General features: G+C 42.5%; 72 protein-coding genes and 2 other annotated features (1 of these 74 only partly in view). Of the genes, 2 read left to right on the top strand and 70 right to left on the bottom strand.

Translation table 11 applies throughout. The annotated features are described in order from the left end of the window. From ACH0BF_RS21285 to ACH0BF_RS21270, 4 genes are all read right to left on the bottom strand, one after another. Positions 1-74 carry the beginning of an Mrp/NBP35 family ATP-binding protein gene (locus tag ACH0BF_RS21285; protein ID WP_120038044.1) on the bottom strand. 985 nt of this gene lie to the left of the window's left edge, so the window shows 74 of its 1,059 coding nt (coding positions 1-74); it begins with the start codon at positions 72-74; the stop codon falls past the left edge of the window. An 84-nt stretch (positions 75-158) separates the two neighbouring features. Beyond that, positions 159-863 (bottom strand): N-acetylmuramoyl-L-alanine amidase CwlD, encoded by a 705-nt coding sequence (cwlD, locus tag ACH0BF_RS21280; protein ID WP_340851560.1) that lies wholly within the window; start codon positions 861-863, stop codon positions 159-161. A gap of 129 nt (positions 864-992) precedes the next feature. Then, positions 993-1,160: a hypothetical protein gene (locus tag ACH0BF_RS21275; protein WP_182917059.1), complete on the bottom strand. Its 168-nt coding sequence runs from the start codon at positions 1,158-1,160 to the stop codon at positions 993-995. Between the two features lie 115 nt (positions 1,161-1,275). After that, a complete protein-coding gene (locus tag ACH0BF_RS21270) occupies positions 1,276-1,761 on the bottom strand; it encodes a staygreen family protein (protein WP_340851562.1) in 486 nt (161 codons plus the stop codon). A gap of 261 nt (positions 1,762-2,022) precedes the next feature. On the opposite strand from ACH0BF_RS21270, the gene ACH0BF_RS21265 reads away from it, so the two are divergent. Further along, positions 2,023-3,294, top strand: a complete 1,272-nt coding sequence (locus ACH0BF_RS21265; RefSeq protein ID WP_120035882.1) for a cation:dicarboxylate symporter family transporter — start codon at positions 2,023-2,025, stop codon at positions 3,292-3,294. Positions 3,295-3,432: 138 nt separating this feature from the next. Here ACH0BF_RS21265 and rpsI read toward each other — a convergent pair whose 3' ends face one another. The 6 genes from rpsI to ACH0BF_RS21235 form a co-directional block, all read right to left on the bottom strand. Continuing rightward, positions 3,433-3,825, bottom strand: a complete 393-nt coding sequence (rpsI, locus tag ACH0BF_RS21260; RefSeq protein ID WP_120035881.1) for a 30S ribosomal protein S9 — start codon at positions 3,823-3,825, stop codon at positions 3,433-3,435. Between the two features lie 22 nt (positions 3,826-3,847). Continuing rightward, positions 3,848-4,285, bottom strand: coding sequence for a 50S ribosomal protein L13 (rplM, locus tag ACH0BF_RS21255; RefSeq protein ID WP_120035880.1), 438 nt, complete (start codon positions 4,283-4,285; stop codon positions 3,848-3,850). Between the two features lie 195 nt (positions 4,286-4,480). Next, the gene (truA, locus tag ACH0BF_RS21250; protein WP_259455806.1) at positions 4,481-5,215 is read right to left on the bottom strand and encodes a tRNA pseudouridine(38-40) synthase TruA; all 735 of its coding nucleotides are present in this window, start codon (positions 5,213-5,215) and stop codon (positions 4,481-4,483) included. 15 nt (positions 5,216-5,230) lie between these two features. Beyond that, positions 5,231-6,028, bottom strand: coding sequence for an energy-coupling factor transporter transmembrane component T family protein (locus tag ACH0BF_RS21245; RefSeq protein ID WP_340851564.1), 798 nt, complete (start codon positions 6,026-6,028; stop codon positions 5,231-5,233). Next, a complete protein-coding gene (locus ACH0BF_RS21240; RefSeq protein ID WP_120035877.1) occupies positions 6,025-6,894 on the bottom strand; it encodes an energy-coupling factor ABC transporter ATP-binding protein in 870 nt (289 codons plus the stop codon). The genes ACH0BF_RS21245 and ACH0BF_RS21240 overlap by 4 nt, the downstream gene beginning before the upstream one ends. Continuing rightward, entirely contained in the window at positions 6,870-7,709 is an 840-nt protein-coding gene (locus tag ACH0BF_RS21235; protein WP_340851566.1) for an energy-coupling factor ABC transporter ATP-binding protein, read from the bottom strand. The genes ACH0BF_RS21240 and ACH0BF_RS21235 overlap by 25 nt, the downstream gene beginning before the upstream one ends. A 119-nt stretch (positions 7,710-7,828) precedes the next feature. Between ACH0BF_RS21235 and ACH0BF_RS21230 the strand changes: the two genes are divergently transcribed. Then, positions 7,829-7,999 (top strand): hypothetical protein, encoded by a 171-nt coding sequence (locus ACH0BF_RS21230; RefSeq protein ID WP_182917058.1) that lies wholly within the window; start codon positions 7,829-7,831, stop codon positions 7,997-7,999. On the opposite strand, the gene rplQ is transcribed toward ACH0BF_RS21230, so the two are convergent. From rplQ to ACH0BF_RS20930, 60 genes are all read right to left on the bottom strand, one after another. Next, on the bottom strand, positions 7,983-8,378 hold the full coding sequence (gene rplQ, locus ACH0BF_RS21225; protein ID WP_120035876.1) for a 50S ribosomal protein L17: 396 nt from the start codon (positions 8,376-8,378) through the stop codon (positions 7,983-7,985). The two genes, ACH0BF_RS21230 and rplQ, sit on opposite strands and share 17 nt — an antisense overlap. A gap of 41 nt (positions 8,379-8,419) precedes the next feature. Then, positions 8,420-9,364 carry a DNA-directed RNA polymerase subunit alpha gene (locus tag ACH0BF_RS21220; protein WP_340851568.1) on the bottom strand — a complete coding sequence of 315 codons (945 nt, stop codon included), beginning with the start codon at positions 9,362-9,364 and terminating at the stop codon, positions 8,420-8,422. 171 nt (positions 9,365-9,535) lie between these two features. Continuing rightward, positions 9,536-9,925, bottom strand: a complete 390-nt coding sequence (rpsK, locus tag ACH0BF_RS21215) for a 30S ribosomal protein S11 (RefSeq protein ID WP_041101845.1) — start codon at positions 9,923-9,925, stop codon at positions 9,536-9,538. 25 nt (positions 9,926-9,950) lie between these two features. Next, positions 9,951-10,316 (bottom strand): 30S ribosomal protein S13, encoded by a 366-nt coding sequence (rpsM, locus tag ACH0BF_RS21210; RefSeq protein WP_120035875.1) that lies wholly within the window; start codon positions 10,314-10,316, stop codon positions 9,951-9,953. A gap of 24 nt (positions 10,317-10,340) precedes the next feature. After that, the gene (gene rpmJ, locus ACH0BF_RS21205; RefSeq protein ID WP_000868344.1) at positions 10,341-10,454 is read right to left on the bottom strand and encodes a 50S ribosomal protein L36; all 114 of its coding nucleotides are present in this window, start codon (positions 10,452-10,454) and stop codon (positions 10,341-10,343) included. A gap of 35 nt (positions 10,455-10,489) precedes the next feature. Continuing rightward, positions 10,490-10,708, bottom strand: a complete 219-nt coding sequence (infA, locus tag ACH0BF_RS21200) for a translation initiation factor IF-1 (RefSeq protein ID WP_049659390.1) — start codon at positions 10,706-10,708, stop codon at positions 10,490-10,492. A 101-nt stretch (positions 10,709-10,809) separates the two neighbouring features. After that, positions 10,810-11,556 carry a type I methionyl aminopeptidase gene (gene map / locus ACH0BF_RS21195; protein ID WP_120035874.1) on the bottom strand — a complete coding sequence of 249 codons (747 nt, stop codon included), beginning with the start codon at positions 11,554-11,556 and terminating at the stop codon, positions 10,810-10,812. Then, entirely contained in the window at positions 11,556-12,206 is a 651-nt protein-coding gene (locus ACH0BF_RS21190) for an adenylate kinase (protein WP_120035873.1), read from the bottom strand. The genes map and ACH0BF_RS21190 overlap by 1 nt, the downstream gene beginning before the upstream one ends. A gap of 48 nt (positions 12,207-12,254) precedes the next feature. After that, positions 12,255-13,556: a preprotein translocase subunit SecY gene (gene secY / locus ACH0BF_RS21185; protein ID WP_120035872.1), complete on the bottom strand. Its 1,302-nt coding sequence runs from the start codon at positions 13,554-13,556 to the stop codon at positions 12,255-12,257. Beyond that, positions 13,556-13,996, bottom strand: coding sequence for a 50S ribosomal protein L15 (gene rplO / locus ACH0BF_RS21180; RefSeq protein WP_120035871.1), 441 nt, complete (start codon positions 13,994-13,996; stop codon positions 13,556-13,558). Before rplO ends, secY begins: the two co-directional genes overlap by 1 nt. A 32-nt stretch (positions 13,997-14,028) precedes the next feature. Beyond that, positions 14,029-14,211 carry a 50S ribosomal protein L30 gene (rpmD, locus tag ACH0BF_RS21175; RefSeq protein ID WP_041101747.1) on the bottom strand — a complete coding sequence of 61 codons (183 nt, stop codon included), beginning with the start codon at positions 14,209-14,211 and terminating at the stop codon, positions 14,029-14,031. A 13-nt stretch (positions 14,212-14,224) separates the two neighbouring features. After that, positions 14,225-14,725 carry a 30S ribosomal protein S5 gene (rpsE, locus tag ACH0BF_RS21170; protein WP_049659380.1) on the bottom strand — a complete coding sequence of 167 codons (501 nt, stop codon included), beginning with the start codon at positions 14,723-14,725 and terminating at the stop codon, positions 14,225-14,227. Between the two features lie 21 nt (positions 14,726-14,746). After that, positions 14,747-15,109, bottom strand: coding sequence for a 50S ribosomal protein L18 (gene rplR / locus ACH0BF_RS21165; RefSeq protein ID WP_120035869.1), 363 nt, complete (start codon positions 15,107-15,109; stop codon positions 14,747-14,749). A 32-nt stretch (positions 15,110-15,141) separates the two neighbouring features. Beyond that, complete coding sequence (gene rplF / locus ACH0BF_RS21160; protein WP_340851576.1) at positions 15,142-15,678, bottom strand: 50S ribosomal protein L6; 537 nt, start codon at positions 15,676-15,678, stop codon at positions 15,142-15,144. Between the two features lie 30 nt (positions 15,679-15,708). Then, entirely contained in the window at positions 15,709-16,107 is a 399-nt protein-coding gene (gene rpsH, locus ACH0BF_RS21155; protein ID WP_041101755.1) for a 30S ribosomal protein S8, read from the bottom strand. Between the two features lie 29 nt (positions 16,108-16,136). Then, positions 16,137-16,322, bottom strand: coding sequence for a 30S ribosomal protein S14 (gene rpsN / locus ACH0BF_RS21150; protein WP_001085700.1), 186 nt, complete (start codon positions 16,320-16,322; stop codon positions 16,137-16,139). Positions 16,323-16,347: 25 nt separating this feature from the next. Next, a complete protein-coding gene (rplE, locus tag ACH0BF_RS21145; RefSeq protein WP_120035867.1) occupies positions 16,348-16,887 on the bottom strand; it encodes a 50S ribosomal protein L5 in 540 nt (179 codons plus the stop codon). Between the two features lie 30 nt (positions 16,888-16,917). After that, positions 16,918-17,229 carry a 50S ribosomal protein L24 gene (gene rplX / locus ACH0BF_RS21140; RefSeq protein WP_041101761.1) on the bottom strand — a complete coding sequence of 104 codons (312 nt, stop codon included), beginning with the start codon at positions 17,227-17,229 and terminating at the stop codon, positions 16,918-16,920. A 46-nt stretch (positions 17,230-17,275) separates the two neighbouring features. Further along, entirely contained in the window at positions 17,276-17,644 is a 369-nt protein-coding gene (gene rplN, locus ACH0BF_RS21135) for a 50S ribosomal protein L14 (protein WP_041101762.1), read from the bottom strand. 47 nt (positions 17,645-17,691) lie between these two features. After that, positions 17,692-17,955: a 30S ribosomal protein S17 gene (rpsQ, locus tag ACH0BF_RS21130; protein ID WP_041101764.1), complete on the bottom strand. Its 264-nt coding sequence runs from the start codon at positions 17,953-17,955 to the stop codon at positions 17,692-17,694. A gap of 19 nt (positions 17,956-17,974) precedes the next feature. Then, complete coding sequence (gene rpmC / locus ACH0BF_RS21125; protein ID WP_120035866.1) at positions 17,975-18,178, bottom strand: 50S ribosomal protein L29; 204 nt, start codon at positions 18,176-18,178, stop codon at positions 17,975-17,977. Then, positions 18,168-18,602: a 50S ribosomal protein L16 gene (gene rplP / locus ACH0BF_RS21120; RefSeq protein ID WP_120035865.1), complete on the bottom strand. Its 435-nt coding sequence runs from the start codon at positions 18,600-18,602 to the stop codon at positions 18,168-18,170. Before rplP ends, rpmC begins: the two co-directional genes overlap by 11 nt. A 2-nt stretch (positions 18,603-18,604) precedes the next feature. Further along, on the bottom strand, positions 18,605-19,261 hold the full coding sequence (gene rpsC / locus ACH0BF_RS21115) for a 30S ribosomal protein S3 (RefSeq protein ID WP_049659366.1): 657 nt from the start codon (positions 19,259-19,261) through the stop codon (positions 18,605-18,607). A 3-nt stretch (positions 19,262-19,264) separates the two neighbouring features. Beyond that, positions 19,265-19,606, bottom strand: coding sequence for a 50S ribosomal protein L22 (rplV, locus tag ACH0BF_RS21110; protein ID WP_120035864.1), 342 nt, complete (start codon positions 19,604-19,606; stop codon positions 19,265-19,267). An 18-nt stretch (positions 19,607-19,624) separates the two neighbouring features. Next, positions 19,625-19,903 (bottom strand): 30S ribosomal protein S19, encoded by a 279-nt coding sequence (gene rpsS / locus ACH0BF_RS21105; protein WP_120035863.1) that lies wholly within the window; start codon positions 19,901-19,903, stop codon positions 19,625-19,627. A 60-nt stretch (positions 19,904-19,963) separates the two neighbouring features. Next, positions 19,964-20,794, bottom strand: a complete 831-nt coding sequence (rplB, locus tag ACH0BF_RS21100) for a 50S ribosomal protein L2 (RefSeq protein ID WP_120035862.1) — start codon at positions 20,792-20,794, stop codon at positions 19,964-19,966. Between the two features lie 31 nt (positions 20,795-20,825). Further along, a complete protein-coding gene (rplW, locus tag ACH0BF_RS21095) occupies positions 20,826-21,110 on the bottom strand; it encodes a 50S ribosomal protein L23 (protein WP_049659359.1) in 285 nt (94 codons plus the stop codon). Beyond that, complete coding sequence (gene rplD / locus ACH0BF_RS21090; protein WP_120035861.1) at positions 21,110-21,733, bottom strand: 50S ribosomal protein L4; 624 nt, start codon at positions 21,731-21,733, stop codon at positions 21,110-21,112. Before rplD ends, rplW begins: the two co-directional genes overlap by 1 nt. 30 nt (positions 21,734-21,763) lie before the next feature. After that, positions 21,764-22,390: a 50S ribosomal protein L3 gene (gene rplC, locus ACH0BF_RS21085; RefSeq protein WP_120035860.1), complete on the bottom strand. Its 627-nt coding sequence runs from the start codon at positions 22,388-22,390 to the stop codon at positions 21,764-21,766. Positions 22,391-22,427: 37 nt separating this feature from the next. Continuing rightward, the gene (rpsJ, locus tag ACH0BF_RS21080) at positions 22,428-22,736 is read right to left on the bottom strand and encodes a 30S ribosomal protein S10 (RefSeq protein ID WP_019394071.1); all 309 of its coding nucleotides are present in this window, start codon (positions 22,734-22,736) and stop codon (positions 22,428-22,430) included. 293 nt (positions 22,737-23,029) lie between these two features. Continuing rightward, positions 23,030-24,217: an elongation factor Tu gene (tuf, locus tag ACH0BF_RS21075; protein WP_120035859.1), complete on the bottom strand. Its 1,188-nt coding sequence runs from the start codon at positions 24,215-24,217 to the stop codon at positions 23,030-23,032. Positions 24,218-24,346: 129 nt separating this feature from the next. Further along, positions 24,347-26,425, bottom strand: coding sequence for an elongation factor G (gene fusA / locus ACH0BF_RS21070; RefSeq protein WP_120035858.1), 2,079 nt, complete (start codon positions 26,423-26,425; stop codon positions 24,347-24,349). Positions 26,426-26,471: 46 nt separating this feature from the next. After that, positions 26,472-26,942 carry a 30S ribosomal protein S7 gene (gene rpsG, locus ACH0BF_RS21065; RefSeq protein ID WP_120035857.1) on the bottom strand — a complete coding sequence of 157 codons (471 nt, stop codon included), beginning with the start codon at positions 26,940-26,942 and terminating at the stop codon, positions 26,472-26,474. 46 nt (positions 26,943-26,988) lie between these two features. After that, positions 26,989-27,411 carry a 30S ribosomal protein S12 gene (rpsL, locus tag ACH0BF_RS21060; protein ID WP_120035856.1) on the bottom strand — a complete coding sequence of 141 codons (423 nt, stop codon included), beginning with the start codon at positions 27,409-27,411 and terminating at the stop codon, positions 26,989-26,991. A gap of 94 nt (positions 27,412-27,505) precedes the next feature. Further along, a complete protein-coding gene (locus ACH0BF_RS21055; protein ID WP_340851594.1) occupies positions 27,506-27,757 on the bottom strand; it encodes a 50S ribosomal protein L7ae-like protein in 252 nt (83 codons plus the stop codon). A 174-nt stretch (positions 27,758-27,931) separates the two neighbouring features. Beyond that, positions 27,932-31,525 carry a DNA-directed RNA polymerase subunit beta' gene (rpoC, locus tag ACH0BF_RS21050; protein WP_120035855.1) on the bottom strand — a complete coding sequence of 1,198 codons (3,594 nt, stop codon included), beginning with the start codon at positions 31,523-31,525 and terminating at the stop codon, positions 27,932-27,934. 107 nt (positions 31,526-31,632) lie between these two features. After that, positions 31,633-35,187: a DNA-directed RNA polymerase subunit beta gene (rpoB, locus tag ACH0BF_RS21045; protein WP_120035854.1), complete on the bottom strand. Its 3,555-nt coding sequence runs from the start codon at positions 35,185-35,187 to the stop codon at positions 31,633-31,635. 248 nt (positions 35,188-35,435) lie between these two features. Beyond that, the gene (locus tag ACH0BF_RS21040; RefSeq protein ID WP_340851596.1) at positions 35,436-36,038 is read right to left on the bottom strand and encodes a class I SAM-dependent methyltransferase; all 603 of its coding nucleotides are present in this window, start codon (positions 36,036-36,038) and stop codon (positions 35,436-35,438) included. Between the two features lie 298 nt (positions 36,039-36,336). Then, complete coding sequence (gene rplL, locus ACH0BF_RS21035) at positions 36,337-36,702, bottom strand: 50S ribosomal protein L7/L12 (RefSeq protein WP_041101803.1); 366 nt, start codon at positions 36,700-36,702, stop codon at positions 36,337-36,339. A 65-nt stretch (positions 36,703-36,767) separates the two neighbouring features. Then, positions 36,768-37,268, bottom strand: coding sequence for a 50S ribosomal protein L10 (rplJ, locus tag ACH0BF_RS21030; protein WP_340851600.1), 501 nt, complete (start codon positions 37,266-37,268; stop codon positions 36,768-36,770). A 71-nt stretch (positions 37,269-37,339) separates the two neighbouring features. After that, positions 37,340-37,483, bottom strand: a sequence feature (ribosomal protein L10 leader region). A 44-nt stretch (positions 37,484-37,527) separates the two neighbouring features. Further along, entirely contained in the window at positions 37,528-38,229 is a 702-nt protein-coding gene (rplA, locus tag ACH0BF_RS21025; protein ID WP_120035851.1) for a 50S ribosomal protein L1, read from the bottom strand. A 116-nt stretch (positions 38,230-38,345) separates the two neighbouring features. After that, positions 38,346-38,771 (bottom strand): 50S ribosomal protein L11, encoded by a 426-nt coding sequence (gene rplK, locus ACH0BF_RS21020; protein ID WP_018395143.1) that lies wholly within the window; start codon positions 38,769-38,771, stop codon positions 38,346-38,348. 166 nt (positions 38,772-38,937) lie between these two features. Then, a complete protein-coding gene (nusG, locus tag ACH0BF_RS21015; protein WP_120035849.1) occupies positions 38,938-39,471 on the bottom strand; it encodes a transcription termination/antitermination protein NusG in 534 nt (177 codons plus the stop codon). A 146-nt stretch (positions 39,472-39,617) separates the two neighbouring features. Beyond that, a complete protein-coding gene (gene secE / locus ACH0BF_RS21010; protein WP_120035848.1) occupies positions 39,618-39,803 on the bottom strand; it encodes a preprotein translocase subunit SecE in 186 nt (61 codons plus the stop codon). A 186-nt stretch (positions 39,804-39,989) separates the two neighbouring features. Next, positions 39,990-40,136 (bottom strand): 50S ribosomal protein L33, encoded by a 147-nt coding sequence (rpmG, locus tag ACH0BF_RS21005; RefSeq protein ID WP_120035847.1) that lies wholly within the window; start codon positions 40,134-40,136, stop codon positions 39,990-39,992. 68 nt (positions 40,137-40,204) lie between these two features. Next, the gene (sigH, locus tag ACH0BF_RS21000; protein ID WP_406910229.1) at positions 40,205-40,855 is read right to left on the bottom strand and encodes an RNA polymerase sporulation sigma factor SigH; all 651 of its coding nucleotides are present in this window, start codon (positions 40,853-40,855) and stop codon (positions 40,205-40,207) included. Positions 40,856-40,920: 65 nt separating this feature from the next. Beyond that, positions 40,921-41,430 (bottom strand): NYN domain-containing protein, encoded by a 510-nt coding sequence (locus ACH0BF_RS20995; RefSeq protein ID WP_120035845.1) that lies wholly within the window; start codon positions 41,428-41,430, stop codon positions 40,921-40,923. Positions 41,431-41,432: 2 nt separating this feature from the next. Next, positions 41,433-42,176 carry a 23S rRNA (guanosine(2251)-2'-O)-methyltransferase RlmB gene (gene rlmB / locus ACH0BF_RS20990; protein ID WP_120038042.1) on the bottom strand — a complete coding sequence of 248 codons (744 nt, stop codon included), beginning with the start codon at positions 42,174-42,176 and terminating at the stop codon, positions 41,433-41,435. After that, complete coding sequence (locus tag ACH0BF_RS20985) at positions 42,176-42,598, bottom strand: Mini-ribonuclease 3 (protein ID WP_120035844.1); 423 nt, start codon at positions 42,596-42,598, stop codon at positions 42,176-42,178. The genes rlmB and ACH0BF_RS20985 overlap by 1 nt, the downstream gene beginning before the upstream one ends. Positions 42,599-42,600: 2 nt before the next feature. After that, positions 42,601-44,001, bottom strand: coding sequence for a cysteine--tRNA ligase (gene cysS, locus ACH0BF_RS20980; RefSeq protein WP_340851604.1), 1,401 nt, complete (start codon positions 43,999-44,001; stop codon positions 42,601-42,603). Continuing rightward, on the bottom strand, positions 43,982-44,647 hold the full coding sequence (epsC, locus tag ACH0BF_RS20975) for a serine O-acetyltransferase EpsC (RefSeq protein WP_120038040.1): 666 nt from the start codon (positions 44,645-44,647) through the stop codon (positions 43,982-43,984). The genes cysS and epsC overlap by 20 nt, the downstream gene beginning before the upstream one ends. A 51-nt stretch (positions 44,648-44,698) precedes the next feature. Then, positions 44,699-44,930: a binding site (T-box leader), on the bottom strand. 43 nt (positions 44,931-44,973) lie between these two features. Beyond that, positions 44,974-46,434 (bottom strand): glutamate--tRNA ligase, encoded by a 1,461-nt coding sequence (gene gltX / locus ACH0BF_RS20970; protein ID WP_120035842.1) that lies wholly within the window; start codon positions 46,432-46,434, stop codon positions 44,974-44,976. Positions 46,435-46,492: 58 nt separating this feature from the next. Continuing rightward, a complete protein-coding gene (ispF, locus tag ACH0BF_RS20965) occupies positions 46,493-46,990 on the bottom strand; it encodes a 2-C-methyl-D-erythritol 2,4-cyclodiphosphate synthase (RefSeq protein WP_340851605.1) in 498 nt (165 codons plus the stop codon). Positions 46,991-47,009: 19 nt separating this feature from the next. Then, on the bottom strand, positions 47,010-47,696 hold the full coding sequence (ispD, locus tag ACH0BF_RS20960; protein WP_340851606.1) for a 2-C-methyl-D-erythritol 4-phosphate cytidylyltransferase: 687 nt from the start codon (positions 47,694-47,696) through the stop codon (positions 47,010-47,012). Between the two features lie 14 nt (positions 47,697-47,710). Further along, a complete protein-coding gene (locus ACH0BF_RS20955) occupies positions 47,711-48,805 on the bottom strand; it encodes a PIN/TRAM domain-containing protein (protein WP_120035839.1) in 1,095 nt (364 codons plus the stop codon). 111 nt (positions 48,806-48,916) lie between these two features. Next, on the bottom strand, positions 48,917-50,290 hold the full coding sequence (gene radA, locus ACH0BF_RS20950; protein ID WP_120035838.1) for a DNA repair protein RadA: 1,374 nt from the start codon (positions 50,288-50,290) through the stop codon (positions 48,917-48,919). A 119-nt stretch (positions 50,291-50,409) separates the two neighbouring features. Continuing rightward, complete coding sequence (gene clpC / locus ACH0BF_RS20945) at positions 50,410-52,848, bottom strand: ATP-dependent protease ATP-binding subunit ClpC (RefSeq protein ID WP_120035837.1); 2,439 nt, start codon at positions 52,846-52,848, stop codon at positions 50,410-50,412. Between the two features lie 20 nt (positions 52,849-52,868). Next, on the bottom strand, positions 52,869-53,924 hold the full coding sequence (mcsB, locus tag ACH0BF_RS20940; protein ID WP_120035836.1) for a protein-arginine kinase McsB: 1,056 nt from the start codon (positions 53,922-53,924) through the stop codon (positions 52,869-52,871). Beyond that, a complete protein-coding gene (mcsA, locus tag ACH0BF_RS20935) occupies positions 53,924-54,466 on the bottom strand; it encodes a protein-arginine kinase activator protein McsA (RefSeq protein WP_483879966.1) in 543 nt (180 codons plus the stop codon). Before mcsA ends, mcsB begins: the two co-directional genes overlap by 1 nt. Before the next feature lie 22 nt (positions 54,467-54,488). Next, positions 54,489-54,950: a CtsR family transcriptional regulator gene (locus ACH0BF_RS20930; RefSeq protein ID WP_120035834.1), complete on the bottom strand. Its 462-nt coding sequence runs from the start codon at positions 54,948-54,950 to the stop codon at positions 54,489-54,491. Between the last annotated feature and the right edge of the window lie 346 nt (positions 54,951-55,296).

The following is a 55,296-nucleotide window of genomic DNA, read 5'->3' as shown; positions in this document are numbered from 1 at the left end:
TCTGCCAACGTTTTATGTAAAATGGGGTCGTTCATTTGACTTAGAATATCTCGTACTTGTTCTGGCGTTACCAAACTATCCACCATCCTTTATCTCTTTCATTTCTCTTACAGTATACCATAACCACCCATCAAAAAAAGGGCAGGACTCTCTTGTCCTTATCCCTCTTTGTCATCCATATGTTTCATAATCCCTTTATAAATAGATGCTGCCACTTTCTCCTGGTATTCTTCCGTTGACAAATTCCGCTTCTCTTCAGGGTTGGAAAGAAAACCAATCTCAACCAACGCTCCTGGCTTTTTTGCATACTTTAGCAAATAGACATGGTTAATGGCTTTTGCTTCTCTATTCGTATTTTCAAGATTTAAGACAAGTTCATATTGGAGAGCCTTCGCTAATTCTTTATTTTCCTCTATATGCGGGGCATAAAAAGTTTGTGCCCCTCTCCAGCGCGGGGAAGGAATGGCATTTAAATGAATGCTTACAAAAAGGTCCGCTTCAGAATCATTAATTAACTGAAGCCGTTTTTTTAAATCCTCCGTTTTTCGCGAGCGGTATGATTGTATATCTGAAGGAGCTAGGTCTACATCCTTCTCTCTTGTCATTAAAACGATCGCTCCCTGCTCCTGCAAATAATCGCGAACTTTCTTAGTGACTGCCAGAGCAATATCTTTTTCCAGCGTGTCCCTATCTCCCGCTCCGCCATCCGGTCCGCCATGCCCGGCATCTAAATAGATAATTTTTCCTGAAAGTGGCATACTCCATGGCTTCCAAGACATATAATTAGTGTTTAAAAATTGAATGACAAAAACAAGGATGGCACCGCTCAGCAAGAAAGCAATCCATCTTTTCCATCCTCTCATCCAACTCCCCCTTTTCCTCTCCTGTTGACATCATATGGGACAAGTGAGGGAATTATGAGTGAGTATATAAAAAAGCTGGACCGACCCTTTCTTTTCTGCTTCCTTGCTTTATGGGCTTATGATTGATTCTTACTCATTGCCTCGCCCTTTTCTCCCAAGGTTAGAGTTCCGATTTGCTCCTTTCATCGGATCTTCTCCATCCGCAAACTCTACAGAGTAATCAGCTTCCTCAATGTTCTTCTTTGGGGTTTTCGCATATTTCTCTACTGCATTTCTCTCTGCTTTCCGCTTAGCCATCTCCTCACCTCTTTTCCTTAGTGACAGCAAACTACTATTAGCGTCTCCTTTTCCTTACTTTCATATTCATGGCTGAACTTGTCACCTTCACCACGAAAAGCTATAATACCAAAGATCATAGCCTGGCTAATCGGAATCCCGAAGAAATTTGTTTTACATATTGACGGGGTGTGCCATAGTAAAAAACGTGACTGTACTCCGGATAAGTGGAATCATAGTAGACAAAGATAGGAGCATCTAGCAAAGCCGGATAGTTATAGTAAAACGGCCAGTCGCCATATACGATTCCTGTTATCGCTGTACCGATTTCTTTCTGGAATAGATTAAACCGGAGACCTGAAACCTCTTTCCTAAACTCTCCACTATCTACATACGCCTTCCCGGCCAAATACAACCGGCCTTCCCAATCTTTTTTCCACTCGGCCAGCACTTCATCCCGCATTTTCCAATTGATTGCCTTGCAGTTATATACATATCCAACGTCCAAAAATAATTTAGCTGTCACATCCGAATGGGTGAGCGTATATTTTCTTCCTTCTGCCGGCTGAACAAATGTGGCAGGCGGGGTAAGCTGTACAAATAACTTTTGCAGGTCAAACACCGATTGTGATCTCCTCTCCGTGAATAAAAATCCCTTTTACACTTTATACACCTAGCCTATCGCCCACTTCCCCTTTTCGGCCCGCATTGTTCCATGCACAAACGTACAATTGATCCGTTCCTTCATCGCGCGTGGAAAATTTAGGTATTTTTCTTATTGATAAAATATTTTATTACAAAGGTGTGAAAAATTTTAAAACAGGGAAGAAAGGAAAAGACATAGGTTTAGAGATCAAAGAGGATGAGAAAGTAGGGTAACAATATGAAAAAGAAGTTCAGGTTTTCACTGGCTTATCAAATTTTAGCTGGCTTAATTTTAGGGATTATCGTTGGAGCGGTATTTTACGGGCATCCGGGTGTAGAAAAGTATCTGCAGCCCCTAGGAACGATATTTCTAAATATGATCAAAATGATCGTCGTGCCGATTATCATCTCCACGCTTGTCTTAGGAGTGGCAGGCACCGGAGACCTGAAACAATTAGGCAAAATCGGCGGGAAAACGATTCTCTATTTTGAAGCAGTGACGACTGTGGCTATCTTAGTCGGCCTGCTGTCTGCGAATTTGTTCCATCCTGGCTCCGGGATTGATATGTCAAGCCTAGAAAAAGGCAATATCGACGAATATATGAAAACAACGAAAGAAGTAGAGAGCGAGGATCACGGTCCCCTACAGATTCTTGTGGACATCGTTCCAACAAACATTGTGAGCTCAATGGCGAATGCCGATATGTTGCAAATCATTTTCTTCACAGTCCTCTTTGGACTGGGAATTGCAGCGATTGGTGATAAAGGGAAACCGGTGCTGGTCTTCTTCGAGGGAGTGGCAGATGCCATGTTCTGGGTGACGAACTTAATCATGCGTTTTGCTCCGTTCGGCGTCTTTGGACTGATTGCCGTGACAGTTTCAAAATTCGGCCTAGCCTCGTTAGTGCCGCTCGGAAAGCTCATGATTCTCGTCTACGCCACCATGATTTTCTTTATCTTATTTGTGCTGGGTGGAATCGCAAAACTAATAGGCATTAATATCTTCCATCTCCTTCGTGTCCTGAAAGATGAATTGTTGCTCGCCTATTCAACGTCTAGCTCGGAGACCGTATTGCCAAAAATCATCGAAAAAATGGAAAGGTTCGGCAGTCCAAAAGATATCGTATCATTTGTCGTTCCGACGGGCTATTCATTTAACTTGGACGGTTCCACGCTTTATCAGGCTATCGCCGCCTTGTTTATCGCCCAGATGTACGATATCCATTTGAGCATCACTCATCAGATCACTCTTGTCCTGGTGCTCATGGTCACCTCGAAAGGAATCGCCGGTGTGCCGGGCGTGTCATTTGTCGTTCTGTTGGCTACACTCGGCTCGGTCGGCATCCCGCTCGAAGGATTGGCCTTCATCGCAGGGATCGATCGACTGCTCGATATGGCGCGTACCGTTGTCAATGTGGTTGGGAATTCCTTGGCAACTATCGTTATTTCCAAGTGGGAACACCGCTTCGATGACGCCAAGCGGACCGCCTACTATGAAACCTACAAATAAGCGAAACGACCGGCTCTCTAAGAACAGCCGGTCGTTTTTTTTTATTCGAGAATCTATGGGGGACGCCCTTCTTCTCTGCGTGCCAAACAAAAAAGACCCCCAACCAAAATGGTTGAGAGCCTTTGAAAACGCCAATAATTAACGTTTTGAGAACTGAGGTGCACGACGAGCTGCTTTAAGACCGTATTTTTTACGTTCTTTCATACGTGCATCACGAGTTAAGTAGCCAGCGCGTTTTAATACTGCACGGTACTCAGGGTCTACATGAAGAAGCGCACGTGCGATACCATGACGGATCGCTCCCGCTTGTCCAGTGTAGCCGCCTCCTTGTACGTTTACAAGTACATCATAGCTGCCAGTTGTTTCAGTTGCTACAAGCGGCTGCTTGATTACTGTACGTAATGCTTCGAATGGGATATAGTCTTCTACGTCACGTCCATTGATGACGATTCTTCCGTCTCCAGGTACTAAGCGCACACGAGCAACAGAGCTCTTGCGGCGACCTGTTCCGATATATTGAACTTGTGCCAAGATAATAACCTCCTCTTAATAATTAGCCGCGAAGTTCGTAAACTTCCGGTTGTTGAGCTTGGTGCTTATGTTCAGAACCAGCGTATACGTGTAATTTTTTAGCCATTTGACGACCTAAAGAACCTTTTGGAAGCATGCCTTTGATTGCAAGCTCAAGCATTCTTTCAGGGTAGTTTGTGCGCATTTCGTTAGCAGTACGAGTTTTCAAACCGCCTGGATACATGCTATGACGGTAGTAAATTTTGTCCGCTAATTTGTTGCCTGTTAATTCGATTTTTTCTGCATTGATGATAATAACATGATCACCAGTGTCAACATGTGGTGTGAATGTTGGTTTATGTTTACCGCGTAAAATAGACGCAACTTCGCTGGAAAGACGGCCTAGTGTTTGGCCTGCAGCGTCGATCACGTACCATTTACGTTCGATTTCGCCTGCTTTTGCCATATAAGTCGTACGCATTGGTATTTGCCCTCCTAAAAATAAATTAATTGTTTCAATGTTCATCGTATTTTATTTATATCACGAATAAGTTTCCGGGGCTTATCGTGGGGTTAAATAACGTACCATAGGATATAATATAACTTCCTAGAGTCAATGTCAAGAAAAAATGTGACACCCGGGCTAGTTGCCATGGCAACCGATGTATTAGAAAGCTTAATAAAGTACTTTCCATAAATACAATCCTTCTGCCGGTGCGGTTTTTCCTGCCAGTGAACGGTCGCAGCCGGCAAGAATAGACGGCATGTCTTCAGGGCTCAACTTTCCCTTGCCTGCTTCCATTAATGTCCCAGCAATGATACGGACCATATTATATAAAAATCCGTTTCCGGCCACCCGCAGTTCTATTTCTTCTCCGCTTTGGATAACCTCCAGCTTAGTAATGGTTCTTACTTTATCCTCTACTTCTGTTTTCGCTGAACAGAAGCTTGTAAAGTCATGAGTGCCAATTAACGAGTGAGCGGCCTCTTGCATAAGCGAAGCATCCAATTCTACCGGGGAATGACAAGCATAAAAGCGGTTAAAAGGATCGCGAACTGCATTCTGATAAATTTTATAACGGTACTCTTTACCGACCGCTGAAAAACGCGCATGAAAGGAATCAGCAACGATTTCAGCTTGTTTTACAGCTATATCATCAGGAAGACGGCTGTTAAGCGCCGACGGCCAGCGGTCATCCGGAACAGAGAGCGGTGTATCAAAATGGATTACTTGCCCTCTCGCATGAACACCCGCATCCGTCCGTCCGGATGCTGTCACTCTTACTTCCCTTCCCTTATGAATAACAGCCAGTGCTTTCTCCAACTCCTCCTGGACAGTGCGACTGTGCGGTTGTACCTGGTAGCCGGAAAATCGGGCTCCATCATAAGCAATCGTGCATTTCACTCGCAGCATATTATCACTCCATTAACTTCTTGCCCACCACAACAGGGCAGCCAGTACTATCAGCAGAACTAGGGCTGCTGTGTCTTTCCCCTGCCAGTGCAAGAGACGATACTTCGTCCGGCCCTCTCCCCCGCGGTAGCCGCGTGCTTCCATAGCTATAGCCAACTCTTCCGCTCGCTTAAAAGAGCTGACAAACAAAGGAATCAACAACGGAACAACTGCTTTTACTCTATCTTTAATCGGACCGCTTGAAAAGTCCGCTCCCCTGGCCATTTGTGCTTTCATAATTTTATCTGTTTCATCCATTAGGGTTGGAATAAAACGAAGAGAAATCGACATCATCAGAGCCAACTCGTGGACTGGCAGCTTCAGCTTTTTAAAAGGCTTTAGCAAACTTTCCAAACCATCTGTAATAGAGATAGGGGAAGTTGTCAAAGTAAGTAAAGACGTAACGAAGATCAATAGGAGAAAGCGCAGAGAAATGAAAGCCCCCTGTCTAACCCCGCCCTCATATACCTTTAAAAAACCTGCCTGAAACAGTAAATCTCCTTCTTTTGTCAAAAAGATATGGAGCAAAAATGTGAAAGCGACAATCCAAATAACCGGCTTTAGACCAGCCAGCAAAAAACGTATATTAATCTTTGATAAATACACCAGCATAAGGGTAAAAACGGTCAATACGCCATAAGAGAGCACGTTATTTGCCAAAAAGACGACAATTACGAATCCAAATATAAATAACAGCTTAGCACGCGGATCAAGCTGGTGAACGACCGATTGAAGCGGTAAATAACGCCCAAAAATCATTTTCTCCATCATTGGTCGTCACCCCGCTTTTTTGCACGCGCTAGCTCTTCGGCCAGTTCTTCAATCGTCAGGCAAGTTCTGTCCAGCTTGATGCCAGATACTTCCTCAAAGCGGTGCTGAAAGCGAACAACTTCCGGAACACTAAGACCACAAGCAGCTAGTTCATCTGGCTGAGAAAACAACTCCCGAGGCTTTCCATGCTTATGGACTCTTCCTTTATGCATAACAATCATCTCGTCCGCATATAAAGCCGCATCCTCCATGCTGTGGGTGACTAATATGGTAGATAGGCCGCGTTCTTTATGAAGAGCATAAAACATGTCCATAATTTCTTTCCGGCCTCGCGGATCTAACCCAGCCGTCGGCTCATCCAGCACAAGAACTTCCGGTTCCATTGCCAACACACCTGCAATTGCTACCCGTCTCATCTGGCCGCCTGATAAATCAAAAGGGGACTTTTGCAAGACCTCTTCAGGCAGACCTACCTGGCGGATTAATAATTGGGCTCGCTCTTTTGCTTCTTCCTCTGATACACCAAAATTGATCGGCCCATAGCAAATATCCTTTTCGACCGTTTCTTCAAATAACTGATGTTCAGGAAATTGAAAGACCGTCCCTACTTTTTTGCGAACGGACTTCAAGTTCTTTTCTTTCTTTCCTGCAGTGATTACCCGGTCTCCAATGATTACTTGCCCCTTTGTAGGCTGCAATAAGGCATTAAGGTGCTGGATAATCGTTGATTTGCCAGAGCCAGTGTGACCGATTACGGCTAAAAACACTCCCTCTGGAATAGCAAAGCTAACGTCCTTGATAGCCAGACGTTCAAAAGGCGTTCCTGCTGCATAGCGGTATTCTACTTCTTGAAGTTGGATGTCCATAGCTCTCTCACCAGCTCTTCTTCTGTTAAATAATTGCTCGCAATCTCGAAGTCTTGCAAACGAAGGACTCCGCTCAATTTGACTGGAAAGGGTACATCAAGGCCGAGTTCGACTAACTCTTCGTTCATCTGAAAAATCTCTTCTGGTGTGCCTTCCCGGTAGACCGATCCTTTATTTAAAACAATAATACGATCAGCACGAGCGGCTTCTTCCAAGTCGTGCGTAATGGAGATAACGGTTAAATCCTGCTCTTCCTTCAACTGCCGGACGGTTTGAAGCACTTCTTCTCTCCCCCGCGGATCAAGCATAGATGTTGCTTCATCCAATAAAATAATGTCTGGCTGAAGAGCAATCACTCCGGCGATCGCTACACGCTGCTTCTGTCCACCGGAAAGATGGTGCGGCTCTTGATTCAGAAAATCCAGCATGCCTACGCGCTGAAGTGATTTTTCTACTCGCTCTACCATCACTTCATGCAATACTCCATTATTTTCTAACCCAAAAGCCACATCATCTTGTACTGTCGTGCCGACAAATTGATTGTCAGGGTTTTGAAATACCATGCCAAGGCGTCTGCGTATGTCCCAGACAAACTCATCTTTCAAGGGGAAATTACAGATTGTTACCTCGCCTTCTTGCGGATAGTGGAGGCCGTTCAGCATTTTCGCAAGCGTCGATTTTCCTGAGCCATTGTGACCGACAATCGCCAGCCACTCACCTTTCGCCACACTTAATGTAATATCTTTTAAAGCGTATTCCTGCTGCTCTGGATAACGAAAGTCGACATGGTTAATCGAAATAATCGTCTCTTTCATGACTTCCCTCTTTTCTCAGTTGAATAGACGGACAAAAGATTCTGAATACAAAAAAAGCCCGCACCCCATTCCAAGGAAAAAATTCCTGCCCGTAAAGCAGCCTCTTAAACTGGTTAAGAGTGGAAGGGGTACATGAGCTAGACGAGTCATCTAAACGAATGCTCATCGTAACGCTCAAGCTTCAAATGATTCAGTCTTTAACGAAAGTTATAAGAAAAGGGCAAAACACAGCCACGCTGGAAGGTTCTGCCCTTGTTGTGGTTTTATCGAAAATTAAACAAGCTCAATAATAACCATTGGTGCACCGTCACCACGACGAGGACCGATTTTCATGATGCGCGTATAACCGCCTTGGCGCTCGTTATAACGAGGAGCTACATCAGAGAAAAGTTTTTGCAATGCATAAACTGGTTTTTCTTTCATTTTGCCGTCTTTTCCTTCAACTTCAACAGTTGATGCTACTTCATTGCGAAGGAATGCAGCTGCTTGGCGGCGTGCATGTAAATCACCGCGTTTACCAAGTGTAATCATTTTTTCGACAACTGAGCGAAGCTCTTTTGCGCGTGCTTCAGTTGTTTCAATACGCTCACTGATGATCAAGTCAGTTGTTAAATCACGAAGCATCGCTTTACGTTGAGCGCTTGTACGTCCTAGCTTTCTGTAAGCCATGAAGATACCCTCCTTTGTTGAGTTTTACTTTTATTAGATGATCAATCTTCTTTTTTCAGGCCTAATCCGAGCTCATCCAGCTTTGCCTTCACTTCTTCAAGTGACTTACGGCCAAGATTTCGGACCTTCATCATATCTTCTTCACTCTTATTAGCAAGCTCTTGCACCGTATTGATGCCAGCACGCTTTAAGCAGTTATAAGAACGGACGGAGAGATCAAGTTCTTCAATTGTCATTTCAAGAACTTTTTCTTTTTGGTCTTCTTCTTTTTCTACCATAATTTCAGCATTTTGAGCTTCGTCTGTTAAACCAACGAAGATGTTTAAGTGCTCAGTTAAGATTTTGGCACCTAAAGAAATAGCTTCTTTCGGGCCGATACTGCCATCAGTCCACACATCCAATGAGAGTTTATCATAATTCGTTAACTGCCCCACGCGAGTGCTTTCCACTTGATAGTTTACACGGGCAACCGGAGTGTAGATGGAGTCAACTGGAATGACACCAATTGGATGATCTTCCTTTTTATTTTGATCAGCAGGATTATAGCCTCTTCCACGCTGTGCAGTAAGACGCATACGGAAATGAGCGTTTTCTCCTAAAGTAGCAATATGCAAATCAGGATTTAAAATCTCTACATCACTGTCATGCGTAATATCAGCAGCCGTCACTACACCGCTTCCCTGTACATCTATCTCTAGCGTTTTCTCCTCATCCGAGTAGATTTTAAGCGCCAGTTTCTTAATGTTTAAGATAATAGATGTAACATCTTCCACGACACCTTCAACAGTTGAAAATTCATGCAGTACTCCATCAATTTGAATGGATGTAACAGCAGCACCTGGAAGTGAAGATAATAGTATGCGACGTAAGGAGTTACCCAAAGTTGTACCATACCCACGCTCAAGTGGTTCTACAACGAATTTCCCATGAGTGGCATCATCGCTGATCTCGACCGTTTCAATTTTTGGCTTTTCAATTTCGATCATTCAATTATACCTCCTTCAATACGTCGAAACTCCGGCTTAGATGGTTCAACCGAAATTTCCCCATGTTTACGTTCCCGACTGTGCACCACAACTGGTTTAGTAGTCCTGTAACGAGCGCAACATTCAATTATATCCCATTATTGCCAAAGATATAATTATTATACAGGAAAATTAAACACGGCGACGTTTTGGAGGGCGGCATCCGTTGTGAGGAACAGGAGTAACGTCCTTAATAGCAGTTACTTCAAGACCTGCAGCTTGTAAAGCACGAATAGCAGCTTCACGGCCAGAACCAGGACCTTTAACTGTTACTTCAAGAGATTTCATGCCATGTTCCATTGATGCTTTCGCAGCTGTTTCAGCAGCCATTTGAGCCGCGAATGGAGTAGATTTACGAGAGCCTCTAAATCCAAGGGCACCTGCACTAGACCAAGCGAGAGCATTACCATGAACGTCTGTAATTGTTACGATTGTATTGTTAAATGTTGAGCGAATGTGTGCAATACCTAATTCGATATTCTTTTTCACACGACGCTTACGAGATTGTTGTTTACGAGCCATGTCTTACATTGACCTCCTTTACCTATTATTTTTTCTTGTTAGCTACAGTTTTACGAGGACCTTTACGAGTACGAGCATTGTTCTTCGTATTTTGTCCACGAACTGGCAAGCCACGACGATGACGGATACCGCGGTAAGAACCGATCTCCATTAAACGTTTAATGTTAAGAGATACTTCACGGCGAAGATCACCCTCAACTTTTAATTTGTCAATGATATCACGAATTTTATTTAATTCGTCTTCTGTCAGATCACGTACACGAGTGTCTTCAGAAACACCGGCTTCAGCCAGGATTTTTTGGGCAGTCGGTCTGCCAATACCAAAGATGTAAGTTAATGAGATAACTACACGCTTGTCGCGTGGAATATCAACACCTGCTACACGTGCCATATGAATGTGCACCTCCTATTCAGATTAACCTTGTTTTTGTTTATGTTTAGGGTTTTCACAAATAACCATTACTTTGCCGCGTCTGCGAATGACTTTACATTTCTCACAGATTGGCTTTACTGATGGTCTAACTTTCATTTTTTCCAACCTCCTTATAGTCCGGAGTGCATAAGTTATTTATAGCGGTAAGTAATACGTCCGCGCGTTAAATCGTAAGGAGAAAGTTCAACAGTTACCTTATCTCCAGGCAGAATGCGGATAAAATGCATACGGATCTTTCCAGATACGTGGGCAAGAACAGTATGGCCATTTTCTAATTCTACCTTAAACATAGCGTTAGGCAAAGTTTCAACTACAGTACCTTCAATTTCAATTACATCGTCTTTCGCCATTCTTTACTCTCCCTTCTCTTTTCATACAGAACCCGCTGCAAATTAAGCGGCCCTGGTTATTAGACTCTATTTGAACCAACTTCTGGAGAAGCACATATGTGTTAGGCTTTAGTTAAAATCTCAAAACCTGTTTCGGTAATTGCAACTGTATGTTCGAAGTGAGCACACATTTTCCCGTCTTGGGTTACAACTGTCCAGTTATCTCCAAGTGTTTTTACATAGCGGCTTCCAGCATTCACCATCGGTTCGATTGCAAGCACCATTCCAGGTTTGAGCTTTGGACCTTTGCCAGGCGGACCGTAATGAGGAATTTGTGGATCCTCATGCAAGTTTTGACCAATCCCGTGTCCTACATACTCACGCACTATAGAAAAGCCGTAGGATTCTACATATGTTTGAATCGCATGGGAGATGTTTGAAAGACGTTCACCCGGCTTCGCTTCCTCTAAACCAATAAAAAGCGATTCCTCAGTTACTTTCAACAGCTGCTGGACGTCAGAAGAGACGTTGCCAACAGGGTAAGTCCAGGCAGAATCACCATGATACCCTCGATAGTTAGCCCCAATGTCCAGACTAATGACATCGCCCTCTTTTAAAACCCGGTCTCCAGGAATGCCGTGAACAAGCTCTTCGTTAACAGATGTACAAATGCTGCCACGAAAACCATTATACCCTTTAAAAGAAGGAATTGCATTATGCTGTCTAATAAATTTTTCTGCAATCTCGTCTAACTGTTTCGTGCTTATACCGGGAGAGATAAACCTCTGCAGCTCCTTGTGCGTCAAAGCCACAATCCGTCCTGCTTCTCTCATAATCTCTATCTCTCGAGGGGTTTTGCAAATGATCATTAATTTAAGCCTTTCAGAAGCTGGTCAATGTCTTCGAAGACCTTGCCGATTTCCTGCTGGCCATTAATATCTTTTAAATAACCTTTTTGCCGATAGAAATCTAGTAATGGTTCAGTTTGTTTTAAATTGACATCCAGACGATTTTGAACAGTTTCTTCATTATCATCTGCACGTTGATAAAGTTCCCCGCCGCAACGGTCACATTTGCCTTCAACAGCTGGCGGATTAAATACAAGATGGTAAGTAGCTCCGCAGCTTTTACAAATTCGGCGACCTGTTAAACGTGCCATAAGAATTTCTTTATCAACATCTACGTTGATAACGTAATCTATTTTCTTCCCAAGAGCTTCTAAGATGCCTTCAAGCGCTTCTGCTTGAGCAACTGTTCTTGGAAATCCATCGAGAAGAAAACCGTCTTGACAATCTAATTTGCTCAATCTTTCGCGAACAATTCCGATTGTCACTTCGTCAGGGACAAGTGCGCCTTGATCCATAAAGGATTTAGCTTTTAGTCCAAGCTCTGTTCCCTCTTTCATCGCCGCACGGAACATGTCGCCTGTAGAAATGTGCGGAATGCCATATTTTTCAACAATTCGTTCGGCCTGCGTGCCTTTTCCGGCTCCTGGCAGTCCCATTAATACTAGATTCATTTGTGTTTCCCCCCTCAGTCTGATTCGAGACGTGCAACAGCTTGCCTTTTATTTTATAAAGCCTTTGTAATGGCGTTTGACAAGCTGGGCTTCCAATTGCTTCATTGTTTCCAATGCAACTCCAACTACGATCAGCAAGCTTGTGCCGCCAATTTGTGCAGCTGGTGGAAGACCTGCAAATTTAATAAAGAATACAGGAAGAATGGAGATGACAGACAGGAATATTGCTCCAACAAATGTTAAGCGGTATAAAACGCTTGTTAGATAATCCTGCGTGTTTTTCCCAGGACGAATGCCTGGAATGTATCCACCTTGTTTCTTCAAATTATCGGCTAATTGCTCCGGATTGACTTGAATAAACGCATAGAAATACGTAAATGCGACGATCAATGTTACGTAAATAATCATACCGATCGGTTTATGGTAGTCAAAGATGTTTTGAATAGTCGTTGTTACATCATTCGAACCAAAGAAAGACGAGAGTGTTTGCGGCGTAACCAAAAAGGCTACCGCAAAAATGACAGGAATAACTCCAGCAGCATTTACTTTCAAAGGTAAATGTGTTGATTGAGCGCCTCTTGCTCCCATTCCGCCTTCTCCTGTTACACGCTTGGCATATTGAATTGGAATCTTACGCAATGCCTGCTGAAAGAAGATAACACCGACGATAATTGCTAACACCGCCAAAGCAATCAATAATAGCACGACAATTCGCAGGAAGAGCTGCTCGCCCGCTCCTTCAATTTGCTGCGCATAAATCTGATTTGCTATATTTGGGAGCGCTGCAACAATCCCAGCAAAGATAATAACTGAAATTCCGTTACCGACACCTTTAGAAGTGATCAATTCCCCAAGCCACATAAGAAAGGCTGTACCCGCAGTTAATACGAGTGCAATAAGGAGATAAGCGCCTACGCTGTTGCTCTCAACTAGCATACCGCCATATAAACGGTTGAAGCCATAAGACATTCCGAACGCCTGGATAAAACCAAGTACGATTGTGAAATATCTCGTAAATTGTGCGAGCTTGCGTCGGCCAACCTCCCCTTGCTTTGACCATTCCGTGAACTTAGGAACTACATCCATTTGCAAAAGCTGAACGATGATAGAAGCAGTGATATAAGGCATAATTCCCATAGCAAGAATGGAGAAGTTTTGCAGCGCTCCTCCTCCAAAAGTATTAAGGAAACCAATTAATCCTGCCTGCTCCTGCATCTTCAGTACATCTGCATTAACGTACGGAACAGGAATAAATGTGCCGATACGGAACACAATTAACATAAGAAGGGTGAATATAATTTTTCTTCTTATATCACCCACACGCATAAAATTGGAGATTGTGCGAAACATTAAATCACCTCAGTCTTACCGCCGGCAGCTTCAATTGCTTCTTGAGCAGCAGAAGAGAATTTATGAGCTTTTACAGTCAATTTCTTCTCAACGTTACCTTTAGCAAGAATTTTGATTCCTGCTTTTTCGCTGCTGACAACACCAGTTTCAATAAGAAGTTCTGGTGTGACTTCTGTGCCTTCATCAAAGCGATTTAATGCATCAAGGTTAACAATCGCATACTCTTTTCTGTTGATGTTAGTAAAACCACGTTTTGGCAAGCGACGGAATAAAGGAGTTTGTCCCCCTTCAAATCCTAGACGTACACCACCGCCAGAACGAGCTTTTTGTCCTTTATGTCCTTTACCAGCAGTTTTACCATTGCCAGAACCGGGACCACGTCCAACACGATTGCGAGTTTTACGAGAACCTTCAGCAGGTCGTAATTCATGAAGTTTCATGTTCGTGCACCTCCTTATTCTCTAGATTAAAATTATTGTTCGTTGACAGTCACTAAGTGAGATACTTTGTTAATCATACCTCTGATTGCTGCGTTATCTTGGTGTTCCACGGTTTGATGCATTTTGCGAAGACCAAGAGCTTTAACTGTTTCACGTTGATCTTTCGGACGACCGATCAAGCTGCGAGTGAGGGTGATAGATAATTTTTCAGCCATTGTAAATCCCTCCTTATCCTAACAGTTCTTCTACTGATTTTCCGCGTAATTTAGCAACGTCTTCTGCACGCTTCAATTGTTTGATTCCTTCAAGAGTAGCGCGTACCATGTTGATTGGTGTATTTGAACCGTGTGATTTAGAAAGAATGTTTTCTACTCCGCCAAGCTCAAGTACCGCACGAACTGGTCCACCAGCGATAACCCCAGTACCTTCAGAAGCAGGTTTCAAAAGGATTTCGCCACCGCCAAAACGGCCAATTACTTCGTGTGGAATTGTTGTTCCAACGATCGGAATAGCAATTAGATTTTTCTTTGCATCTTCAATCGCTTTGCGGATAGCATCAGGTACTTCTTGTGCTTTACCCGTTCCAAAGCCTACGTGTCCGTTTTTGTCACCGACAACCACAAGCGCAGTAAAACGGAAGCGACGGCCACCCTTTACTACCTTTGCTACACGATTGACCGTAACTACACGTTCTTCAAGTTCAAGTTTATTTGGATCAATGCGACGCATTAATTTGTCCCTCCTTCTTTATTAGAATTCCAGTCCATTTTCGCGTGCTGCTTCTGCTAAAGCTTTTACGCGACCATGATATAAGTAACCTCCGCGGTCAAATACTACGGATTTGATTCCTTTTTCGCTCGCTCTTTTAGCAACTAATTCGCCAACTTTGGCAGCTGCTTCAGCATTGCCTGTTTTTTCTAAACCGAAGTCTTTTTCAATTGTAGAAGCACTGGCAATTGTTACACCGTTCACATCATCAATCACTTGTGCATACAAATGCTGATTAGAACGGAAGATATTTAAGCGTGGACGAGACGCCGTACCGCTGATTTTTGAACGAACACGAACATGTCTCTTTTTACGCGTTTTATTCTTATCTTGCTTCGTAATCATTGTGGTCACTCCTTTCGTTTACTTAAGCGACATTACTTACCTGTCTTACCTTCTTTGCGGCGTACGTGTTCGCCTTCATAACGGATACCTTTGCCTTTGTAAGGCTCTGGCGGGCGTGTTGCACGAACATTCGCAGCAAAAGCGCCAACGCGTTCTTTGCTGATCCCTTTAACGATTACTTTTGTGTTAGAAGGAACTTCAACTTCTACACCTTTTTCAGGCTCCATTTCAACCGGATGAGAGTATCCAACGTTCAGAACAAGCTTGTTTCCTTGTTTTTGAGCACGGTATCCAACCCCGATTAATTCAAGAGACTTTTCGAAACCTTTAGATACACCTTCTACCATGTTCGATAAAAGCGCACGAGTCGTACCATGGTTAGTGCGGTGTTCTTTAGAATCAGAAGGACGAGAAATTGTAACGACATTGCCTTCGATCTCAATAATCATATCTTTGTTAAACGTTCTAACAAGCTCACCTTTTGGTCCTTTAACAGTAACTGTGTTGTTGTCGTTTGTTACTGTTACGCCTTCTGGAAGCTCAATAGGTTTTTTTCCTACACGAGACATTATGTTGCACCTCCATTCATTACAAGAATATTACCAAACGTATGCTAATACTTCTCCGCCCACTTGCTTAGCACGGGCTTCTTTATCTGTTAACACACCGTTAGATGTTGATACAAGAGCAATACCTAAACCGTTAAGTACTCTTGGCATTTCATCAGCTTTTGCGTATACGCGCAAACCAGGTTTGCTGATACGTTTTAAACCAGTGATAACACGTTCGTTGTTCGCTCCATATTTTAAGAAAATACGAATTACGCCTTGCTTGTTGTCTTCGATAAATTCTACGTCGCGTACGAAACCTTCACGCTTTAAAATTTCAGCGATTTCCTTCTTGATATTAGAAGCAGGTACTTCTAATTTCTCGTGACGCACCATGTTCGCATTGCGAATGCGAGTCAACAAATCTGCAATAGGATCTGTCATAACCATTCTATTTACCTCCTTCCCAATTCGGGGTATTACCAGCTAGCTTTTTTAACACCAGGAATTTGTCCTTTATATGCAAGTTCACGGAAACAAATACGGCAAAGCTTAAATTTGCGGTATACAGAGTGTGGACGCCCACAGCGTTCGCAGCGTGTATACTCTTGCACCTTAAATTTAGGTGTGCGTTTTTGCTTCGCAATCATTGATTTTTTAGCCACATTTTCGCCTCCCTTTTTATAGAGATTACTTTTGGAACGGCATTCCAAGTTGAGTTAACAATTCGCGAGCTTCTTCATCAGTGTTCGCAGTTGTCACAATTACGATATCCATCCCGCGGATTTTGCTTACTTTATCATAATCAATTTCAGGGAAGATCAATTGTTCTTTCACACCAAGTGTGTAGTTGCCGCGTCCGTCAAATGCTTTTTTAGAAACACCACGGAAGTCACGTACACGTGGAAGTGAAACAGCGATTAATTTATCAAGGAATTCGTACATACGCTCACCGCGTAATGTAACTTTCGCTCCGATCGGCATACCTTCACGAAGACGGAAGCCTGCAATTGAGTTTTTAGCACGTGTGATCAATGGCTTTTGACCAGTGATAAGTGCTAATTCTTCGACAGCTGTATCAAGTGCTTTCGCGTTTTGAACAGCATCGCCTACCCCCATGTTAACTACGATTTTGTCAACTTTCGGTACTTGCATTACTGATTTGTAATTAAATTTATTCATTAAAGCAGGTGTAATTTCTTCATTAAACTTTGCTTTAAGGCGGTTCATATAGTGTACCTCCCTTCATTAACAGACTTATTATTTATCTAAAGTTTCACCAGATTTTTTTGCTACACGTACTTTTTTACCGTCAACCACTTTAAATCCTACGCGAGTAGGTTCGTTCGTTTTTGGATCTAAAAGCATGACGTTAGAAACGTGAATAGGTGCCTCCTGGCTAATAATTCCGCCTTGCGGATTTACTTGAGAAGGTTTAGCATGTTTTTTCACAATGTTGATTCCTTCTACAAGCACACGGTCCTTTTTAGGAAATGCTGCAAGCACGATGCCTGTTTTTCCTTTGTCTTTGCCCGTGATGACCATTACTTTATCGCCTTTTTTAACATTCATTTTATCGCACCTCCTTGAATGGCCAAGTTGATAAAATTGCTTTCATTTAGATTACTTCCGGAGCAAGAGAAACAATTTTCATAAAGTTGCTGTCACGTAATTCACGCGCAACCGGGCCAAAGATACGAGTTCCACGAGGGCTCTTGTCATCTTTAATGATTACGCACGCATTTTCATCGAAACGGATATAAGATCCATCGTTACGGCGCATTCCACGTTTTGTACGTACGATAACAGCTTTTACTACGTCACCCTTCTTGACAACGCCGCCTGGTGTTGCTTGTTTCACCGTGCAGACGATGATGTCTCCGACATTTGCAGTTTTACGGCCAGAGCCACCAAGAACTTTGATCGTTAACACTTCACGAGCTCCTGAGTTGTCAGCTACTTTCAAACGAGATTCTTGTTGGATCATTTATGTTACCTCCCTTCGGATTCACTTTCTATCCGAACAATAATGAATTAGATAATAACTGCTTTTTCTACAACTTCAACTAAACGGAAGCGTTTCGTAGCAGATAACGGGCGAGTTTCCATGATGCGGACAACGTCACCGATTTTTGCTTCATTCAGCTCATCATGAGCTTTGAATTTTTTAGAGTACTTAACGCGTTTGCCGTAAAGAGAGTGCTTTTTGTAAGTTTCTACAAGAACAGTAACTGTTTTGTCCATTTTGTCAGACACAACACGTCCAGTATAAACTTTACGTTGATTACGTTCACTCATTGTGCAAACCTCCTCTCAATTATCGATTGTTAACATCGATCTCTCTTTGACGAATAACAGTTTTCATACGAGCGATCGCTTTGCGTACTTCACGGATGCGAGCAGTGTTTTCAAGTTGACCAGTCGCTAATTGGAAACGAAGATTAAAGAGCTCTTCTTTTAAAGACTTAAGTTTTTGCTCAATTTCGGCAGTGGTTAATTCAACAATCTCATTAGCCTTCATTTGATTCACCACCAATTTCTTCTCGTTTTACAAATTTACATTTAACCGGTAATTTGTGTGCTGCAAGACGAAGAGCTTCACGAGCTACCTCTTCAGAGACACCAGCAATTTCAAACATGATTTTCCCTGGTTTTACTACAGCTACCCATCCTTCAGGAGCACCTTTACCGGAACCCATCCGAACTTCAAGAGGCTTTGCAGTGTAAGGCTTATGTGGGAAAATTTTGATCCATACTTTACCGCCACGTTTCATGTAACGAGTCATCGCAATACGGGCAGCTTCGATCTGGCGGTTTGTGATCCAAGAGGCTTCAAGAGCTTGTAGACCGTATTCGCCAAATGCTACTTCTGTGCCGCCTTTTGCTTGACCGCGCATTTTTCCACGGTGCACACGACGGTATTTTACGCGTTTAGGCAATAACATGATTATTTTCCTCCTTCCTCAGACTTCTTCTTCGTAGGAAGAACCTCTCCACGATAAATCCATACTTTCACGCCAAGCTTACCATAAGTAGTGTCAGCTTCAACATGCGCATAGTCGATGTCCGCGCGAAGTGTATGAAGTGGAACTGTTCCTTCACTATAGTGTTCAGCACGAGCGATATCTGCGCCGCCAAGACGTCCAGAAACCTGTGTTTTGATTCCTTTTGCACCAGCGCGAATTGTGCGTTGGATCGCTTGCTTTTGCGCACGACGGAAAGATACACGGTTTTCTAATTGACGAGCGATGTTTTCTGCTACAAGTTTAGCATCTAAATCTGCTCTTTTAATTTCAACGATGTTAATATGAACACGTTTGCCAGTTAGTTGATTTAAAGACTTACGAAGTGCTTCAACCTCAGATCCACCTTTACCAATAACCATACCAGGCTTCGCTGTATGAATAGTAATGTTGATGCGGTTAGCAGCACGTTCAATTTCAATTCGAGATACGGAAGCATCTTTCAAGCGGCTCTCGATATATTCACGAACTTTAAGATCTTCATGTAAAAGGCTTGCGTAATCTTTCTCCGCGTACCATTTTGAATCCCAGTCACGGATGATACCGACACGTAAACCATTAGGATGTACTTTTTGACCCACGAATTATCCCTCCTTCTTTTCTGATACCACGATTGTGATGTGGCTTGTACGTTTGTTAATTGCGCTTGCACGTCCCATTGCACGTGGACGGAAACGTTTTAAAGTTGGACCCTCGTCAACGAACACTTTTTTAACAAAAAGGTTGTTAACATCCATGTCATAGTTGTGTTCTGCGTTAGCAATTGCAGAGTTAAGTAATTTTTCAACGACAGGAGATGCAGCTTTTGGTGTGTGACGCAAAATAGCTACCGCTTCTCCCACTTGCTTTCCTCGAATCAGATCAACCACTAAACGTGCTTTACGAGGAGCAATACGAACTGTTCTTACAACAGCTTTTGCTTCCATCAGGATACCCTCCTCTCATTAACGTCTTGTTTTTTTATCGTCACTACCGTGACCTTTGTACGTGCGTGTTGGTGCAAACTCGCCCAGTTTGTGTCCTACCATATCTTCTGTTACATAAACAGGAACATGCTTACGGCCATCATATACAGCGATTGTATGACCGATAAAAGCAGGGAAGATTGTTGAACGGCGAGACCAAGTTTTCACAACTTGTTTCTTATCAGCTTCATTTAATTTTTCAATTTTATTGAATAAATGATCATCAACAAAAGGTCCTTTTTTCAAGCTACGGCCCATTTTGGTACCTCCCTTCGCAATTGGTCTACGGTTCGCGAAAGGAACCGTAGTGCAATTACGTTATTTTTTACGACGACGAACGATAAACTTGTCGCTTTTGTTTGTTTTCTTACGAGTTTTATAACCAAGAGTTGGTTTGCCCCATGGTGTAACAGGTGTTTTACGTCCGATTGGTGAACGTCCTTCACCACCACCGTGTGGATGGTCATTCGGGTTCATTACAGATCCACGAACTGTTGGCTTCTTGCCTAACCAGCGAGAACGACCTGCTTTACCGATGTTAACAAGTTCATGTTGCTCATTGCCCACCTGGCCAATTGTTGCACGGCAAGTAGCAAGAATCATACGAACTTCACCAGAATTCAAACGAACAAGAACGTATTTTCCTTCTTTACCTAACACTTGTGCAGATGTACCAGCTGAACGTACCAATTGTCCGCCTTTACCAGGCTTCAATTCGATATTGTGAACAACTGTACCTACAGGAATGTTAACTAAAGGAAGCGCGTTACCTGTTTTAATATCTGCTTCCGGTCCGGACATAACTTCCATTCCGACTTTTAGGTTTTTTGGTGCTAAGATGTAACGTTTTTCACCGTCTACATAATTGATCAAAGCAATGTTTGCTGAACGGTTTGGATCATACTCGATTGTGGCAACGCGTCCAGGTATACCATCTTTATCGCGTTTAAAGTCGATAATACGGTATTGACGCTTATGGCCGCCACCTTGATGACGAACTGTAGTTCTACCTTGGTTGTTGCGACCGCCTTTCTTTTTAAGAGGCGCCAACAATGATTTTTCTGGCTTGTCAGTTGTAAGCTCAGCAAAATCTAGTGACGTCATATTACGACGGCCGTTTGACGTTGGTTTATACTTTTTAATCGCCATGTCATTTCCCTCCTCTTCTTATAATGTTGAATTAAACTTCAAATAGTTCGATTTCTTTGCTGTCTTGAGTTAATGTAACAACCGCTTTACGGCGTTTGTTTGTATAACCTGCATAACGACCCATACGCTTGAATTTACCTTTGTAGTTCAAGATGTTGACTTTCGCTACTTTCACGCCAAAGATCTCTTCAATTGCGTCTTTGACTTGAGTTTTGTTAGCTTTCACATCAACTTCAAACGTATATTTTTTATCAGCCATGATTTCAGTTGAATGTTCTGTAATAACGGGGCGCTTAATGATATCGCGAGCATCCATTATGCAAGCACCTCCTCTACTTTTTCAACAGCTGCTTTAGTGATGATTAGCTTCTCGTGTCCAAGAAGATCTAAAACACTAACGCCGCTTGCATCTACTACTGTCACACCTGGGATATTGCGTGCAGACAGTGCAACATTTTCGTTTAACGCTTCTGTTACAACTAGCGCTTTGCTGTTTACAGAAAGGTTCTTCAATACGCTTGCGAATTCTTTTGTTTTTGGAGCATCAAGAGCTAATGCTTCCAATACAATAATGTTTTGCTCTACAACTTTAGAAGAAAGAGCAGATTTGATCGCTAAGCGACGAACTTTTTTCGGTAATTTGTAGCTGTAGCTGCGTGGAACTGGTCCGAACACTGTGCCGCCTCCGCGCCATTGTGGAGAACGAATAGATCCTTGACGAGCACGTCCAGTACCTTTTTGGCGCCATGGTTTGCGACCGCCGCCACTCACTTCGGAACGGTTTTTTACTTTGCTTGTTCCTTGACGTAAAGATGCGCGTTGCATCATTACTGCTTCAAATAAAACATGTTGATTAGGTTCAATACCGAAAACGGAATCGTTCAGTTCGATTTCACCAACTTCAGCTCCGCTTTGGTTTAATACTGTAACTTTTGGCATTCTTTTTTCCTCCTTTCTAGAAAAAATCGATTATTTCACTTTCAATGCACGTTGGATTTTCACTAAAGATTTCTTAGGTCCAGGAACATTTCCTTTGATTAAGATTACGTTGCGCTCTGCATCAACTTTCACTACTTGCAGGTTTTGGATAGTGATCTGTTCGCCACCCATACGGCCTGGAAGTAATTTATTTTTGAATACACGGTTAGGAGCAACTGGTCCCATAGAACCTGGGCGACGGTGGTAACGTGAACCGTGGGACATAGGTCCGCGGCTTTGTCCGTGGCGTTTGATCGCACCTTGGAATCCTTTACCTTTTGATACTCCTGTTACGTCGATGATATCTCCTTCAGCGAAAATATCGACTTTAACCTCTTGACCAACTTCTACTTCTTCACCGAAGTTACGGAACTCACGAATGAAGCGCTTAGGTGCAGTGTTAGCTTTTGCAACGTGGCCTTTAGCTGGCTTGTTTGCAAGCTTTTCACGCTTTTCATCAAAGCCTAACTGAATAGCTTCATAGCCGTCGCTTTCGATCGTTTTCTTTTGCAGTACAACGTTTGGTGTTGCTTCAACCACAGTAACTGGAATGAGTTCACCGTTTTCAGCAAATACTTGAGTCATACCGATTTTTCTTCCTAAGATTCCTTTGGTCATGAGTCACACCTCCTGAATTAATAATTTTTTATAGTAATTAAAGTTTAATTTCAATGTCAACGCCTGATGGCAAGTCTAAACGCATTAATGAATCAACAGTTTGTGGTGTTGGATTCACAATATCGATTAAACGTTTATGTGTACGCATCTCGAATTGCTCACGAGAATCTTTGTACTTATGAACCGCACGTAAGATTGTGTAAACAGATTTTTCTGTTGGCAACGGGATTGGACCCGATACGTTAGCACCAGAACGTTTTGCTGTTTCAACGATCTTTTCTGCTGATTGGTCTAAAATTCTGTGATCATATGCTTTTAAACGAATACGAATTTTTTCTTTTGCCATTATTTTCCCTCCTTTTCCGCCTATTTGCTAATAGACATTCTCCGCAGAAATATCCTGACGACACTCGCCATGGCAAAGCGGCCGGGTGTGTCAGCAACCTTCTGCATCATCGCTGTCGAAAACCAACGTTGTTAATTATACACGAAGTTTTCGATGTATGCAACAGTATTTGCTATATTTCTTTCCTAGCACACTTTTACTATTATACACATACTATCGCTTCATATCAATAGAAGAAATAGAGAGTTGAAAAATAAAAAAGCAGGCGGAAACCGCCTGCTTGTCAATCGTTATTATTTTTGGATAGATGCTACAACGCCAGCGCCTACTGTACGGCCGCCTTCACGGATAGAGAACTTAGTACCTTCTTCGATCGCGATCGGAGAAATAAGTTCAACTGTCATTTCAACGTTGTCCCCAGGCATAACCATTTCTACGCCTTCAGGAAGTTGAACGATACCAGTTACATCCGTTGTACGGAAGTAGAACTGTGGACGGTAGTTTGAGAAGAATGGAGTATGACGTCCACCTTCTTCTTTAGACAATACATAAACTTCAGCTTTGAAGTTAGTGTGTGGAGTGATTGAACCTGGCTTAGCAAGTACTTGTCCACGTTGGATTTCTTCACGTGCTACACCACGAAGAAGGGCACCGATGTTGTCACCAGCTTCAGCATAGTCAAGAAGCTTACGGAACATTTCTACACCAGTTACAGTAGTAGATTTTGGCTCTTCAGTTAAACCGATGATTTCAACTACGTCACCAACTTTAACTTGTCCACGCTCAACACGGCCAGTTGCAACTGTACCACGGCCAGTGATTGAGAATACGTCCTCAACAGGCATCATGAATGGTTTTTCAGTGTCACGCTCTGGAGTTGGGATGTACTCATCAACAGCATCCATAAGCTCGATGATTTTGTCTTCCCACTCAGCTTCGCCTTCAAGAGCTTTAAGAGCAGAACCTTTGATTACTGGTACATCATCGCCAGGGAATTCGTACTCAGAAAGAAGGTCACGCACTTCCATTTCTACAAGCTCAAGAAGTTCTTCGTCGTCTACCATGTCGCATTTGTTTAAGAATACTACAAGGTAAGGAACACCTACTTGACGAGAAAGAAGGATGTGCTCACGAGTTTGTGGCATTGGACCGTCAGCAGCAGATACTACTAGGATACCGCCGTCCATTTGCGCAGCACCAGTGATCATGTTTTTAACGTAGTCAGCATGTCCTGGGCAGTCAACGTGTGCATAGTGGCGTTTGTCAGTTTCATATTCAACGTGAGAAGTGTTGATTGTGATACCGCGCTCGCGCTCTTCTGGAGCGTTGTCGATTTGGTCGTAACCACGTGCTTCACTTCCGCCTTTTTTAGCAAGAACAGTTGTGATTGCTGCTGTTAAAGTTGTTTTACCATGGTCAACGTGACCAATTGTACCGATATTCGCATGTGTTTTGGAACGGTCGAATTTTTCCTTAGCCATTAGGAAATCCTCCTTTGAATTATCAAAATTAATTAATTTATATAGGGACTTTGAAGGCGGAAGTGATTCCGTCTCCAAAGATACCAAAGCTTACATTGTATTTATACTTCATTAAGAAGTATAAATCAATTATTGACCTTTATTTTTCTTGATGATTTCTTCGGAAACTGATTTTGGCACCTCTTCATAATGGTCAAAGTGCATAGAATAAGTTCCGCGACCTTGTGTATTGGAACGTAGTGAAGTAGCATAACCAAACATTTCAGAAAGTGGAACGAATGCTTTTACTACTTGCGCGTTACCGCGAGCTTCCATACCTTCCACACGTCCACGACGGGAAGTGATGTCACCCATAATATCTCCAAGGTATTCATCAGGAATAACAACTTCTACTTTCATCATTGGCTCGAGAAGAACCGGATTACATTTAGAAGCTGCATTTTTCAATGCCATAGATGCTGCAATTTTAAACGCCATCTCACTGGAGTCAACATCATGGTAAGAACCATCAAACAGTCTTGCTTTAATGTCGATTAATGGATAGCCGGCAATAACACCGTTTTGCAATGCATCTTCAAGACCAGCTTGAACAGCTGGGATGTATTCACGAGGAACAACCCCACCGACGATGCCGTTTTCGAATTCGAAGCCAGCACCTTCTTCGTTAGGTGTAAACTCGATCCATACGTGACCGTATTGTCCGCGTCCACCAGATTGGCGGGCAAACTTTCCTTCTACTTGCGCAGAAGCACGGAAAGTTTCACGGTAAGCTACTTGTGGAGCACCCACGTTTGCTTCTACTTTAAATTCACGACGCATACGGTCTACAATGATATCCAAGTGAAGCTCACCCATACCGGAGATAACAACTTGTCCTGTTTCAGGATTTGTTTCTGCACGGAAAGTTGGATCTTCTTCTTGAAGTTTTTGCAGAGCAGTTGTCATTTTATCTTGATCGCCTTTTGATTTCGGCTCAACTGATAAAGAGATAACCGGCTCTGGGAATTCCATAGACTCTAAAATAACGAGGTTTTTCTCGTCACAAAGAGTGTCCCCTGTAGTCGTATCTTTCAGACCAACTGCAGCAGCGATATCGCCTGCATGCACTTCAGAGATTTCTTCACGGGAGTTCGCATGCATTTGTAGAATACGACCTACACGCTCACGTTTGCCTTTAGTAGAGTTCTGTACGTATGAACCGGATTGTAAAATACCAGAATACACACGGAAGAACGTTAACTTACCTACATAAGGGTCAGTCATAACTTTAAATGCAAGTGCAGAGAATGGTGCATCGTCTGATGATGGACGAGTTACTTCTTCATCGCTATCTGGCAGAGTCCCTTTAATGCTTGGTACGTCTGTAGGAGCAGGAAGATAGTCAACAACTGCATCCAACATTAATTGAACACCTTTGTTTTTGAAAGCAGTTCCGCAAAGTACAGGGAAGAACTCAACGTTGATTGTGCCTTTACGGATAGCGGCTTTAATTTCAGGAATTGTTACTTCCTCACCGCCAAGATATTTTTCCATGATTTCTTCATCGAATTCAGCAATTGCTTCGATAAGTTTTTCACGGTATTCTTCTGCTTGAGCTTGCATATCTTCAGGGATTTCCCCTTCTTCGATTTCAGTTCCAAGGTCGTTGCCGTAGAAAGTAGCTTTCATTTCGACTAAGTCGATGATGCCACGGAATTCATCTTCAGCACCGATTGGAAGTTGAATCGGATGTGCATTTGCCATTAAACGGTCATGGATTGTGCGAACAGAATAAAGGAAGTCTGCTCCAATCTTATCCATTTTGTTAACAAACACGATACGCGGAACGCCATACGTAGTTGCTTGGCGCCAAACAGTTTCTGTTTGCGGCTCAACTCCGGATTGGGCATCAAGTACAGTTACTGCACCATCAAGAACACGAAGGGAACGCTCAACTTCAACAGTGAAGTCTACGTGTCCTGGTGTGTCGATGATGTTTACACGATTGCCCTTCCACTGAGCAGTTGTCGCAGCAGAAGTGATTGTGATACCGCGCTCTTGTTCTTGTTCCATCCAGTCCATTTGAGACGCACCTTCGTGAGTCTCACCAATTTTATGGATACGGCCTGTATAGTAGAGAATACGCTCGGTAGTTGTCGTTTTACCGGCATCAATATGCGCCATGATACCGATATTTCGAGTGTTTTCTAAGGAGAACTCTCTTGCCATGTATGTCTTTCTCCTTCCTTAAATTAAGATAGTTTTAAAAAGAATCTTACCAGCGGTAATGAGCAAATGCTTTGTTTGCTTCCGCCATTTTATGAGTATCTTCACGCTTCTTAACTGAAGCACCAGTGTTGTTAGCTGCATCAAGGATTTCAGCCGCAAGGCGTTCTTCCATTGTTTTCTCACCACGAAGACGAGAATAGTTAACTAACCAGCGAAGACCAAGAGTCGTACGGCGTTCAGGGCGAACCTCAACTGGCACTTGGTAGTTAGCACCACCTACACGGCGTGCTCTAACCTCTAATACTGGCATGATGTTTTTAATGGCTTGATCAAATACTTCCATTGGATCTTTCCCCGTACGTTCGCGGATAAGATCAAATGCTGCATAAAGAATGGCTTGTGATTTACCTCTTTTACCGTCAACCATCATTTTATTGATGAGACGAGTAACTAATTTGGAGTTGTACATCGGATCTGGAAGTACATCTCTCTTCGCTACAGGACCTTTACGTGGCATGTAAGTTCCTCCTTTCATGTAATTCCTACATTATAAATTAATGTTTTTATTTTTTAGCTTCTTTTGGACGCTTCATTCCGTACTTAGAACGGCCTTGACGACGAGTTTCTACGCCGGCAGTATCAAGCGCACCACGAACGATGTGATAACGAACCCCTGGTAAGTCTTTTACTCTTCCTCCACGAATCAACACAACGCTGTGCTCTTGAAGGTTATGTCCAATACCAGGAATATAAGCATTCACTTCAATACCATTGCTCAAACGAACACGGGCATATTTACGTAAAGCCGAGTTAGGCTTTTTCGGTGTCATTGTACCAACACGAGTACACACTCCACGCTTTTGTGGTGAATTAATATCCGTTTGCGCTTTTTTAAAGCTATTATAGCCTTTGTTAAGTGCTGGTGACTTGGATTTAGTTGATTTTGATTTACGAGGTTTACGCACTAACTGGTTAATAGTAGGCATATAAAAATCCTCCCTTCCTTTTTTCTTAAGCCCACACATCCAGGTGGACCATTTAAAATTAAAAACAAAGTCTTTGCACTTTCATGCAAAAACATTATTCATTAATAATAGCAACAGCAGCTGCCTTGACATCAATCCCACATGTTTTTCCTAGTTTTAGCATAGAATCCACATAAGTAATCGGCACTGCTTTTTGTTTGGCCAGTTCTTCTACCTTTTTTAATAAAAAGGGATTGGCATCAGCAGCGATCGTTACTTGCTGTGCTTGATTTCTTTCAAGAGCTCTCACTGTTTGTTTTGTTCCTATCGCCAAGGTTTGCGCCTTCGCTACTTTATCATAAGACATGTAAACATCCTCCAAAGTAACAAGGTTCATAGGAGCACCTTGATTATATTATCATTCATGTTTTTAAATGTCAACTATGAAAATAAATTATTATGCCGGAGCCGGAAAAGCCGGCCCCGGACATATAATTTGCTGAAAAGGTAAGTATTCACAGACCTTTTTAGCGCATATTTATTATTCTACTGTTACAGATTCTTCAGATGTTGCTAATACTGGCTCAGAGTTACGATATCGCTGCATGCCCGTTCCAGCTGGAACAAGTTTTCCGATAATAACGTTCTCTTTCAAACCTAAAAGTTCATCGCGTTTTCCTTTAATCGCTGCATCTGTCAACACGCGGGTTGTTTCTTGGAAGGATGCCGCAGATAGGAACGAATCTGTCTCAAGGGATGCTTTCGTAATACCAAGAAGAACTGGTCTTCCTGTTGCTGGCATTTTGCCCTCAAGCAACGCTTGCTCATTGGCATCTCTAAATTGATGAATTTCAAGCAGGCTGCCTGGCAGAACATCTGTTTCTCCAGCATCAAGAACACGCACTTTACGAAGCATCTGTCGTACCATTACTTCAATATGCTTGTCACCGATTTCTACCCCTTGCATCCGGTATACTTTTTGCACTTCGCGCAACAAGTACTCCTGAACGGAAGAAACATCGGTAATTTTCAAGTATTCTTTCGGATCGATAGAACCCTCTGTCAGTTCTTGGCCTCGTTTTACTTGATCGTTAACAGCTACTTTCAAGCGAGCTGTGTATGGAGCCGTATATGTGCGGCTTTCTACATCGCTTTGAAGAACGATTTCCTGCTGGCGATCACGGCCTTCATTAATTGCGGTCACAACACCGTCAATTTCAGAAATAACTGCCTGACCTTTTGGATTACGCGCTTCAAACAACTCCTGAATACGAGGCAAACCTTGAGTAATATCGTCTCCGGCTACCCCACCTGTATGGAATGTACGCATCGTCAACTGTGTACCTGGTTCACCAATTGATTGGGCAGCGATGATACCAACTGCTTCGCCGACCTCCACTTGTTGTCCAGTTGCAAGGTTGCGTCCGTAACATTTTTTACATACGCCGTGACGGGTGTTACAAGTAAAGGCGGAGCGAATCCATACCTCTTCAATGCCTGCGTTAATAATGACACTTGCCATGTCCTCATCTATCAGGTCATTTTCTCTTGCAATGATTTCCCCGGTTTCAGGATGAGCAATTGTCTTTCTAGCATAACGGCCAACAAGACGCTCTTCCAGCGGTTCAATGATTTCTGTTCCTTCTTTAATCGAACGAATCAGAAGACCGCGGTCGGTTCCACAATCATCTTCACGGACAATTACATCTTGAGCCACATCTACAAGACGACGAGTCAAGTAACCAGAGTCAGCCGTTTTAAGAGCCGTATCTGCTAGACCTTTACGCGCTCCATGTGTAGAAATAAAGTATTCCAATACGGTTAAGCCTTCACGGAAACTTGACTTGATCGGAAGTTCGATAATCCGACCAGCCGGGTTCGCCATCAGACCGCGCATCCCTGCAAGCTGAGTAAAGTTAGACGCGTTACCACGGGCCCCTGAGTCACTCATCATGAAGATTGGGTTGCGCTTATCTAGGGAAGCCATCAATTTACCTTGAATCGTGTCTTTAGCTGCACTCCAGATAGAAATAACGCGATCATAGCGTTCTTCTTCCGTGATTAAACCACGTCTGAATTGCTTCATAACATTATCAACTTTTGACTGTGCTTCTTTCAAGATTTGTTCTTTTTCGCCTAATACTACGATATCTGCGACACCTACCGTGATACCAGCCTTCGTAGAGTGCTTAAATCCTAAGTCCTTCATGCGGTCAAGCATTTTGGACGTTTCTGTAATTTTAAAACGTTTAAATACTTCCGCAATGATATTTCCAAGGATTTTTTTCTTGAATGGAGCAATAAGCTCTTGCTTTTCAATATATTCTTTTACATTTTCTGTCGGCTCAACAAAGTACTTCTCTGGTGTTTTCTCTACCAGGTTTGTATTTGTTGGCTCGTTAATGTAAGGGAATGTGTCCGGAAGAATTTCATTAAAAATCATCTTTCCGACTGTTGTAATTAACAGCTTTTTATTTTGCTCTTCAGTAAATGTTTGATTGTTTAAAGCAGAGGCAGCGACAGCTACTCTCGTATGAAGATGAACATAACCATTTTGATAGGCAATTAGTGCTTCATCTACATCTTTAAAAATCATTCCTTCGCCGATAGCATCTTCACGCTCAAGAGTGAGGTAGTAGTTTCCTAATACCATGTCCTGAGAAGGAGTAACAACTGGCTTTCCGTCTTTTGGATTCAAGATATTTTGAGCAGCCAGCATTAACATCCGGGCTTCTGCCTGAGCTTCTGCTGACAACGGCACGTGCACGGCCATTTGGTCTCCATCAAAGTCCGCGTTGTATGCTGTACAAACGAGCGGGTGAAGACGGATTGCGCGTCCCTCTACTAATGTAGGTTCAAATGCTTGAATACCAAGACGGTGAAGCGTCGGTGCCCGGTTTAAAAGAACAGGGTGCTCCTTGATTACTTCTTCTAGCACATCCCATACTTCCGGCTGCACGCGTTCAATTTTACGTTTCGCACTTTTAATGTTATGAGCTAGGCCTTTTTCAACCAGTTCCTTCATAACAAATGGCTTAAACAATTCAAGTGCCATTTCTTTTGGAAGGCCACATTGATACATTTTCAGATTCGGTCCAACGACAATAACCGAACGGCCTGAATAGTCAACACGTTTTCCTAACAGGTTTTGACGGAAACGCCCTTGCTTTCCTTTCAGCATATGAGAAAGGGACTTTAACGGACGGTTACCTGGCCCTGTAACAGGACGGCCGCGGCGACCATTATCAATTAATGCATCTACTGCTTCTTGCAGCATCCGCTTTTCATTTTGAACAATAATGCTTGGAGCTCCGAGATCAAGCAAACGCTTCAAGCGGTTGTTCCGGTTAATCACTCGGCGATATAAATCATTTAAATCAGAAGTGGCAAAACGACCACCATCAAGCTGTACCATCGGGCGAAGCTCCGGCGGAATGACAGGAAGAACATCCAAAATCATCCAGCTCGGGTTGTTGCCGGAGTGGCGGAACGCTTCGATAACTTCAAGACGTTTGATCGCTCTTGTCCGGCGCTGGCCTTGTGCACTCTTTAATTCTTCTTTTAGGAAATCCACTTCTTTTTCAAGATCAATGTCTTGGAGCAGCTTTTTAATCGCTTCTGCACCCATAGATGCCTGAAATTTATTTCCGTACTTTTCACGATAAGCACGGTATTCTTTTTCAGAAAGTAATTGCTTTTTCTCAAGCGCAGTATCACCAGCTTCGGTTACAACATAAGAAGCAAAGTAAATAACTTCCTCAAGTGCACGTGGGGACATATCAAGCACTAGCCCCATACGGCTTGGAATACCTTTGAAATACCAAATATGTGAAACAGGAGCCGCCAATTCAATATGACCCATGCGCTCGCGACGAACTTTTGCTTTTGTTACTTCTACGCCACAGCGGTCACAGACAACGCCTTTATAGCGTACTCTCTTATATTTCCCACAATGACATTCCCAGTCTTTTGTAGGTCCGAAAATACGCTCACAAAACAATCCATCTTTTTCTGGCTTTAATGTACGATAGTTAATCGTTTCCGGTTTCTTCACTTCACCGTATGACCATGATCTAATCTTGTCTGGTGATGCCAGACCGATTTTCATGTATTCAAAATTGTTTACATCTAGCAAGGGGCCTACCTCCCTTTCAGTCTACAGGTTCTAACGAGTATGCTTAAACCGCTATTTATTAAAGATAGCCGGAGAAAGCTATTGGAATTCCCCGGCCTGTTAATTAATTAATCCGTTGAACTTACTTTTTCAGATAAGTTTTCTTCAGGAGCGATATTTAATGTATCTGCCTGCTGAACGTCATCCTCATCTTCTAAATCACGCATTTCAATTTCCTGGTCGTCTCCGGACATAATCTTGACGTCCATTCCCAAACTTTGAAGTTCTTTAATCAAAACTTTAAATGATTCTGGAACTCCTGGTTCCGGAACATTTTCACCTTTGACAATTGCCTCATATGTTTTCACACGACCAACAATATCATCGGATTTGACAGTAAGAATTTCTTGAAGTGTATAAGCCGCACCATAAGCTTCAAGTGCCCATACTTCCATCTCTCCAAAACGCTGACCACCGAACTGAGCTTTACCTCCGAGCGGCTGCTGGGTAACAAGAGAGTAAGGCCCTGTTGAGCGGGCATGAAGTTTATCGTCAACCATGTGAGCAAGCTTGATCATGTACATGATACCAACAGATACACGGTTATCGAATGGCTCTCCGCTACGGCCGTCATAAAGGACCGTTTTTGCATCCCTGGACATGCCAGCTTCTTCAATTGTTTCCCATACATCGTCTTCCGTTGCTCCATCGAATACCGGAGTAGCTACATGCAATCCTAAGTAACGAGCTGCCATACCTAAGTGAAGCTCCATTACCTGTCCGATGTTCATCCGTGAAGGTACCCCTAGTGGGTTTAACATAATATCGATCGGTGTGCCGTCAGGAAGGAAAGGCATGTCTTCTTCCGGTAAGATCCGGGAGATAACCCCTTTGTTTCCGTGGCGTCCGGCCATTTTATCCCCTTCAGAGATTTTACGTTTCTGAACGATATACACGCGGACGAGCTGATTCACACCTGGTGGCAATTCATCGCCGTCCTCGCGATTAAACACTTTCACATCAAGGACGATTCCGCCGCCGCCATGTGGCACCCGTAAAGATGTATCCCGCACTTCACGCGCTTTTTCTCCAAAGATCGCATGTAGAAGTCGTTCTTCCGCAGTCAATTCAGTGACGCCTTTTGGCGTTACTTTTCCGACGAGAAGATCCCCATCTTTCACTTCAGCCCCGATGCGAATGATTCCACGTTCGTCAAGGTTGCGAAGCGCATCTTCCCCAACGTTTGGAATATCACGAGTGATTTCTTCTGGTCCGAGTTTTGTATCGCGTGACTCTGACTCGTATTCTTCAATGTGGATGGAAGTGTACACATCATCTTTTACGAGACGTTCGCTCATGATGATGGCATCCTCATAGTTATAACCATCCCATGTCATGAAGCCAACCATTACATTTCGACCTAAAGCAAGCTCCCCTTTTTCCATGGAAGGGCCGTCAGCAAGGATTTCACCCTTTGTCACACGGTCGCCGACACTAACGATCGGACGCTGGTTATAGCATGTACCTTGGTTAGAGCGAATAAATTTAAGCAGGCGATATTTATCAAGGTCACCTTTTACTTCTTTTCCATCTATCTCTTCAATGCGACGCACCCAGATTTCTCTCGCTTCTACATGCTCCACAATTCCTTCTCGCTTACAGATAACTGCGGCTCCAGAGTCTTTTCCTGAAACATATTCCATTCCAGTACCAACAATTGGCGCTTCCGGCTGCATTAAAGGCACGGCCTGACGTTGCATGTTCGCTCCCATTAACGCACGGTTGGAGTCATCGTTTTCTAAGAAAGGAATACAAGCTGTTGCAGCAGACACTACCTGTTTTGGAGATACGTCCATGTAGTCCACGCGCTCACGCTTTACAACTGTGTTTTCGCTTCGGAAGCGAGCAACTACTTCTTCATCGGCGAACGAACCGTCTTCGTTGAGACGAACATTCGCTTGAGCCACTACATAGTTATCTTCTTCGTCAGCTGTTAAATAGTCAATACGATCTGTTACTCTTCCTGTATCCGGATCTACTTTCCGGTAAGGAGTTTCAATAAAGCCGAAACGATTAACCTTTGCGTAAGTAGAGAGCGAGTTGATCAATCCGATATTCGGTCCCTCAGGTGTTTCAATCGGACACATACGGCCATAGTGGGAATAGTGAACGTCACGCACTTCAAATCCTGCACGTTCCCTTGTTAATCCACCAGGTCCAAGCGCTGATAAACGACGCTTATGCGTTAATTCAGCCAGCGGGTTGGTTTGATCCATGAACTGTGAAAGCTGGGAGCTTCCAAAGAACTCTTTGATTGAAGCAATAACCGGCCGGATATTAATTAATTGTTGTGGTGTAATTGTATTTGTATCTTGAATGGACATTCGTTCGCGAACAACACGTTCCATACGAGATAATCCAATTCGGAATTGATTTTGAAGCAATTCGCCGACAGAGCGAAGGCGACGGTTACCTAGATGATCAATATCATCTGTGTCTCCAACTCCGTACAATAAGTTAAAGAAATAACCAATGGATGCAATAATATCAGCTGGTGTAATGTGTTTCACATTTACCTCTGGGAAGCCATTCCCAATGATATTAATGATCCTTTCATCTTCACTATTTGGGGCATAAATTTTAATGGATTGAACAACGATATCCTCTTCTACTACCCCGCCGGATTGACGATAAGTTTTAAAGCCTACACCATTTTCCAGGTTCGGTATAATTTTATCAAGTGCACGGCGGTCAAGAAGTGTGCCTTTTTCCGCAATAATTTCACCTGTTTCCGGATCTGCCAACGTTTCGGCAAGACGCTGCCCAAACAAACGGTTCTTTGTATGGAGCTTTTTGTTCATCTTATAGCGTCCAACACTAGCAAGATCATAACGTTTTGGATCAAAGAAACGGGAAATCAGCAAGCTCTTAGCATTTTCAACTGTCGGAGGCTCACCCGGGCGCAAACGCTCATAAATTTCAATGAGTGCTTTTTCCGTGCTCTCCGTATTGTCCTTTTCGAGCGTATTACGGATATATTCGTTGTCACCGATAAGATCAATGATTTCTTGATCAGAGCCAAACCCGAGAGCACGCAATAATACGGTAACTGGTAATTTACGTGTACGGTCGATACGAACATATACAATGTCTTTTGCATCTGTTTCATACTCCAACCAGGCTCCGCGGTTCGGAATAACAGTAGCAGTGAAACCACGCTTTCCGTTTTTGTCCATTTTTCCGCTGTAGTACACACTCGGAGAACGAACAAGCTGGGATACGATAACGCGCTCTGCTCCATTGATAATAAATGTTCCTGTTTCAGTCATAAGCGGGAAGTCGCCCATGAATACTTCCTGATCCTTCACTTCACCAGTCTCTTTATTTAAAAGACGGACTTTAACTCGAAGCGGAGCAGAGTAAGTTACATCGCGCTCCTTAGACTCATCCACCGGATATTTCGGTTCTCCGAGACTGTAATCAATAAATTCCAATGCAAGATTACCAGTAAAATCTTCAATAGGAGAAATATCCTGAAACATTTCTCTCAAGCCCTCATCAAGAAACCACTGATAGGAGGATGTTTGAATTTCAATGAGATTTGGTAATTCTAAAACTTCACTAATGCGCGCATAGCTTCTGCGCTGGCGGTGTCGTCCGTACTGAACTAGTTGACCTACCAACTGATTCACCCCTCAAATCAAGCGTTTTAGTTGCCTATATACTTCTTATAGCCAGGCATTCAGCCTTGCCGTAAGACAAAAAGAAAAAGGTTTTTTCAAAGAAAACCTCATTTTACGCGTGATGAACTATTATTTTAGCATCGTAGCCATTTCAACCATTAATTATACAGCCTAAATGGATTTATAGCAAAAATGGTCACAATTATTATTCTGGCATTTTATAATAATAACATAGAGCTATATGCGAGTCAACATTTTTCCGCCTTGATAATATAATACCCTTTTGAACGATCAATCACTTCCGCACGCCCAAAAAGTGACTCTATTTCTTTCAAAGCAGAAGGAGCTCCTTGTTTCTTTTGAATAACAACCCACAACACTCCGCCCTTAACCAACTTTTCGTAACTTTGTCGAAAAAAATCAAATACCACTTTCTTTCCTGCTCGAATAGGCGGATTGGTCAATACAGCAGCAAATCCTTGCTCAACCACCCCTGTCAGACGGTCACTTTCATAAATGTTAACATTTTCAATCTGATTAAGGACTGCATTGTCTTTTGCTAGCGAAAGAGCGCGCAAATTCACATCAACCATATGAATCATTCTCTCCGGGAAAGCAGAAGCAACAGAAAGACCGATTGGTCCATACCCACAGCCAGCATCAAGAAATGGCCCGTCCACTTCCGGGGGCTCAAAGGTTTCAATTAAAAGGCGAGAGCCAAAATCCACCTCTTTCTTAGAAAAAACACCCGCATCGGTTTTAAAGCGAAATTTCCGCCCTTTCAAAAGATACTCCCAAAACTTCGGGTCACTCTCACTACCGGGCGTCTGCGAAAAATAATGGTTAGTCATATTTCCCCCTCCACTCTGACAATTTATAAAAAAGCGGAAGCGCCTTATTCAGCCCCGACAAACAGAAAACAAACTAACGCAATCGCATTTCCTCAGTCCTGCAGTTCGTTTGGCTTGTTCGAGGAGCTTAGCCGCTGCAACTAGGTAATGAAAAAGCACCTGGTTAGCTGCGCCAAGTATAAAATAAACAAAAAATACATTCAAGATTTATAGCCCGTTTAGCTTACCGTTCCAGAAAATTAAATTCATAAATAAAAGCCCGCTGGATCCAGCGGGCTTTGTTATCGTCCGTACGTAATTACTTAACTTCTACGCCAGCGCCAACTTCTTCAAGTTTAGCTTTGATTTCTTCAGCTTCTTCTTTAGAAGCTCCTTCTTTAACTGGTTTCGGAGTGTTGTCAACAAGTTCTTTCGCTTCTTTAAGTCCAAGACCTGTAACTTCACGAACAACTTTGATAACTTTGATTTTTTGAGCGCCTGCATCAGTAAGCACAACGTCAAACTCAGTTTTCTCAGCTGCAGCGTCTCCACCAGCAGCTCCGCCTGCTACTGCTACTGGAGCAGCTGCAGTTACACCAAATTCTTCTTCAATTGCTTTTACTAAATCGTTCAATTCAAGAACGGACATTTCTTTAATCGCATCAATGATTTGTTCTTTAGTCATTTTAAAGTTTCCTCCTTGTTTTTACTTTCTTTTTATTCGTTTAGGCTGCTTCTGAAAAAATCAGCTTACGCGCCTTGTTCTTCTTTTTGATCGGCAACAGCTTTTGCTGCAAGAGCGAAGTTGCGCATAGGTGCTTGCAACACGCTGAGTAGCATAGAAAGAAGTCCTTCGCGGGATGGAAGTTCAGCAAGAGCTTTCACTTCTTCTACTGTTACAACATTTCCTTCTAAAACACCTGCTTTAATTTCTAGCGCCTCATTCTCTTTAGCAAAGCTATTAAGAATTTTTGCTGGTGCAATTACATCTTCTGTACTGAACGCAATCGCATTCGGCCCAGTTAAGAATTCATCCAAACCAGAAATTTCAGCAGTTTCAGCTGCACGACGAGTTAAAGTATTTTTGTATACTTTAAATTCAACGCCAGCTTCACGAAGCTGTTTACGAAGCTCAGTTACTTGGCTCACTGTCAAACCACGGTAGTCTACAATTACTGTAGATGCACTGCTTTTAAATTTGTCAGCAATATCGTTTACCAACTGTTTCTTTTGCTCGATTACACTGCTCATCTTTTACACCTCCTGTAGATTTCTATAGCAAAATAAACAATTTGCTATTTTGCTTGTCCATTCATACCTTAGATGAAAGTAAAAAACCTCCACATCAGCAGACATGGAGGTTACGAAAAGTACAGCGCAAGGCCACACTCTATATATTCGTATTACCTCGGCGGGAAATTAAGCTTTTCAGCACCTGCTGTCTACGGTATAAATGTTCAATTATTTTGCAACAAAATGAATTATATCAAATTCAAAATCTGTTGTCAACTTATTTTGCAACAGCTACAGAAGAAGGATCTACCTTAACGCCAGGACCCATTGTTGAAGTGATTGTAACATTCTTCATGTATGTGCCTTTTGCTGCTGATGGTTTTGCTTTTAACATTGTTTCAAAGATTGTGTTGAAGTTTTCAATTAACTTTTGATTGTCAAAAGAAACTTTACCAATCGGAACATGAATGTTTCCAGCTTTATCAACACGGTATTCTACTTTACCTGCCTTGATTTCTTGAACAGCTTTCGTTACATCGAAAGTAACTGTTCCAGTTTTAGGGTTTGGCATAAGACCTTTAGGACCAAGCACACGGCCAAGCTTACCAACCTCACCCATCATGTCAGGAGTAGCTACGATTACATCAAATTCAAACCAACCTTGTTGGATCTTGTTGATGTAGTCTGCATCTCCTACATAATCTGCTCCAGCTGCTTCAGCTTCTTTTGCTTTTTCACCTTTAGCAAACACTAAAACTTTTTGTGTTTTACCAGTTCCGTTTGGAAGCACAACTGCTCCGCGGATTTGTTGGTCAGCTTTCTTCGGATCTACTCCAAGACGGAAAGCTGCCTCTACTGTTGCATCAAACTTTGTAAAGTTTGTTTTCTTTACTAATTCAACTGCTTCGTCAAGAGCATAAGCTGTTGTACGATCAACAAGCTTTGCTGCTTCTTGAAACTTTTTACCTTTTTTAGCCATTTAAAACTTCCTCCTTATGTGGTTTTAGCGGAATAACCTCCCACGAATAAAGGTTGCGTGTGAAGTAATTACGGAATACATTCACAACGCAACCCTTGAACAACTTCTACAAACAATTAGTCTTCAATCACAATACCCATGCTGCGGGCAGTACCTTCAACCATGCGCATAGCTGATTCAACATTAGCTGCGTTAAGGTCAGGCATTTTTGTTTCAGCGATTTCGCGAACTTTATCACGCTTTACTGTCGCTACTTTATTGCGGTTTGGTTCACCGGAACCAGACTCAATACCTGCTGCTTTCTTAAGAAGTACAGCAGCCGGCGGAGTTTTTGTGATGAATGTAAATGAACGGTCTTCAAAAACCGAAATTTCAACTGGAATGATCAAACCAGCTTGATCCGCTGTACGCGCGTTAAACTCCTTACAGAATCCCATGATGTTTACACCAGCTTGACCAAGTGCAGGACCAACCGGCGGCGCAGGATTTGCTTTGCCTGCAGGGATTTGCAACTTAACAACTTTAATAACTTTTTTAGCCACGAGACACACCTCCTTAAGTCCGTGATGTGGTATTTGGGGATTTCCCCTCCCACTCAATAACACCTTTAAATATATTAAAGATGGTTAATTAAAATTAGTCTGTCTTTAAGACATACTGACTTAAAAATATTATCATTGTTTCCTTAATATTTCAAGATGTTTTCCATTATAATTTATCTACCTGGTTAAAATCAAGTTCAACCGGAGTTTCGCGGCCAAACATATTTACGAGCACTTTTAATTTTGCCTTGTCGAAGTCGATTTCTTCTACTGTTCCCTCAAAGTTAGCAAATGGGCCCTCGTTTACGACTACTGTTTCGTTCACTTCAAAATCAACGTCCTTGCGTTTTTCATCCATTCCCATTTGTTTCAAAATATTTTTTACTTCGTCTGGTAAAAGCGGTGTTGGCTTTGAACCATGACCCGAAGAACCTACGAACCCAGTAACACCTGGTGTGTTGCGAACCACGTACCAAGAATCATCTGTCATGACAATCTCTACTAGTACATAGCCTGGAAAGACTTTGCGTTTTGTTACTTTCTTTTTACCATTTTTAATATCAGTTTCTTCTTCTTCCGGAACGATTACACGGAAGATTTTATCTTGCATACCCATGGACTCTACGCGTTTTTCCAGGTTAGCTTTTACTTTATTCTCATATCCTGAATATGTGTGTACAACGTACCAATTCTTCTCCATAGAAAGGGACTAAGCGTCCTTCCCTCCTTTACTTTTGAAAAGCAAATGAAAAAACCCGTTGAAGCGGGCTTTTTTTCTTCTCTATGATGTTTCATTATACCATATCAAAAAACAGTATATTCAAAACGAGGCGGCAAAGTTGAAAATTATAGAGACAAAACCCATCGTACAAGCGATGAGATACCTAAATCAACCACCGCAAAAAAGATGGCCAAGAAAAACACAGTTGTAATAACCGTGATTGTATATCCCGTCAGCTCTTTTTTCTTCGGCCAGCTGACTTTTCTAATTTCCGAACCGACGTTGCGGAAAAATTGTGTTATGCTCGACATTTCGAACCCTCCAAAGGTGAAATCAACTTTTCTCAAAGATGATCAATTATTGGCTGGCTGCAGACACCAGCCTGTCCACTTTTACTCTACCCAGCTGCGAGCGGCCGAATTTCCAACATCAGCCTCTATAGCATAGATAACCGGCACAACGGCCATTTATATGTCTTTAAGTAGCCGCTTCTCATTTTACTTAGTCTGCTTATGGATCGTGTGACTGTTACATGTGCGGCAAAACTTTTTTATTTCTAGGCGTTCTTCACTATTGGCTTTGCTCTGAGTGGAATAGTTTCTTGAACCGCATTCGGAACAAGCTAATATTCTCTTTTTTGTCATTGTGAATCCACCTTATCTATCTCAATTGTAAAAAATAACATTATCAGCGGAACTAGTCAAGTTATTGCCTACAACGTGATTTCTCTAAATTCCAGATAGCGCTCAAGCTTTCTCTTAACCCGCTGCAGAGCATTATCAATCGATTTCACGTGACGGTTAAGTTCTTCTGAAATCTCCTGGTACGACTGCCCGTCCAAATATAAGGCTAGCACTTTTCGTTCCAAGTCGCTTAACAATTCATTCATTTTATCTTCAATACTATTAAATTGCTCGCGGTTAATAATTAATTCTTCTGGATTCATAATTTTTGCGCCTGTGATGACATCCATCAACGTACGATCAGATTCCTCATCGTAAATTGGTTTATCAAGTGAAATATAGGAATTTAACGGAATATGCTTTTGTCTTGTGGCTGTTTTGATGGCAGTGATAATTTGTCTTGTGATACAAAGTTCAGCAAAAGCTTTAAACGTGGTTAGCTTATCTTCTCTGTAATCGCGGATAGCTTTGTAAAGCCCAATCATCCCCTCTTGGACAATGTCTTCCCTATCGGCCCCAATTAAAAAGTAGGAACGTGCTTTCGCCCGGACAAAATTTTTGTATTTGTGAATCAAATAATCCAGAGCATCACTATTTCCACTGTGAACAAGTTCTATGAGTTGCTCATCTTGAAGCGTTTCCAATGCTGTATTGCTTGAACGGTTCAAACTCACACACATCCCCTCCGCCTGCAAAGCCATAGATAGCAACATTATACAGTACGTTTTTTTCGAACGTCAATGCTTCATTTCTCGCCACGGCGCCACTTTTCAAAAATTTCTGCCACTTCGTCTGTAAGAGGAATTTTTGAATGGACCTTTTTTTCGTGGAATTTTTGGACGCTTCTCCCAATTTTTTTATTGGTTACTTTCAGCTCTGTAAGCAGCTCTCTAGCAGATACTCGCAAAGCTCCTTGCCCAAAAACTACCCACTGTTCCGTAAAATCGGAGGTTGCTACAAAAATTTGATTTTTAATATTATTTAGTTCTATTGCAAGCTTTTCAATGCGCTCGTCTGCTGATTCATTTTCCCGTGTGAAAATTACCTCTACTTTTGAATCCCGGTATTTTTTTTCTGTTCCTTTAACATAATGGGCATCAAAAACAACGATGACCCGGCTGCCCGTGAATCCTTGATATTCAGCCATCAACTGAATAAGACGGTCACGGGCAGAAGCAAGATCATGTTTTTTTAGCTTTTGAAGTTCCGGCCAAGCACCAATAATATTGTAGCCGTCAACTATGAGGATGTTCATCGCTACTCCCCTAAAGGATGCCGCCTTCTATACACTTCGTACATCAATACGCCGGCTGCTACAGAAGCGTTTAGAGAAGTGACACGTCCGGCCATAGGCAGTTGGATAAGAAAATCACACTTTTCTCTAATTAAGCGCCCAATTCCTTTTCCTTCACTGCCAATGACAAGCCCAAGTGGCATGTTTCCGTCAAACTGCCTGTAGTCATCGGCCCCCTTTGCATCTGTGCCGGCAATCCACACACCACGTTCTTTCAGTTCATCAATCGTCCGTGACAAGTTAGTCACTCTTACAACAGGAATATATTCAATTGCTCCAGTAGAGGCTTTTGCGACTGCAGCTGTTAATCCTACCGCCCGGCGCTTGGGAATAATAATGCCATGCACTCCCACAGCATCTGCTGTTCGCATAATGGATCCTAAGTTATGAGGATCTTCAATTTCATCCAGAATGAGGAAAAAAGGTTCTTCCCCGCTCTTTTCCGCGTTGGCAAACAAATCGTCTAGCTCTGCATAGTCATAGGCAGCAACAGAAGCAACGATGCCCTGGTGATTCTCCTCGCTCATCTGATCAATTTTTTGTTTAGGGACAAATTGAACGAGTACATTTTTTTCTTTTGCTTTTTTGATAATCTGCTGCACAGGCCCCTTTTGTGCTCCCTCCGCTATCCAGATTTTATTGATTTCCCGATCTGATCTTAGCGCTTCAAGCACAGGATTCCTGCCTGCGATAAACTCTTTGGACATCATGAGTCTCCTCCTTTCTCACTTATTTTTGGCTGCAGACAAAAATCGATCATTTCTGCAAGCCGCTGTTCATTTCCTGTTAAGAACAGCATCCCAATCAGTGCTTCAAAAGCTGTGCTATGCCGGTAAGTTTGAACATCGGTATTTTTTGGGGTTGTTCCCGACTTTGCATTTCTCCCTCTTTTAACCACAGCAAGCTCTTTTTCTGACAAAAAACCGCTGTCGATCATCTGATATAGAAAATCCGCCTGAGCTTTTGCCGAAACATAGCGGGTAGCCTCCCGATGAAGCTGATTCGGCTTCACTTTTCCAAGTTCCAATAAATGACGGCGCACATACACTTCATAAATGGCATCGCCCATGTAAGCAAGGGCAAGACTATTCATCTGTGTGGCCTCTTTTAATGGTTCAAAATCCAGCATTTTTACCCTCTTTTCCAGCGTGTGCCCTGCGGTGTGTCCTCTAAAATGATGTTCATTTCCTTCAGCTTATCACGAATTTCATCGGCAAGCTGGAAATTGCGGTCTTTCCTTGCTTGAATCCGCTGTTCGATTAATTCCTCAATCTCTTCCTCTAACAGTGCTTCCTCTACTTCAAGCTTTAGCCCGAGCACGAAAAATAAATCTTCGAACTCTTTTAAAAAGGCGTCAATTACTTTTTCGGATGTGTTTTTTTCCATTAAATAATAATTAGCCTGCTTGGAAAGTTCAAATAAGACGGAGATGGCATTGGCTGTATTGAAGTCATCATCCATTTCCTTAGTAAACGCCTGATGCAGTTCTTTTATTTTATCCAGCCACTGTGTATCATCTTCTGTCAAATTCGTACTCGATTGCTTGCGGTGCTTTAAGTTTTCATAAGCAGTTCTTAGGCGATCCAACGCTGTTTTTGCATTCTCCAGCAATTCTTCATTATAATTGATCGGATGTCTGTAATGAACAGACAACATAAAGAAGCGAAGAACTTGTGGGTCAATATGTTGAATAATGTCGTGTACAAGGACGAAGTTGCCGAGCGATTTCGACATTTTTTCATTGTCAATGTTAATATAACCATTATGCAGCCAGTAGCGGGCAAACGTTTTTTCTGTCAATGCTTCGGACTGGGCAATTTCATTTTCATGATGCGGAAAAGTTAAATCCTGTCCGCCGGCATGTATATCAATTGTATCGCCCAGATACTTTCTTGCCATCGCTGAGCACTCAATGTGCCATCCCGGACGTCCTTTCCCCCACGGGCTCTCCCAGTAAATCTCGCCTTCCTTTGCTGCTTTCCATAAGGCAAAATCAAGCTCATCTTCTTTCTTTTCCCCTACGCCAATTCTTGCACCAACCTTTAATTCGTCTATGGATTGATGGGAGAGCTTTCCATATTCTGCAAACTTTCGTGTACGATAATAAACATCTCCCTCAGAAGCATAAGCATAGCCTTTCTCAATGAGGGTTTCAATAAATTCAACGATGATGTCAATGTTTTCAGTTACACGGGGATGCACATCCGCTTTTTGGCAGCCGAGCGCCCCTGTATCCTCAAAATAAGCATTGATAAAGCGCTCAGCGATCGCCGGAACTTCTTCTCCTAATTCGTTAGCTGCTTTAATCAGCTTGTCATCCACATCTGTAAAGTTAGAAACATAGGTCACATCGTAGCCGCTATACTGAAAGTAACGGCGGACTGTATCGAATACAATAGCTGGCCGGGCGTTGCCTATGTGAATATAATTATATACGGTCGGTCCGCATACATACATTTTTATTTTTCCCTTTTCTAGGGGGACAAACTCCTCTTTTTGCCTCGTTAATGTATTATAAACGTGAATGGTCATTTAGTGGTTCTCCCTTCTTTACTTCTTGAAGCTCTTCACGCAGCCTGACAATTTCCTTCTCCATGGAGAAAAGGCGATCAGCAATTGGGTCTGGTAAGTCCTGATGATTAAGGTCTTTTTGTACTTTTTTCCCGTCACGTATCACTATTTTCCCCGGAATACCAACAACGGTTGAGTTGGGAGGCACATCTTTTAGAACAACCGACCCGGCCCCAATTTTGGAGTTTTCCCCAATTGTAATGGAGCCAAGCACTTTAGCCCCTGATGCGATCAATGCATTGTCTTTAACCGTCGGGTGCCGCTTTCCTTTTTCTTTACCGGTACCTCCAAGTGTCACTCCTTGATATAGTGTTACATTATCACCTATCTCACAAGTTTCCCCAATAACAACACCCATCCCGTGATCAATGAAAAGGCGGCGTCCAATCTGGGCACCCGGGTGGATTTCTATACCGGTGAAAAAACGGCTAATTTGAGAAATTAGACGAGCAAGGAAAAAGAATTTTCTCTTATAAAAACCGTGCGCCAACCGATGACCCCAAATAGCATGCAATCCGGAATAGGTTAAAATAACCTCCAAATAACTGCGGGCAGCAGGATCCTGCTCAAAAATTGTATCGATATCCTCTTTAAGTAATTTAAACATGCTCATTGCTATCCTCCTTTTTTAAAAACAAAATAAAAACGCCTCTGTATAGACAGAGACGTTGTGTTGACGCGGTTCCACTCTGTTTGAAAAACAGACAGTCCTGTCTGTTAATCCAACTCTAAACTGATAACGGGTGTTCCCGCTGCTGCTTACTCGGATTCCTTTCAACAACAGACTCAGAGGGGCATTTCAATAATTGAGCGGCTTAAACCGTTCGCAGCCGGTGACGGTTCTCTCTGTAAAGCTTCAATTATTTACTTCTCCTCATCAACGCTAATTATGAATAAATAGTACATTTAATATATTACATTTTTGCCGAAATGTTAACTATGGATCTTGCCAAGACGCTCGACAACTTTTTCCTTGCCGAGCAATTCAATCGCTTTAGGCAAATCAGGTCCATGTGTTTGGCCGGTCACAGCGGCACGGATCGGCATAAATAACTTTTTCCCTTTATGTCCAGTTTCCTTTTGGACGTCCTTCATGGCTTTTTTAATTTCATCGGCCTTAAACTCTTCCATTGCTTCAACCTTGTTTAGGAAAGAAGCAAGAACTTCAGGAACTTGTTCTTCTTCAAGAACTGTTTTTGCTTCCTCCTCATAGCTAATATCCTCTTTAAAGAACAGCTCTGACATGTCCACAATTTCTGCTCCAAAGCTCATCTTTTCTTGATAAAGGCCAATCAGCTCACGCACCCACTGCTCTTGCTCAGGAGAGCGCTCAGCAGCAATGCGGCCTGCTTTGACAAGATGGGGCACTGCAAGCTCCACTACCCGATCTAAATCCACTTTCTTCATGTACTGATTATTCATCCATGCCAGCTTTTGCTGATCAAATAAAGCGGGAGACTTGGACAAACGGTTAGCATCAAATAGTTCGATGAATTCCTCTTTAGAGAAAATCTCCTCTTCACCGGCCGGAGACCAACCCAGTAAAGCGATAAAGTTAAATAGTGCTTCTGGCAAGTAGCCAAGCTCTTTGTACTGTTCAATAAATTGAATAATGGATTCGTCACGCTTGCTCAGCTTTTTGCGGCTTTCATTCACAATCAGTGTCATATGGCCAAAAGTTGGCGGCTCCCAGCCAAGCGCATTGTAAACGAGCAACTGTTTCGGTGTATTGGAGATATGGTCATCTCCGCGCAGCACATGTGTCATTTCCATCAGATGGTCATCTATTGCTACCGCAAAGTTGTATGTCGGTGTTCCATCTTTTTTCACGATGACATAATCGCTAATGCCATCCGATTCAAAAGACACTTCCCCTTTCACCATGTCATTGAATGTGAGCATTTCTCCTGCAGGAACTTTAATACGGATACTTGGCTTTCGTCCTTCCGCTTCTTTTTCAGCTCTTTCTTCAGGAGTCAGGTGACGGCATTTGCCGGAGTAGCCCGCCATATCTTTTCCCTCGGCTTGTTGCGCCTCCCGTTCAGCTTCAAGCTCTTCTTCCGTACAATAACATTTATAGGCATGTCCTTCTTCTAATAATTGGTCATAGTATTTCTTATAGATATCATTTCGTTCAGACTGGCGATAAGGACCAAATTCTCCTTCCTTGTCGACACTTTCATCCCAATCAATACCGAGCCATTTCAAATACGTCAGCTGACTTTCTTCGCCGCCCTCAATATTTCTCTTTTGATCGGTATCCTCGATTCTAATAATAAATTTCCCACCCTTATTCCGGGCAAATAAATAATTAAAAAGCGCTGTGCGCGCATTACCAATATGTAGATGGCCTGTCGGGCTTGGCGCATAGCGCACACGAATATCGTTTGCCATTTTATGTTCCTCCTCAAATCGTTCCTAGTAACTTTTTTTATTTTACCACCAGCTTTTATTAGAAGGAAGAGGATTCCTTTTCTTTTGCTATTAACAAAACAACCGCCTGCGCTGCTATTCCTTCTTCTCTACCTACAAATCCTAATTTTTCTGTTGTTGTCGCTTTTACATTCACTTGTGATGCGTCCGTTTCCAACAGCTCTGCGATTCTTTCTCGCATTTGTCCAATATATGGCGCCATCTTAGGTCTCTGAGCCATAATAGTACAGTCTGCGTTGCCTAGAACAAATCCCTTCTCTTTCACAAGCTGCCACACATGCTGAAGCAAAACAGCTGAGTCTGCATCTTTGAACGCCGGATCTGTATCTGGAAAATGCCGGCCAATATCTCCCTCACCTATTGCTCCAAGAAGAGCGTCCGTTACAGTATGCAGCAATACATCAGCATCTGAATGGCCAATTAATCCCTTCTCATGCGGAATGGTTACACCCCCAACAATTAATGGACGATTTTCTGCAAATTCATGCACATCAAAGCCTTGCCCAATTCGAAACATAACTTTTCTCCTTCAACCTCTATAGTGATTTTCTTTTTTGAATAATAGCTTTCGCGAATACAAGATCTTCGGGTGTAGTTAATTTTATATTATCATAGTCCCCTTCAACAATTTGAACCCTTATGTTCGCCCGTTCAGCAAGAGAGGCTTCATCTGTGCCCATATATCGATCCTCTTGAGCCTGTCTATGAGCCTGCATAATCAACGGCACACGAAAAGCTTGTGGTGTCTGTACAGACCACAAGCTAGAACGTTCAACTGTCTCGGCAACTACTCCTCCTTCTACACGCTTAATGGTATCTTTTACAGGAACAGCGACAATGGCCGCTCCTTCTTCTGTTGCTTTCTCAACAAGCTGGCTGATGATCGGCCTTGTAATGAAAGGTCTTGCTCCATCATGAACAAGAATAATTCCGGTCTGATCCGCTTCTTTCAAGCCATTAAATACACTTTGCTGCCGCTCATTACCACCAGGAACCAGCTTCTTCACTTTAGAGACATCATATTCATGAATCAAATTGGAGAACATGGTTGTTTCCTCAGGCTGGACAACGAGAATAATACCACTGCAATTCGGATCTTGCTCAAAAACCTCCAGCGTATGAATGATAACCGGACGCCCGTTCAGCAAGAGCAGCAGCTTATTTTTGTCTGCTTTCATTCTCGTTCCCCGGCCGGCAGCTGGAATAATTACTTGATAATTCATTTTCCCCTGCTCCTTTAAAGCGCTTTTTCTATTAGCTTCGGCTTGGCAAAGATCATCCGACCTGCTGATGTTTGCAGTACACTCGTTACAATTACGTCGATTTGCTTGCCGATGTAATCACGGCCTTCTTCTACTACAATCATCGTTCCATCATCCAGATAAGCAATGCCTTGACGCTGTTCTTTTCCGTCCTTAATAACAAGAACTTTCATTTCTTCTCCCGGAATGACCAACGGCTTCACTGCATTTGCCAAATCGTTAATATTTAAAACTTGTACCTTTTGCAGTTCACATACTTTATTTAAGTTAAAGTCATTCGTCACCACGATCCCATTCATTTCCTTTGCCAACTTGACGAGCTTGCTATCTACTTCCTGGACATCTTCAAAATCCCGCTCAATTATTTCTACCTCTACTGGAATCTCTTTTTGAATGCGATTTAATATATCAAGACCTCTACGGCCCTTTGTTCGTTTAAGCGTATCAGAAGAATCGGCAATATGCTGTAGCTCTTCCAGCACAAACTGCGGAATGATCAGGCATCCTTCTAAAAAACCAGTCTGGCAAATATCAGCGATCCTGCCATCGATAATAACGCTTGTGTCTAAAATTTTGCACGCCCTCTGTTCCAACGATGGATTTTCAGCTGCTTCTGCTTCCTTCTTCCTGCTACTTCTATTGATCGTGAACAAACTTGTGATTTCATCACGCTTCTTAAAGCCAACCTGGAAGCCAAGATACCCTAATAAGATCGTCAGAAAAATCGGTGCTACTGTATTAACGATTGGTATCTCTATGGAATTTAATGTGTTTCCTGCTAAAAAAGCAACGATCAGTCCCAAAATCAACCCTAAGCTGCCTGAAAGAATGTCAGTCAATGGTGCTGTAACAATTCGGTCCTCCATCCATTTAACAAAATCAATAATGTAGTCTACAGCCCAAAACGTTAACATATAAAAAATAACGGCTCCTATAATTACTGCGACGTACGGATTATTAACTAAAGTTAAATGATCTAAATGAATAAGTCTTAATAAGTCCGGAATAAGAATAATGCCAAGTGTTCCCCCTAAAATAATAAACCCCGCCTGCACGAGACGCTTCAACATCCTGACTTCACCTCCCTGTTATCATTATAAACACTTTTTTCCATACGCAATCGTTTTTTTGAAAAAAATGCCCAAAAGCCTGCAAACAGCCTATGCAGGCTAATCTGCAAATTATTTACCAAATACAAGTTGTAATGCTTCATTAACCGTAGAAACACCAACAGTTTCTATCCCTTCAGGAACTTTCCAGCCTCCAAGATTATTTGCAGGAAGAATGATCCTTGTAAAGCCAAGCTTAGCAGCTTCGAAAACTCTTTGTTCTATTCGTGAAACCCGCCGCACTTCTCCTGTTAACCCCACTTCACCAATGATGCAATCCGTTGAATTAGTTGGCTGATCTCGAAAACTAGAAGCAATGCTGACAGCAATCGCAAGGTCAATAGCCGGTTCGTCTAGCTTCACACCTCCGGCTACCTTCAAATAAGCATCCTGATTTTGCAATAGAAGACCTACTCGCTTTTCAAGCACAGCCATTAAGAGCGTTACGCGATTGTGATCCATACCCGTAGCCATTCGCCGCGGATTTCCAAAAACAGTCGGTGAAACAAGTGCCTGAATTTCAACAAGAACTGGTCTTGTGCCTTCCATTGAGGCAACCACCGTTGATCCCGAAGAACCTTGGGAGCGTTCCTCAAGGAAAATTTCCGAAGGATTTTCTACTTCTTCTAATCCTTCCTCCTTCATCTCAAAGATTCCCATTTCATTCGTGGAACCGAAGCGGTTTTTAACCGCTCTTAAAATTCGGTACGTGTGGTGACGCTCTCCTTCAAAATATAACACAGTATCCACCATATGCTCCAATAATCTGGGCCCGGCTATAGATCCTTCCTTCGTAACATGCCCTACAATAAAAATGGCAATACCGTTAACCTTCGCTATTCTCATTAGCTCAGCTGTACACTCTCTCACCTGTGAAACACTTCCCGGTGCTGAAGTTACCTCCGGATGATAAACAGTTTGAATTGAATCAATAATAACAAATGAAGGAGAAAGTTGCTCAATCGCCGTATGGATCAACTGTAAATTTGTCTCCGAATAAATAAAGAGCTCCTCTTCCTTCACAGCTAATCTTTCTGCTCTTAATTTAGTCTGCTTAACAGATTCTTCGCCGGAAATGTATAATACCCTGCTTTTGTTTGCTGCTAATTGAGCGGAAACCTGCAACAGCAAAGTTGACTTCCCTATTCCCGGATCTCCTCCAATTAAGACGAGTGAACCAGGTACAACACCTCCGCCTAACACCCGATTGAACTCTTTTAACCTTGTTTTTACTCGTGGTTCCTGAATCGTTTCCACATTTGAAAGCTTTGTTGGCTTAGAGGTAACCGTTTGCTCCGAATGCATAAAGGTCCTTTTAGGTGTCCCTGTAATAGCGACTTCCTCCACCATTTGATTCCATTCTCCACACCCCGGACAACGCCCCATCCACTTTGCCGATTCATAACCGCAGGACTGACAAATAAACTTTGTTTTCTTCTTGGCCATGCTTATTCCACCTCTTTAAATGATCCTTTTTCTAAAACAACAAAAAGCCAGGCGCCTCCAGCGTTGCATATAAATTGCAACTTGTGAAGGAGGAGCCGGGCATTTATAGGACAGCCTCTTTATTTTGCAGCCGATGGTTCTTTCGTTGTTACAATGAAGTTACCATCTTCTACATCTACAATAACTTGCTGACCTGCTAAAACCTTGCCTTTAAGCAATTCTTCCGATAAACGATCTTCCACTTGCTTTTGTAATGCTCGACGTAAAGGACGGGCTCCATACTCTGGATCATAGCCTTCATCGGCAATTTTTTCCTTCGCACGGTCAGATAAATCGACAATAATCCCTTGTTCTTTCAAACGTTGCGTCAACTGGTCAGCCATTAATGTAACAATTTCTTTTAAATGCTTTTTCTCTAAAGCATGGAAAACGATAATTTCATCAATACGGTTAATAAATTCTGGACGGAACGCCCGCTTTAACTCTTCCATTACTTTGCCCTTCATGTCTTTGAAATCTTGTTCACCATCTTGAATGTTAAAGCCGACATATTTGTTTCGGCGCAAAGAGTCCGCTCCCACATTTGATGTCATAATCAGCACTGTGTTACGGAAGTCAACGGTACGACCTTTAGAGTCTGTTAACCGTCCGTCTTCTAACACTTGCAATAAAATATTGAATACATCCGGGTGAGCTTTTTCAATTTCATCAAGCAAGATAACAGAGTATGGCTTGCGTCGTACTTTTTCTGTGAGCTGACCGCCTTCATCGTAGCCGACATAGCCTGGAGGTGATCCAACAAGTCGAGAGGTTGAATGTTTCTCCATGTATTCAGACATATCGATGCGGATCATGGCATCTTCATCACCAAACATAGATTCTGCCAGCGCTTTAGCAAGCTCTGTTTTACCTACACCTGTAGGACCAAGGAAGATAAAGGAACCAATTGGCCGTTTCGGATCTTTTAGACCAGCTCTGGCCCGGCGGACAGCCTTAGAAACAGCTTTCACTGCTTCTTCTTGACCAATTAAACGGGAGTGCAAGATTTCCTCTAGGTTAAGCAATCGTTCCGTTTCTGTTTGAGCTAGCTTGGAAACTGGGATTCCTGTCCAGCTAGATACTACTTTTGCAATATCCTCAACTGTTACTTCACTGTTTTCTTTACCTTGCTTTTCTTTCCAATTATTCTTTGTTTTTTCTAGCTCTTCCCGCAGCTTTTGTTCAGCGTCACGCAGAGAAGCGGCCTTCTCAAACTCCTGACTTTGAACAGCTGCGTCTTTTTCCTTGCGTATTCCTTCCAACTTTACTTCTAATTCTTTCAAATTAGGAGGAGTCGTGAATGAACGCAAACGAACTTTCGAACCAGCCTCATCAATTAAATCAATCGCTTTATCCGGAAGGAAACGGTCTGAAATATAGCGATCAGACATTTTGACTGCTGCATCAATGGCATCATCTGTAATAGATACACGGTGATGCGCTTCATAGCGGTCTCTTAATCCTTTTAAAATCTGAATAGATTCTTCCAATGTCGGTTCATCAACTTGGATTGGCTGGAAGCGCCGCTCAAGGGCTGCATCCTTTTCAATATATTTTCTGTATTCATCTAACGTTGTTGCGCCAATGCACTGTAACTCACCGCGAGCAAGGGAAGGTTTTAAAATATTCGAAGCATCAATGGCTCCCTCTGCTCCACCCGCTCCAATTAAGGTATGAAGCTCATCAATGAATAAGATAATATTGCCGGCTTGACGAATTTCATCCATCACTTTCTTTAAGCGGTCTTCAAATTCACCCCGATACTTTGTTCCTGCTACGACTGTACCCATATCAAGAGTCATTACACGTTTATTCCGGAGTGTTTCCGGCACTTCATTATTAACAATTTGTTGGGCAAGCCCTTCAGCAATAGCTGTTTTACCTACACCTGGCTCACCGATAAGAACCGGATTATTTTTTGTTCTTCTGCTTAGAACTTCGATCACCCGCTGGATTTCCTTGCTGCGACCAATAACAGGGTCTAAGCTTCCTTCTCTTGCAATCACTGTTAGATCCCGAGCCAAGCCATCCAGTGTAGGTGTATTGGCATTCGATGTTGAACCGCCCTGGTGACCATTGGTCTCGTTGTTACCAAGCAGCTGAAGTACTTGCTGCCGCGCTTTATTTAAGCTAACTCCTAAGTTGCTAAGAACGCGGGCTGCTACTCCTTCTCCTTCTCGGATTAATCCAAGTAAGATATGTTCTGTTCCAACGTAAGAATGTCCGAGCTTTCTCGCTTCGTCCATTGATAATTCCGTTACCTTTTTTGCGCGAGGAGTGTAATGGACTGTTTGAGCGCTGCCTTCTCCTCTTCCGATTAAATTTTCGACTTCCTCTTGAATTTTCTCTGCGCTGAGTCCAAGGCCATAAAGTGCTTTTGCTGCGATGCCTTCTCCTTCACGCACTAGACCTAATAAAATATGTTCTGTTCCAATATTGCTGTGCCCTAGACGAATTGCTTCTTCTTGCGCAAGCGCTAATACTTTTTGTGCTCTTTCTGTAAAACGACCAAACATCATATCCATCCATCTCCTTTACCTCAACAATTTTCTTCTAACTGTAGCCGCTCTCTAATTAATGCTGCACGCCGGATATCCCTTTCTTCGGGGTGGAGCGGTCCACCGGCATATTGCTGCAGAAAGCCCGGTTGTGTTAAAATCATCAATTCATTTAAAATGCTTCTGGAAACATTGCTAATATAACCGATATCAATTCCTAGTCTTACATCTGATAAACACTGGGCTGCTTCTTTTGTTTCAATAATCCGGCTGTTTGTTAATACACCATAAGAGCGGAATACTTTATCCTCTAAACGGATAGAAGATGCGTTGGCTAAAGCTTCTCTTGCTGACTTCTCATGTTCGATAATCTGATGGACGATACTTATCAAATCTTCTACTATATCCGCCTCGGATTTTCCCAGAGTCAACTGGTTCGATATTTGAAAGATGTTTCCTAAAGCTTCACTGCCTTCTCCATATATACCTCTAACTACAAATCCCAGCTGGCTGATTGCCGGAACAATCCGGTTAAGCTGTTGGGTCAGGGTTAATCCCGGCAAATGAATCATCACTGACGCTCGTAACCCTGTACCCACGTTTGTTGGACAGCTCGTTAAATATCCTCTTTTTTCATCAAAAGCATATTCTACGTTTGCCTCAATGGCATCATCAAGATCGTTTGCTTTTTTCAGAGTTTCTTTTAACTGCAAGCCTGGAGAAAGACACTGGATCCGAATGTGATCTTCTTCGTTGATCATAATACTAATGTCCTCTGCATCCGAAAGAAGGACGGCCCCATAGGTAGAGGTATCAGCTAAGTATGGGCTAATCAAGTGTTTCTCTACAAGCACTCGCTTTTGTAACGGAGACAATTCCTCCATTTTTAACAATTCAAGCGGATATTTCTCTTGTATGCCTTCACTGATCTTGGCGGTCATCTCCTCTGCTTCGTCTGCTTTTAAGAATGGAGGAAAATGATAATTGTCTAAATTTCTAGCAAGACGAACCCTTGAACTTAAAACAATATCTGCCTGAGGACCTTCATTGCTCATCCAGGAGCTGACAGCCTGATTAATAAACTTTTCTAGAGACATCACGACTCTCCTCCTTCAGAAAGGATTTTTTTTTCGAGAGAACGGATTTGGTCGCGAATATCAGCTGCCGCTTCAAACTCCTCTTGCGCAATCGCCTGCTGTAACCTTTCTCTTAATCCGGCTATTTCCTTTTTCAAATGAAGGGTGCCACCAATTCTAGTTGGTATTTTACCTGCGTGTAAGTTATTTCCATTTTGCAACCTTTTTAGTATAGGGTTTAGTTGGTCTTGAAAGGCTTCGTAACAGTGCGAGCAACCAAACTTTCCTCTATTAACAAACTGTTGAAAGGTAGTTTGACAATTATCGCATTTTAAAACCTTCTGTTGTGGATATTGGGCAGGCTGCGACGAAAAAGATGAATTAAGATTAAACAGACCGCCAAGCAAGTCACCGATAGAAAAGTCCGAATGCTGGCTAAACATGTATTGCTCTCCCTTTTCTTGCGCACACTTTTCACATAAATGTAGTTGCGTCTTTTCACCATTTACTGTTTTAGTGAAATGAAGTGAAGCAGGTCTCTCTTTACAACTTTGACAAATCAAAGAGAACCACCCCCCTTATAAGTTATTTATATTTCAAGGCCATTAGCATAGAAGTAATCATTCTCGCTCGGAGCTCATCTCTTTCTGGAAGATCAATATATAAAACAGAACGATCCATTACACTGATCATAATTTTTGCTTCACGTTCTGAAATTACTTTTTCTTCTACTAGACGATAGATTAAATTCTCTGCTGCTGACTGTGAAATTTGGTTCCCCACCAATGAAACTAATTGTTCAATTAAATCATGCTGATCATGCACTTGTACTTTTATAATGCGGATATAACCTCCGCCCCCTCTCTTGCTCTCTACCATGTATCCTTTCTCAATGGTAAAGCGTGTATTGATCACGTAATTAATCTGCGAGGGAACACATTGAAATTTTTCAGCTACTTCATTTCTCTTGATTTCTACAATTTCACTTCCACTCATTTCAAGAACTCTCTTTAAATAGTCCTCAATAATATCAGATATATTACGCATCAAACCTCCTCCATTTCTGACTTTGACTATATTTGACGTTAATTATACAGGAAGACTTAAAGGATTTGCAATTTTAATGTATGTACTTGATGTTCATTTTTGACTATTTTAAAGAAATTTAATCGCTGTAAAAATATATTTCTATATTCCACTCATTCAGAGAAAGTAAACCTAAAAGAACTACTTAATAATAGAAGATATTTTTCGTGGGCATTCGACAGTCTTGCGCAGAGTTTGACATTTCGACAAGTATAAATTCATGAATAAAATAAAAAAGAACAGCGTCTGCTGTTCTTTTGGATTGCCTGGCAGCGTCCTACTCTCACAGGGGGAATCCCCCAACTAC

Source organism: Pseudobacillus sp. 179-B 2D1 NHS (assembly GCF_045370945.1).
In the GTDB taxonomy this organism is placed as follows: domain Bacteria; phylum Bacillota; class Bacilli; order Bacillales; family Domibacillaceae; genus Pseudobacillus.
This window is presented reverse-complemented; position numbering and strand designations above follow the sequence as displayed.

Bases quoted from the DNA above. Each gene is read 5' to 3' on its own strand.
- cwlD (WP_340851560.1), bottom strand. From the start codon at position 863: ATGAGAGGATGGAAAAGATGGATTGCTTTCTTGCTGAGCGGTGCCATC.
- ACH0BF_RS21275 (WP_182917059.1), bottom strand. From the start codon at position 1,160: ATGGCTAAGCGGAAAGCAGAGAGAAATGCAGTAGAGAAATATGCGAAA.
- ACH0BF_RS21265 (WP_120035882.1), top strand. From the start codon at position 2,023: ATGAAAAAGAAGTTCAGGTTTTCACTGGCTTATCAAATTTTAGCTGGC.
- rplM (WP_120035880.1), bottom strand. From the start codon at position 4,285: ATGCGTACGACTTATATGGCAAAAGCAGGCGAAATCGAACGTAAATGG.
- ACH0BF_RS21245 (WP_340851564.1), bottom strand. From the start codon at position 6,028: ATGATGGAGAAAATGATTTTTGGGCGTTATTTACCGCTTCAATCGGTC.
- ACH0BF_RS21240 (WP_120035877.1), bottom strand. From the start codon at position 6,894: ATGGACATCCAACTTCAAGAAGTAGAATACCGCTATGCAGCAGGAACG.
- ACH0BF_RS21235 (WP_340851566.1), bottom strand. From the start codon at position 7,709: ATGAAAGAGACGATTATTTCGATTAACCATGTCGACTTTCGTTATCCA.
- rplQ (WP_120035876.1), bottom strand. From the start codon at position 8,378: ATGGCTTACAGAAAGCTAGGACGTACAAGCGCTCAACGTAAAGCGATG.
- ACH0BF_RS21220 (WP_340851568.1), bottom strand. From the start codon at position 9,364: ATGATCGAAATTGAAAAGCCAAAAATTGAAACGGTCGAGATCAGCGAT.
- rpsK (WP_041101845.1), bottom strand. From the start codon at position 9,925: ATGGCTCGTAAACAACAATCTCGTAAGCGTCGTGTGAAAAAGAATATC.
- rpsM (WP_120035875.1), bottom strand. From the start codon at position 10,316: ATGGCACGTGTAGCAGGTGTTGATATTCCACGCGACAAGCGTGTAGTT.
- rpmJ (WP_000868344.1), bottom strand. From the start codon at position 10,454: ATGAAAGTTAGACCATCAGTAAAGCCAATCTGTGAGAAATGTAAAGTC.
- infA (WP_049659390.1), bottom strand. From the start codon at position 10,708: ATGGCGAAAGACGATGTAATTGAAATTGAAGGTACTGTAGTTGAAACT.
- map (WP_120035874.1), bottom strand. From the start codon at position 11,556: ATGATCATTTGCAAAACCCCTCGAGAGATAGAGATTATGAGAGAAGCA.
- ACH0BF_RS21190 (WP_120035873.1), bottom strand. From the start codon at position 12,206: ATGAATCTAGTATTAATGGGACTGCCAGGAGCCGGAAAAGGCACGCAG.
- secY (WP_120035872.1), bottom strand. From the start codon at position 13,556: ATGTTTCGCACAATCTCCAATTTTATGCGTGTGGGTGATATAAGAAGA.
- rplO (WP_120035871.1), bottom strand. From the start codon at position 13,996: ATGAAACTTCATGAATTACGACCTGCTGAAGGTTCTCGTAAAACTCGC.
- rpmD (WP_041101747.1), bottom strand. From the start codon at position 14,211: ATGGCTGAAAAATTATCTATCACCCTCACTCGCAGCTTGATCGGTCGT.
- rpsE (WP_049659380.1), bottom strand. From the start codon at position 14,725: ATGCGTCGCATTGATCCAAATAAACTTGAACTTGAAGAACGTGTAGTT.
- rplR (WP_120035869.1), bottom strand. From the start codon at position 15,109: ATGATTACGAAGCAAGATAAGAATAAAACGCGTAAAAAGAGACATGTT.
- rplF (WP_340851576.1), bottom strand. From the start codon at position 15,678: ATGTCTCGTGTAGGAAAAAAACCTATTGAGCTTCCAGAAGGCGTAACA.
- rpsH (WP_041101755.1), bottom strand. From the start codon at position 16,107: ATGGTTATGACAGATCCTATTGCAGATTTGTTGACTCGCATTCGCAAT.
- rplE (WP_120035867.1), bottom strand. From the start codon at position 16,887: ATGAACCGCCTTAAAGCAAAGTTTAATGAAGAAATTACACCTGCTTTA.
- rplX (WP_041101761.1), bottom strand. From the start codon at position 17,229: ATGAATGTTAAAAAAGGCGATAAAGTAATGGTCATCACGGGCAAAGAC.
- rplN (WP_041101762.1), bottom strand. From the start codon at position 17,644: ATGATCCAACAAGAATCTCGTTTGAAAGTAGCTGACAACTCAGGAGCT.
- rpsQ (WP_041101764.1), bottom strand. From the start codon at position 17,955: ATGAGTGAACGTAATCAACGTAAAGTTTATACTGGACGTGTTGTGTCT.
- rpmC (WP_120035866.1), bottom strand. From the start codon at position 18,178: ATGAAGGCTAATGAGATTGTTGAATTAACCACTGCCGAAATTGAGCAA.
- rplP (WP_120035865.1), bottom strand. From the start codon at position 18,602: ATGTTATTGCCTAAACGCGTAAAATACCGTCGTGTGCACCGTGGAAAA.
- rplV (WP_120035864.1), bottom strand. From the start codon at position 19,606: ATGGAAGCAAAAGCTGTTGTAAGAACAGTTCGTATTGCTCCTCGTAAA.
- rpsS (WP_120035863.1), bottom strand. From the start codon at position 19,903: ATGGGCCGTAGCTTGAAAAAAGGACCTTTTGTTGATGATCATTTATTC.
- rplB (WP_120035862.1), bottom strand. From the start codon at position 20,794: ATGGCGATTAAAAAGTATAAACCAACGTCAAACGGCCGTCGTAATATG.
- rplW (WP_049659359.1), bottom strand. From the start codon at position 21,110: ATGGATGCTCGCGATATCATTAAGCGCCCCGTTATTACAGAACATTCA.
- rplD (WP_120035861.1), bottom strand. From the start codon at position 21,733: ATGCCAAAAGTTACAGTATTAAACCAAAGCGGAGCTGAAGTTGGTGAA.
- rplC (WP_120035860.1), bottom strand. From the start codon at position 22,390: ATGACCAAAGGAATCTTAGGAAGAAAAATCGGTATGACTCAAGTATTT.
- rpsJ (WP_019394071.1), bottom strand. From the start codon at position 22,736: ATGGCAAAAGAAAAAATTCGTATTCGTTTAAAAGCATATGATCACAGA.
- tuf (WP_120035859.1), bottom strand. From the start codon at position 24,217: ATGGCTAAGGAAAAATTCGACCGTTCCAAAACACATGCGAATATCGGT.
- fusA (WP_120035858.1), bottom strand. From the start codon at position 26,425: ATGGCAAGAGAGTTCTCCTTAGAAAACACTCGAAATATCGGTATCATG.
- rpsG (WP_120035857.1), bottom strand. From the start codon at position 26,942: ATGCCACGTAAAGGTCCTGTAGCGAAGAGAGATGTACTTCCAGATCCG.
- rpsL (WP_120035856.1), bottom strand. From the start codon at position 27,411: ATGCCTACTATTAACCAGTTAGTGCGTAAACCTCGTAAATCAAAATCA.
- ACH0BF_RS21055 (WP_340851594.1), bottom strand. From the start codon at position 27,757: ATGTCTTATGATAAAGTAGCGAAGGCGCAAACCTTGGCGATAGGAACA.
- ACH0BF_RS21040 (WP_340851596.1), bottom strand. From the start codon at position 36,038: ATGACTAACCATTATTTTTCGCAGACGCCCGGTAGTGAGAGTGACCCG.
- rplL (WP_041101803.1), bottom strand. From the start codon at position 36,702: ATGACTAAAGAACAAATCATTGATGCGATTAAAGAAATGTCCGTTCTT.
- rplJ (WP_340851600.1), bottom strand. From the start codon at position 37,268: ATGAGCAGTGTAATCGAGCAAAAGAAACAGTTGGTAAACGATATTGCT.
- rplA (WP_120035851.1), bottom strand. From the start codon at position 38,229: ATGGCTAAAAAAGGTAAAAAGTTTCAAGAAGCAGCAAAGCTTGTTGAT.
- nusG (WP_120035849.1), bottom strand. From the start codon at position 39,471: ATGGAGAAGAATTGGTACGTTGTACACACATATTCAGGATATGAGAAT.
- secE (WP_120035848.1), bottom strand. From the start codon at position 39,803: ATGTCGAGCATAACACAATTTTTCCGCAACGTCGGTTCGGAAATTAGA.
- rpmG (WP_120035847.1), bottom strand. From the start codon at position 40,136: ATGACAAAAAAGAGAATATTAGCTTGTTCCGAATGCGGTTCAAGAAAC.
- sigH (WP_406910229.1), bottom strand. From the start codon at position 40,855: ATGTGTGTGAGTTTGAACCGTTCAAGCAATACAGCATTGGAAACGCTT.
- ACH0BF_RS20995 (WP_120035845.1), bottom strand. From the start codon at position 41,430: ATGAACATCCTCATAGTTGACGGCTACAATATTATTGGTGCTTGGCCG.
- rlmB (WP_120038042.1), bottom strand. From the start codon at position 42,176: ATGTCCAAAGAGTTTATCGCAGGCAGGAATCCTGTGCTTGAAGCGCTA.
- ACH0BF_RS20985 (WP_120035844.1), bottom strand. From the start codon at position 42,598: ATGCTGGATTTTGAACCATTAAAAGAGGCCACACAGATGAATAGTCTT.
- cysS (WP_340851604.1), bottom strand. From the start codon at position 44,001: ATGACCATTCACGTTTATAATACATTAACGAGGCAAAAAGAGGAGTTT.
- epsC (WP_120038040.1), bottom strand. From the start codon at position 44,647: ATGTTTAAATTACTTAAAGAGGATATCGATACAATTTTTGAGCAGGAT.
- gltX (WP_120035842.1), bottom strand. From the start codon at position 46,434: ATGGCAAACGATATTCGTGTGCGCTATGCGCCAAGCCCGACAGGCCAT.
- ispF (WP_340851605.1), bottom strand. From the start codon at position 46,990: ATGTTTCGAATTGGGCAAGGCTTTGATGTGCATGAATTTGCAGAAAAT.
- ispD (WP_340851606.1), bottom strand. From the start codon at position 47,696: ATGAATTATCAAGTAATTATTCCAGCTGCCGGCCGGGGAACGAGAATG.
- ACH0BF_RS20955 (WP_120035839.1), bottom strand. From the start codon at position 48,805: ATGTTGAAGCGTCTCGTGCAGGCGGGGTTTATTATTTTAGGGGGAACA.
- radA (WP_120035838.1), bottom strand. From the start codon at position 50,290: ATGGCCAAGAAGAAAACAAAGTTTATTTGTCAGTCCTGCGGTTATGAA.
- clpC (WP_120035837.1), bottom strand. From the start codon at position 52,848: ATGATGTTTGGTCGTTTTACAGAAAGAGCACAAAAAGTATTAGCGCTT.
- mcsB (WP_120035836.1), bottom strand. From the start codon at position 53,924: ATGTCTCTAGAAAAGTTTATTAATCAGGCTGTCAGCTCCTGGATGAGC.
- ACH0BF_RS20930 (WP_120035834.1), bottom strand. From the start codon at position 54,950: ATGCGTAATATATCTGATATTATTGAGGACTATTTAAAGAGAGTTCTT.